General features: G+C 72.5%; 53 protein-coding genes and 2 pseudogenes (1 of these 55 running past the window's edge). 18 read left to right on the forward strand and 37 right to left on the reverse strand.

All coding sequences use genetic code 11. The features are described 5' to 3' along the window. The 7 genes from OEB99_RS13650 to OEB99_RS13680 all read right to left on the reverse strand — a co-directional run. Positions 1-96: the 5' portion of a LemA family protein gene (locus OEB99_RS13650; RefSeq protein WP_263577829.1), read on the reverse strand. It extends 480 nt beyond the left edge of the window; 96 of the gene's 576 nt are visible here — the first part of the coding sequence; it begins with the start codon at positions 94-96; its stop codon lies off the left edge, out of view. Beyond that, positions 84-884 (reverse strand): hypothetical protein, encoded by an 801-nt coding sequence (locus OEB99_RS13655; protein ID WP_263577830.1) that lies wholly within the window; start codon positions 882-884, stop codon positions 84-86. Before OEB99_RS13655 ends, OEB99_RS13650 begins: the two co-directional genes overlap by 13 nt. A gap of 67 nt (positions 885-951) precedes the next feature. Then, the gene (locus OEB99_RS13660; RefSeq protein WP_263577831.1) at positions 952-1719 is read right to left on the reverse strand and encodes a hypothetical protein; all 768 of its coding nucleotides are present in this window, start codon (positions 1717-1719) and stop codon (positions 952-954) included. Beyond that, positions 1716-2603, reverse strand: a complete 888-nt coding sequence (locus OEB99_RS13665; protein WP_263577832.1) for an ABC transporter ATP-binding protein — start codon at positions 2601-2603, stop codon at positions 1716-1718. The genes OEB99_RS13660 and OEB99_RS13665 overlap by 4 nt, the downstream gene beginning before the upstream one ends. 70 nt (positions 2604-2673) lie before the next feature. Beyond that, positions 2674-3072, reverse strand: coding sequence for a GntR family transcriptional regulator (locus OEB99_RS13670; RefSeq protein ID WP_263577833.1), 399 nt, complete (start codon positions 3070-3072; stop codon positions 2674-2676). Positions 3073-3172: 100 nt separating this feature from the next. After that, entirely contained in the window at positions 3173-3733 is a 561-nt protein-coding gene (pyrE, locus tag OEB99_RS13675; RefSeq protein ID WP_263577834.1) for an orotate phosphoribosyltransferase, read from the reverse strand. Positions 3734-3832: 99 nt separating this feature from the next. Beyond that, positions 3833-4609, reverse strand: a complete 777-nt coding sequence (locus tag OEB99_RS13680) for an SDR family NAD(P)-dependent oxidoreductase (protein ID WP_263577835.1) — start codon at positions 4607-4609, stop codon at positions 3833-3835. 110 nt (positions 4610-4719) lie between these two features. On the opposite strand from OEB99_RS13680, the gene OEB99_RS13685 reads away from it, so the two are divergent. Then, positions 4720-5514, forward strand: coding sequence for an exodeoxyribonuclease III (locus OEB99_RS13685; RefSeq protein WP_263577836.1), 795 nt, complete (start codon positions 4720-4722; stop codon positions 5512-5514). A 404-nt stretch (positions 5515-5918) separates the two neighbouring features. Continuing rightward, a complete protein-coding gene (locus tag OEB99_RS13690; protein ID WP_263577837.1) occupies positions 5919-6506 on the forward strand; it encodes a septum formation family protein in 588 nt (195 codons plus the stop codon). 409 nt (positions 6507-6915) lie between these two features. On the opposite strand, the gene OEB99_RS13695 is transcribed toward OEB99_RS13690, so the two are convergent. From OEB99_RS13695 to clpB, 5 genes are all read right to left on the reverse strand, one after another. Next, a complete protein-coding gene (locus OEB99_RS13695) occupies positions 6916-7191 on the reverse strand; it encodes a co-chaperone GroES (RefSeq protein WP_263577838.1) in 276 nt (91 codons plus the stop codon). A gap of 202 nt (positions 7192-7393) precedes the next feature. Continuing rightward, the gene (locus OEB99_RS13700; protein ID WP_263577839.1) at positions 7394-7651 is read right to left on the reverse strand and encodes a glutaredoxin domain-containing protein; all 258 of its coding nucleotides are present in this window, start codon (positions 7649-7651) and stop codon (positions 7394-7396) included. An 82-nt stretch (positions 7652-7733) separates the two neighbouring features. Beyond that, complete coding sequence (locus tag OEB99_RS13705) at positions 7734-10241, reverse strand: glycoside hydrolase family 65 protein (protein WP_318011418.1); 2508 nt, start codon at positions 10239-10241, stop codon at positions 7734-7736. Further along, positions 10238-10948 (reverse strand): HAD family hydrolase, encoded by a 711-nt coding sequence (locus tag OEB99_RS13710; protein WP_263577840.1) that lies wholly within the window; start codon positions 10946-10948, stop codon positions 10238-10240. Before OEB99_RS13710 ends, OEB99_RS13705 begins: the two co-directional genes overlap by 4 nt. A 79-nt stretch (positions 10949-11027) precedes the next feature. Next, positions 11028-13622, reverse strand: coding sequence for an ATP-dependent chaperone ClpB (gene clpB / locus OEB99_RS13715; protein WP_263577841.1), 2595 nt, complete (start codon positions 13620-13622; stop codon positions 11028-11030). Between the two features lie 182 nt (positions 13623-13804). On the opposite strand from clpB, the gene OEB99_RS13720 reads away from it, so the two are divergent. Genes OEB99_RS13720 through OEB99_RS13740 form a run of 5 tightly spaced genes read left to right on the forward strand, consistent with a single transcriptional unit; the run spans position 13805 to position 17644 of the window. Continuing rightward, the gene (locus OEB99_RS13720) at positions 13805-15004 is read left to right on the forward strand and encodes an LppM family (lipo)protein (RefSeq protein ID WP_263577842.1); all 1200 of its coding nucleotides are present in this window, start codon (positions 13805-13807) and stop codon (positions 15002-15004) included. Continuing rightward, complete coding sequence (locus OEB99_RS13725; RefSeq protein WP_263577843.1) at positions 15001-15396, forward strand: universal stress protein; 396 nt, start codon at positions 15001-15003, stop codon at positions 15394-15396. Before OEB99_RS13720 ends, OEB99_RS13725 begins: the two co-directional genes overlap by 4 nt. Before the next feature lies 1 nt (position 15397). Further along, positions 15398-16357, forward strand: a complete 960-nt coding sequence (locus OEB99_RS13730) for an alpha/beta hydrolase (protein ID WP_263577844.1) — start codon at positions 15398-15400, stop codon at positions 16355-16357. Then, the gene (gene trmB / locus OEB99_RS13735) at positions 16354-17121 is read left to right on the forward strand and encodes a tRNA (guanosine(46)-N7)-methyltransferase TrmB (RefSeq protein ID WP_263577845.1); all 768 of its coding nucleotides are present in this window, start codon (positions 16354-16356) and stop codon (positions 17119-17121) included. Before OEB99_RS13730 ends, trmB begins: the two co-directional genes overlap by 4 nt. Positions 17122-17173: 52 nt before the next feature. Next, positions 17174-17644: a hypothetical protein gene (locus tag OEB99_RS13740; protein WP_263577846.1), complete on the forward strand. Its 471-nt coding sequence runs from the start codon at positions 17174-17176 to the stop codon at positions 17642-17644. On the opposite strand, the gene OEB99_RS13745 is transcribed toward OEB99_RS13740, so the two are convergent. The 9 genes from OEB99_RS13745 to OEB99_RS13785 form a co-directional block, all read right to left on the reverse strand. Further along, a complete protein-coding gene (locus OEB99_RS13745; RefSeq protein ID WP_263577847.1) occupies positions 17645-18133 on the reverse strand; it encodes a septum formation family protein in 489 nt (162 codons plus the stop codon). Between the two features lie 103 nt (positions 18134-18236). Next, the gene (locus OEB99_RS13750; RefSeq protein WP_263577848.1) at positions 18237-18638 is read right to left on the reverse strand and encodes a QcrA and Rieske domain-containing protein; all 402 of its coding nucleotides are present in this window, start codon (positions 18636-18638) and stop codon (positions 18237-18239) included. 83 nt (positions 18639-18721) lie between these two features. After that, positions 18722-19168, reverse strand: coding sequence for a DUF779 domain-containing protein (locus OEB99_RS13755; protein ID WP_263577849.1), 447 nt, complete (start codon positions 19166-19168; stop codon positions 18722-18724). An 82-nt stretch (positions 19169-19250) separates the two neighbouring features. Next, positions 19251-20774 (reverse strand): aldehyde dehydrogenase, encoded by a 1524-nt coding sequence (gene adh, locus OEB99_RS13760; protein WP_263577850.1) that lies wholly within the window; start codon positions 20772-20774, stop codon positions 19251-19253. Positions 20775-20941: 167 nt separating this feature from the next. After that, a complete protein-coding gene (locus OEB99_RS13765; RefSeq protein WP_263577851.1) occupies positions 20942-22222 on the reverse strand; it encodes a sigma-54-dependent transcriptional regulator family protein in 1281 nt (426 codons plus the stop codon). 52 nt (positions 22223-22274) lie between these two features. Further along, complete coding sequence (locus tag OEB99_RS13770) at positions 22275-24623, reverse strand: putative bifunctional diguanylate cyclase/phosphodiesterase (RefSeq protein ID WP_263577852.1); 2349 nt, start codon at positions 24621-24623, stop codon at positions 22275-22277. 309 nt (positions 24624-24932) lie between these two features. Next, on the reverse strand, positions 24933-25121 hold the full coding sequence (locus OEB99_RS13775) for a hypothetical protein (RefSeq protein WP_263577853.1): 189 nt from the start codon (positions 25119-25121) through the stop codon (positions 24933-24935). 232 nt (positions 25122-25353) lie between these two features. Beyond that, the gene (locus tag OEB99_RS13780; protein WP_263577854.1) at positions 25354-26496 is read right to left on the reverse strand and encodes a DUF6544 family protein; all 1143 of its coding nucleotides are present in this window, start codon (positions 26494-26496) and stop codon (positions 25354-25356) included. Further along, on the reverse strand, positions 26493-27023 hold the full coding sequence (locus OEB99_RS13785; protein WP_263577855.1) for a MarR family winged helix-turn-helix transcriptional regulator: 531 nt from the start codon (positions 27021-27023) through the stop codon (positions 26493-26495). The genes OEB99_RS13780 and OEB99_RS13785 overlap by 4 nt, the downstream gene beginning before the upstream one ends. Positions 27024-27077: 54 nt before the next feature. On the opposite strand from OEB99_RS13785, the gene OEB99_RS13790 reads away from it, so the two are divergent. Next, positions 27078-27881: a class I SAM-dependent methyltransferase gene (locus OEB99_RS13790; protein WP_263577856.1), complete on the forward strand. Its 804-nt coding sequence runs from the start codon at positions 27078-27080 to the stop codon at positions 27879-27881. Between the two features lie 46 nt (positions 27882-27927). On the opposite strand, the gene OEB99_RS13795 is transcribed toward OEB99_RS13790, so the two are convergent. Both OEB99_RS13795 and OEB99_RS13800 read right to left on the reverse strand, forming a co-directional pair. Continuing rightward, complete coding sequence (locus OEB99_RS13795) at positions 27928-30696, reverse strand: hypothetical protein (RefSeq protein WP_263577857.1); 2769 nt, start codon at positions 30694-30696, stop codon at positions 27928-27930. 179 nt (positions 30697-30875) lie between these two features. Beyond that, complete coding sequence (locus OEB99_RS13800; protein ID WP_263577858.1) at positions 30876-31910, reverse strand: YihY/virulence factor BrkB family protein; 1035 nt, start codon at positions 31908-31910, stop codon at positions 30876-30878. Between the two features lie 169 nt (positions 31911-32079). Between OEB99_RS13800 and OEB99_RS13805 the strand changes: the two genes are divergently transcribed. Both OEB99_RS13805 and OEB99_RS13810 read left to right on the forward strand, forming a co-directional pair. Continuing rightward, positions 32080-34551: a sensor domain-containing protein gene (locus OEB99_RS13805; RefSeq protein WP_263577859.1), complete on the forward strand. Its 2472-nt coding sequence runs from the start codon at positions 32080-32082 to the stop codon at positions 34549-34551. Between the two features lie 112 nt (positions 34552-34663). Then, positions 34664-35590, forward strand: coding sequence for a diguanylate cyclase (locus tag OEB99_RS13810; RefSeq protein ID WP_263577860.1), 927 nt, complete (start codon positions 34664-34666; stop codon positions 35588-35590). Here OEB99_RS13810 and OEB99_RS13815 read toward each other — a convergent pair. The 3 genes from OEB99_RS13815 to OEB99_RS13825 form a co-directional block, all read right to left on the reverse strand. Next, a complete protein-coding gene (locus OEB99_RS13815; RefSeq protein WP_263577861.1) occupies positions 35566-36102 on the reverse strand; it encodes a MerR family transcriptional regulator in 537 nt (178 codons plus the stop codon). The genes OEB99_RS13810 and OEB99_RS13815 overlap by 25 nt on opposite strands. After that, complete coding sequence (locus OEB99_RS13820; protein WP_263577862.1) at positions 36099-36581, reverse strand: hypothetical protein; 483 nt, start codon at positions 36579-36581, stop codon at positions 36099-36101. Before OEB99_RS13820 ends, OEB99_RS13815 begins: the two co-directional genes overlap by 4 nt. A 79-nt stretch (positions 36582-36660) precedes the next feature. Then, positions 36661-37032, reverse strand: coding sequence for a winged helix-turn-helix transcriptional regulator (locus OEB99_RS13825; protein WP_263577885.1), 372 nt, complete (start codon positions 37030-37032; stop codon positions 36661-36663). A 149-nt stretch (positions 37033-37181) separates the two neighbouring features. Here OEB99_RS13825 and OEB99_RS13830 point away from each other — a divergent pair, with 149 nt between their 5' ends. From OEB99_RS13830 to OEB99_RS13840, 3 genes are all read left to right on the forward strand, one after another. Beyond that, positions 37182-38036 carry an NAD(P)H-binding protein gene (locus tag OEB99_RS13830; protein ID WP_263577863.1) on the forward strand — a complete coding sequence of 285 codons (855 nt, stop codon included), beginning with the start codon at positions 37182-37184 and terminating at the stop codon, positions 38034-38036. Between the two features lie 81 nt (positions 38037-38117). After that, complete coding sequence (locus OEB99_RS13835; RefSeq protein ID WP_263577864.1) at positions 38118-38261, forward strand: hypothetical protein; 144 nt, start codon at positions 38118-38120, stop codon at positions 38259-38261. Further along, positions 38261-38926, forward strand: a complete 666-nt coding sequence (locus OEB99_RS13840; RefSeq protein WP_263577865.1) for an ArsR/SmtB family transcription factor — start codon at positions 38261-38263, stop codon at positions 38924-38926. Before OEB99_RS13835 ends, OEB99_RS13840 begins: the two co-directional genes overlap by 1 nt. Positions 38927-38929: 3 nt before the next feature. Here OEB99_RS13840 and OEB99_RS13845 read toward each other — a convergent pair whose 3' ends face one another. After that, on the reverse strand, positions 38930-39550 hold the full coding sequence (locus OEB99_RS13845; protein ID WP_263577866.1) for a TetR/AcrR family transcriptional regulator: 621 nt from the start codon (positions 39548-39550) through the stop codon (positions 38930-38932). A 63-nt stretch (positions 39551-39613) separates the two neighbouring features. Between OEB99_RS13845 and OEB99_RS13850 the strand changes: the two genes are divergently transcribed. Next, positions 39614-41086 (forward strand): MDR family MFS transporter, encoded by a 1473-nt coding sequence (locus OEB99_RS13850; protein WP_263577867.1) that lies wholly within the window; start codon positions 39614-39616, stop codon positions 41084-41086. Positions 41087-41093: 7 nt separating this feature from the next. Here OEB99_RS13850 and OEB99_RS13855 read toward each other — a convergent pair whose 3' ends face one another. The 3 genes and pseudogenes from OEB99_RS13855 to OEB99_RS13865 all read right to left on the reverse strand — a co-directional run bounded on the left by OEB99_RS13855 (position 41094) and on the right by OEB99_RS13865 (position 43001). Then, positions 41094-41501 carry a (R)-mandelonitrile lyase gene (locus OEB99_RS13855; protein ID WP_263577868.1) on the reverse strand — a complete coding sequence of 136 codons (408 nt, stop codon included), beginning with the start codon at positions 41499-41501 and terminating at the stop codon, positions 41094-41096. 62 nt (positions 41502-41563) lie between these two features. Then, positions 41564-41944 carry a DUF2255 family protein gene (locus OEB99_RS13860; protein WP_263577869.1) on the reverse strand — a complete coding sequence of 127 codons (381 nt, stop codon included), beginning with the start codon at positions 41942-41944 and terminating at the stop codon, positions 41564-41566. An 11-nt stretch (positions 41945-41955) separates the two neighbouring features. Continuing rightward, positions 41956-43001, reverse strand: a pseudogene (locus OEB99_RS13865) (zinc-binding dehydrogenase). A gap of 130 nt (positions 43002-43131) precedes the next feature. Between OEB99_RS13865 and OEB99_RS13870 the strand changes: the two are divergent. Next, entirely contained in the window at positions 43132-44013 is an 882-nt protein-coding gene (locus tag OEB99_RS13870; protein WP_263577870.1) for a helix-turn-helix transcriptional regulator, read from the forward strand. Here the strand turns inward: OEB99_RS13870 and OEB99_RS13875 are convergent. Next, the gene (locus tag OEB99_RS13875) at positions 44010-44489 is read right to left on the reverse strand and encodes an MFS transporter (RefSeq protein WP_263577871.1); all 480 of its coding nucleotides are present in this window, start codon (positions 44487-44489) and stop codon (positions 44010-44012) included. The two genes, OEB99_RS13870 and OEB99_RS13875, sit on opposite strands and share 4 nt — an antisense overlap. Before the next feature lie 47 nt (positions 44490-44536). Here OEB99_RS13875 and OEB99_RS19795 point away from each other — a divergent pair. Then, positions 44537-44842, forward strand: a pseudogene (locus OEB99_RS19795) (alpha-L-rhamnosidase C-terminal domain-containing protein); the annotation flags it as partial. 55 nt (positions 44843-44897) lie between these two features. Here the strand turns inward: OEB99_RS19795 and OEB99_RS13880 are convergent. The 4 genes from OEB99_RS13880 to OEB99_RS13895 form a co-directional block, all read right to left on the reverse strand. Continuing rightward, positions 44898-45629, reverse strand: coding sequence for a GntR family transcriptional regulator (locus tag OEB99_RS13880; protein ID WP_263577872.1), 732 nt, complete (start codon positions 45627-45629; stop codon positions 44898-44900). An 83-nt stretch (positions 45630-45712) separates the two neighbouring features. After that, complete coding sequence (locus OEB99_RS13885; protein WP_263577873.1) at positions 45713-46723, reverse strand: Gfo/Idh/MocA family protein; 1011 nt, start codon at positions 46721-46723, stop codon at positions 45713-45715. Between the two features lie 28 nt (positions 46724-46751). After that, entirely contained in the window at positions 46752-47747 is a 996-nt protein-coding gene (locus tag OEB99_RS13890; protein WP_263577886.1) for a sugar phosphate isomerase/epimerase family protein, read from the reverse strand. 240 nt (positions 47748-47987) lie between these two features. Then, entirely contained in the window at positions 47988-49334 is a 1347-nt protein-coding gene (locus OEB99_RS13895; protein WP_263577874.1) for an MFS transporter, read from the reverse strand. 234 nt (positions 49335-49568) lie between these two features. Here OEB99_RS13895 and OEB99_RS13900 point away from each other — a divergent pair, with 234 nt between their 5' ends. Continuing rightward, a complete protein-coding gene (locus tag OEB99_RS13900; RefSeq protein ID WP_263577875.1) occupies positions 49569-49832 on the forward strand; it encodes a hypothetical protein in 264 nt (87 codons plus the stop codon). Positions 49833-49887: 55 nt separating this feature from the next. On the opposite strand, the gene OEB99_RS13905 is transcribed toward OEB99_RS13900, so the two are convergent. Beyond that, a complete protein-coding gene (locus tag OEB99_RS13905) occupies positions 49888-51507 on the reverse strand; it encodes an MFS transporter (protein WP_263577876.1) in 1620 nt (539 codons plus the stop codon). Between the two features lie 237 nt (positions 51508-51744). On the opposite strand from OEB99_RS13905, the gene OEB99_RS13910 reads away from it, so the two are divergent. Next, positions 51745-52746 carry a LacI family DNA-binding transcriptional regulator gene (locus tag OEB99_RS13910; RefSeq protein ID WP_263577877.1) on the forward strand — a complete coding sequence of 334 codons (1002 nt, stop codon included), beginning with the start codon at positions 51745-51747 and terminating at the stop codon, positions 52744-52746. 130 nt (positions 52747-52876) lie between these two features. On the opposite strand, the gene OEB99_RS13915 is transcribed toward OEB99_RS13910, so the two are convergent. Then, positions 52877-55762, reverse strand: a complete 2886-nt coding sequence (locus OEB99_RS13915) for a glycoside hydrolase family 78 protein (protein WP_263577878.1) — start codon at positions 55760-55762, stop codon at positions 52877-52879. Between the last annotated feature and the right edge of the window lie 401 nt (positions 55763-56163).

Consider the following 56163-nt stretch of genomic DNA (forward strand, 5'->3'; position numbering starts at 1 on the left):
CAACCTGACGAACCCGTTGTACGTGGCCACGGCCCACAGGCCGACGAGCACGACGAGGACGACGAGCACGAGCAGGACGATGCCTAGGGCGTCCATGGTTCTCCAAGGTCGGTTCGGATCTGCTCAGGATCGTAGCCGTGGTCGAGCCACACGTACCGGGGTACTCCGTCGACCATCGCGCGCATCACACCCAGGCGGGCGGCGAGCCGGTCGAGGTCGGGCAGCTCCTGGCTCCAGCAGAGCACGTCCGCGCCCTCCATCCGCAGGCTCAGGCCGCGGGCGTCGCCGCGGACCAGCCGCTCGAGCATCCGCGGGTGAAGGATGTCGTGGGCGAACTTCGCGTCGCGGGCCTCGACCCGCCACGCTCGGTTGAAGTCCTCCGACTCGAACTCGATGTCCTGCCCGCCGAGCGCGGTGACGATCCGGGCGCCGAACCCCTGCGGCGTGAGCTGGAGGGTCGGCAGCCAGGTGGGCATGGACACCGCGCACACCCAGTAGTGGTGCGTCGTGCGGTTCTTGCCCGACCCCGTGGTGTACCGGTAGGCGAACGACATCGCGGGGAGCCCGCCCCACCTGCCGACCACGAGCTCGCTCACCCGGCGCGAGCTCCCGTGCCCGAAGGGCGTTCCACGCCACCGCGAGACCAGGCTCTGGTCCGTGCCGTAGTACGTCCAGCCGTTCCGCGCGGCCCACTGCTGGAGCGCCTTCTGGCGCTGCAGCGAGTACCACCAGCCGAAGGCCAGCGACCCGAGCACCAGGACGACCATGAGCGCGAACGCCAGGCCGCCGTTGTCGCCTCCGCCGAACCTGCCGCCCGCAGCCACGAGGCCGACGACGACCATCACGACGACGGGCACGGCTGCGGCGAGTCTGCGATCAGGCATCTCCGGGACATCGGCAGACCGGCGCCCGACCTCAAGGGTCGGACGCCGGTCGCTCGTCCTGGAGGGGTCAGGCGCGCGGGGTCGCGCGCCGCAGGATGGCGAAGCCGAGCAGGCCGCAGAGCAGGCTGACCGGAAGCGTCCAGGACACGATCGCCGCCGGCTCGTGGGTCGTCAGGTAGCGGCCGAGGCTCCCCCACGACTCGGACACCGTGAGCGACCACCCTGTGGCCACGAGGATCACCGCGAACGCACCGAAGAAGGTGTAGAGCCCCAGGGCCTTCCACCGGACCCACATCGTCGCGACGACGGTCCCGATCATGGCGAGCATCAGTCCGACCGCGGCGTTCAGGTACCACAGCTGCCACGCCGGCAGGTCGGCGAGGAACCAGGGCGCGAAGAACCGGCCGCCGAGACCCCAGCCGTCGGTCGCGCGCTCCACCTGGGCGAGCACCGCGATCCCGACCGCGTACATCGCCGCGAGCCCCGCGAGGTAGGCGACCGTTCCGACGTAGTAGTCCCGCCTGGTCATGCCGAGCCCGAGCGCGAACCGGAACGTCAGGCTCATCGCTTGCACGGCCATGGCCACCAGGAAGAACAGCACCCAGGTGACGCCACCGTTGTAGTCGAACGCGTCGGCGTCCAGGTTCTGCGTGCCGCCGGCGGCGATGGAGATGATCTGCCAGATGGCCAGGTTGAGGCCGAAGATCGCCGCGAAGATGAACCACGGCAGGATCAGGGTCGGCCACGGGTTGGCGACGTGCAGGCGCACGGCGTTCCAGAGGCGGCGCCCGATCGGCGGCGCGGGCGGTGCGGTGGGCAGGGCGACGACGGTCACGATGCGACCTCCTGACGAGCGGTGCCGCGGGTGCGGCCGATGACGAGCTGCTGGAGCGAGACCGGGCCGACCTCGAGCCCGGCGGCGGCTGCCGCGGCGCGCTCGGCCGGCGTGAGCCCGGCGACGGTGACGGAGGCGAAGGCGCCGAGGGAGTCGGCGTCCAGCACGTCCCGCCCGCGGGAGAAGGCCTCGACGTCGGCGTGCTTGCCGGCGATCGTGGTGGCGGAGCCGCGCAGCTCCTCGGCGGGTGCGTCGATGATCAGCCGGCCCTCGTCGATCACCAGGACGTGCTCGAGGAGGTCCGCGACCTCGTCGATGAGGTGGGTCGACATGACGATCGTGCGGGGGTGCTCGGCGTAGTCCGCGAGCAGCCGGTCGTAGAACGCCTGCCGCGCGACCGCGTCCAGGCCGGCGTAGGGCTCGTCGAAGATGGTCAGCTCGGCGCGTGAGGCGATGCCGACCACGACGCCGATCGCGGACGCCTGGCCGCGGGAGAGCTTCTTCATCCTGCGGTCCAGCGGCACCCGGAACTCGTCGACGAGCTCGCGGGCGAGCTGCTCGTCCCAGTGCGGGAACACCCACGACGCGACCTTGAGGACGTGCTCGCCCTTGAAGCCGTCGGGGTAGGTCTGCGACTCCTTGATGAAGCACGTGCGGCTCAGCACGGCGGCGTTCTCCAGCGGGTGCTGGCCGAACAGCCGGATCTCGCCGGACGTGGCGAGCTCCTGCCCGGTGATGAGCTGCATGAGCGTGGTCTTGCCGGCGCCGTTGCGGCCGAGCAGACCCGTGATCGCGTGCTCGCGGACGACGAACGAGGCGTCGTCGACCGCGGCGAGCGATCCGTAGCGCTTGGTGAGGTCCGTGACCTCGACGATGGCGGTCATCGACCGGCCCCCTTCTGGGACGTTCCGTGGTGCTTGTCGTGTCGAGCTGTGTCGTGTCGAGCTGTGGTGGTCAGACGTGCGGTGCGGTGCCGACGACTCCGGCCGGGCCCGCCGCCGACCCGGCTTCCTGCCGGACCATCTCGGCGAGCTCCGCCGGGCCGATCGAGAGCTTCGCGGCCTCGGCGAGCAGCGGACGCAGGTACTGCTCCGCGAACGCCTCACGGCGCTGCCCGAGCAGCCGGGCCCGAGCCCCAGGGCTGACGAACATGCCGATCCCGCGCTGCTTGTGCACCAGCCCGGCGTCCACCAGGCGGTTGACGCCCTTGAGCGCGGTCGCCGGGTTGATCCGGTGGAATGCGGCGAGCTCGTTGATCGACGGCACCTGGGCCCCCTCGGGCATCGAGCCGTCGACGATCTGGTTCTCGATCAGCTCGGCGACCTGGAGGAAGATCGGGCGCTCGTCGTCCATCGGCCCCTCTGGTTCATGGGTTACTTACTGATGTAACTAACCAACCAGGCGCGGAGGCCGTTGTCAAGCCTTGGAGTGGTGAAGGGGCGCCAGTGGCGCGTCAGGCGAGCCCGAGGTCCGGCAGCCCGAAGAGGTGGTGATAGGGAAGGCCCTCGGCCTCGATCCGCTCGCGCGCGCCGGTGTTGCGGTCCACGATCACCGCGACGGCGACCACCTCGGCGCCCGCCTCGCGCAGCGCGTCGACCGCGGTCATGACCGAACCGCCGGTGGTCGAGGTGTCCTCGACCGCGACGACCCGGCGCCCCGCGACGTCCGGGCCCTCGATGCGGCGCTGCAGGCCGTGGGCCTTGCCCTCCTTGCGGACCACGAACGCGTCGAGATCCTGCCCGCGCGACGCCGCCGCGTGCATGATCGCGGTGGCGACGGGGTCCGCGCCCAGCGTGAGACCGCCGACCGCGTCGATCTCGCCCGGGCCCAGGCCCTGCTCCTCGAGCAGGTCGAGCATCAGGTGGCCGATCAGCGGGGCCGCCCGGTGGTGCAGCGTCACGCGCCGCAGGTCGACGTAGTAGTCGGCCTCCTTGCCCGAGGCCAGGGTCACCTTGCCGTGCACCACGGCGAGGTCGCTGATGAGGGTGCGGAGTTGCTCACGCGTGTCGGTCACGCGGTCAGGGTAGTGCGGGGTCCGCTCGCGGCCCACGGTGGGTCCACGATCGATCGGCAGGCACAGCGCACCCGGCCACCGGGCGGTTGAGGCTTCGCGTCAGGCGATCGTCTCGTCCGGTGCGCCGCGCATCTCCGAGAGCTTGCGGATGGCCGAGCGAGGCAGCAGGCGGGCGACCTCGGAGACCACGCCGTAGCGCAGGCTGGGCGTGGAGACCACGACACCGCGCCGCACGTCGGCCAGAGCCGCGGCGACCACCGCATCCGCGTTGAGCCAGGCCACGTCGGGGAAACGGCTACGGTCCACGCCGGCCCGCTCGTGGAACTCGGTGTGGACCAGGCCCGGGCACAGGGCGGTCGCGGTCACGCCGGTGCCGCGGAGCTCGGTCGCGAGCCCCTCGGTGAACACCTTCACCCACGCCTTGTGAGCCGAGTACGGGCCGAAGGCGGTGAGCGCCGCGATCGAGGAGACATTGAGGATCGCGCCCCGGCCCCGTTCGATCATGGAGCCCGCGGCAGCGTGCGAGAGCACCAGGACGGCCCGGACCATGACGTCGAGCCCTCTCTCCTGCGCAGTGAGGTCGGACCCGACGAACGTGTCGCCGGTCGAGAAGCCGGCGTTGTTCACCAGCAACCCGACCGGGTTCTCGGCCTGGCGCAGGCGCTCGGCGACCCGCTCGACCTGGTCGCGGTCGGCCAGGTCGGCCGGCAGGACCTCGGCGCGCACCCCGGCGGCGGCGCGGAGCTGGCCCGCGAGCCGTTCCAGCCGTTCGACGTCGCGTGCGACGAGAACCACGTCGTGGCGCGCAGTGGCGAGCTGCCAGGCGAACTCCAGACCGAGACCGGCGCTGGCCCCCGTGACGAGTGCGGTACCCATGGCGTCAGACTACGGCCCACGGCACGGCGGGCACGGGCGCATGCCGGGGAACGCTCGATTAACGCGTGCGGCGGACACTCGCGTCCCCGTCGGCCGGTAGCGTTCGAGCCATGCGGATCGCGACCTGGAACATCAACTCCGTCCGCGCACGCGCCGACCGCGCGGTGGCCTGGCTCGAGCAGAGCGGCACCGACGTGCTCGCGCTGCAGGAGACCAAGTGCTCGGACGACAAGTTCCCCTACTCGGTGTTCGAGGCCGCCGGGTACGAGGTCGCACACGTCGGCTACCACCAGTGGAACGGTGTTGCGATCGTCTCCCGGGTGGGGATCGAGGACGTCCAGGCCGGTTTCGACGGGCAGCCCGGCTTCGGCGAGGAGCCCTCGGTCGAGGCCCGGGCGATCGGCGCCACGTGCGGCGGGGTGCGGGTCTGGAGCCTCTACGTGCCCCACGGCCGGGCCGTCGACGACCCGCACTACGCCTACAAGCTCGACTGGCTCGCCCGGCTCCGCGAGCAGGCCGCCGGCTGGGTCGCGGCGGACCCGGACGCCCAGATCGCCCTGGTGGGCGACTGGAACGTCATCCCGCTGGACACCGACGTGTACGACGTCGCCGACTTCGCCGGGCACACGCACGTCACGCCTGCCGAGCGGGAGGCGTTCTTCGCGTTCGAGCGGGCCGGGTACACCGAGGTGTCCCGCGTACACCTGCCCGCCGAGCACACCTACACCTACTGGGACTACCAGCAGCTCGCGTTCCCGAAGAACAAGGGCCTGCGGATCGACTTCGCCTGGGTGACCGCGCCGCTCGCGGATCGCGTGTCGTCGGTGCTGATCGACCGCGAGGCGCGCAAGGGCAAGGGCGCGTCCGACCACGTCCCCGTGGTGCTCGAGGTGGAGGAGCGATGAGCGACCAGGACGGCGGCTGGACGTCTCCGGGCTGGCGGCCGGGGCGCCCGGACCAGCAGGGGCAGCAGGGGCAGCAGGGGCAGCCTCAGCAAGGCACGCCTCCGCAGGGTCAGCCACCGCAGGGTCAGCCACCGCAGGGTCAGCCCGCTCCGGGCTATCCACAACCCGGGTACCCGCCCCAAGGGACCCCGCCACAGGGCACGCCACCGCCCCAGGGGTACCCGCCTGCTCAGCAGTACCCACAGGGCACGCCACCGCCCCAGGGGTACCCGCCTGCTCAGCAGTACCCACCGGGCACGCCACCGCCCCAGGCGTACCCGCCTGCTCAGCAGTACCCACCGCAGGGCTACCCACCACAGCAGTACCCACCCCAGGGCTATCCCCCGCCCGGGTACCCGCCGCAGGTGCAGCCCCCGCAGGGGCAGCAGGGCACGCAGCTGCCCGGCGGCTACGCGGCGCCGTACTACGCCCCGGGTTGGCAGGCTCCCGTCAGCCCTCCGCCGGCCAAGCGAGACGGCGCTCGGATCGCGCTGCGGGTGATCGCGATCGCCGCCGCGGTGGTCCTGGTCGTCGGGTCCGTCGCCGCCGCACGGTTCTGGCTGGGCACGCGCCCGCTCGGCGACGTCACCTCGCCCGCCACCGTCGCGGCTGGGCGCCTGAGCACCGGGCACTGCATCGAGCAGCTGCCGGTCGACGGCCAGGTCTCCTCGGTGCGGGTGGTGCCGTGCGACCAGCCCCACGATGCCGAGGTGGTCGGCGTCCTGCCGTTCACCGAGCAGGACTGGCCGGGCGCGACCGACGTCACCGACCGACTCGTCGCCTGGTGCGAGATGGACAACGCCGAAGTGGCCCTCGGGATGCAGCCGGTGGTCTGGGCGCCGACCCAGCGCAGCTGGTCGCAGGGCGACCGCTCGGGGCTGTGCCTGGCCTGGCAGCCGACCGGCACCGTGACCGGCTCGTTCACCGCCGGGGACGACGTCGCCACCCGCTGAGCTCGCAGCAAGCCATGCTCGGCTGAGTCAGGGGTTCTGCGCCCAGGCAGGGGCGTGCTCGCCCCTGTCTCGGGCCGAACCCCCTGCCTGGGCGCCGAACCACCTGTCTCGGGCCGAACCCCCGGTCTCGGCCGAACCGCCTGTCTCGGGCCGACACCTGGTCCCGTTGACCGCGGGCAGGGACTGTGGACCTCTTGGCGTACTGGAGTGTCCGCTCATGGCACCGACACGTCCCGACCGCGCGCGCCGGGCCCCCGCCGCACCGGCCCAAGACACCGGAACCGCTCCGCACCAGCCCGTCGCGGGGTCGCTGGTGCGGAGCGGTTCCGGTGCTGTCGCGGGGTCGCGCCTCGCGAAGTCGCGCCTCGCGGGGTCGCGCCTCGTGAGGTCGCGCCTCGCGGGCCGGCCGTTAGCGGCCGAGCACGGCCAGCAGGTCGTTCGCGTCGATCACCAGGTAGTCGGCGCCGTCCATGCTCAGCTCGGTGCCGGAGTACTTCGGGAACAGCACGCGCTCGCCGACCTTGACCGTGATGGTCTCCTCGTCGTCGCCGATCGCGACGATGACGCCCTTCTGCTGCTTCTCCTTGGCAGTGTCGGGGATGACCAGGCCGGACGCGGTCATCGAGTCCTCGGTGAGGATCTCGACGAGGACTCGGCTGCCCAGCGGGGTCACGGACTCGGACATGGGGTTCCTTTCGATCGGTACTGCGGTGGGTCAGAGCTGCGGTGGGTCAGAGCTGCGGTGGGTCAGAGCTGCGGTGGGTCAGAGCTGCGGTGGGTCAGGGCTGCGGTTGGTCAGGGCTGCGGTGGGTCAGAGCTGCGGTGGGTCAGGGCCGCGGTGGGTCAGGCTGTCGTCGATCACGGGGTGTGCGTCGGCGATCCAACGGTCAGCGCGAGGTCAGCCCGAGCAGCCGGTCGATCTTCGGCCGGTCGAACCCGACGATCGGCTTGTTGTCGATGACGATCACCGGCACGCCCATCTGCCCGGTCCGGCGCTGCACGTCGCGTGCCGCGGACGTGTCCCGCGAGACGTCGACCTCGCGGAAGGGCACCCGGCGCTCCCGCAGGTACGCCTTCAGCCGGTTGCACCACGAGCACGTGGGCGTCGTGAAGACCAGGACCTTGTGTGCGGTCGTCGCGGGCATGGGGCCTCCTTACGGCGGAGAACACTATACCCCCCGGGGTATATTCCAGCCGCCTCCGGCACCCGCGGGCCGGCCCCGTCCGCTACCGGTTGCGTCCCGAGTGGTGCGGCACGGAGGCCGTGATGACCGTGCCGTCGGCACGCAGCGTGCCGCGCAACGCCGTCGCCTCCGGCATCCCGTCGATCCGCGGACCCTGGTTCTGCAGCGCGACCGTGACCGGGTGCACCGAGGTGACCGTGACCGGCTTGCCGAGCACCGCGACCGTGATCTCCTCGCCCACCTCGACCGTGAGGTCCATGGTGTCCTGCCGCACCACGACCTTGAGCCTCGTGGGCCCGTCCGCGACCCGGAAGGTCAGCGATGGCCAGCTCATCGGCAGACGCGGCGCGAAGGTCAGCTGGTCGCCGTGGTGACGCATGCCGCCGAACCCGTAGACCAGCGCGCTCCACACCCCACCCGCGGACGCGACGTGCACCCCGTCGGCGGTGTTCTCGTGCAGATCCGCCAGGTCCACGAACAACGCGTCGTGGAAGTAGCGCAGCGCGAGGTCGTGGTAGCCGACCTCCGCCGCGATGATCGCCTGGACCACGCCGGACAGCGTCGAGTCACCGGTCGTGATCGCGTCGTAGTAGGCGAAGTCGGCGCGCTTCTCCTCCAGCGTGAAGTGTTCCCCCTGCAGGAACAGCGCCAGCACGACGTCTGCCTGCTTCAGCACCTGGAAGCGGTAGATCACCAGCGGGTGGTAGTGCAGCAGCAGCGGCAGCTCGTCCGGTGGCGTGCTCGGCAGGTCCCACACCTCGCGCTCGAGGAACAGCGAGTCCTGCGGGTGGATGCCGAGCCGCGCGTCGTACGGGATCTCCATGGCGTCCGCGGCCCGCCGCCACTCCAGCACCTCGTCCGCCGAGAGCCCGAGGCGTTGCACCATCCGCTCGTAGTGCACCGGCCAGCGCGCCGCGACCTCGCCGACCGCGTCGGCGGCGCGCCACAGGTTGAACCGAGCCATGACGTTGGTGAACAGGTTGTCGTTCACCACGGTGGTGTACTCGTCCGGGCCGGTCACACCGTGCACGTGGAACGAGTCCTCGCCGTTGCCGCGCCAGAAGCCCAGGTCCGCCCACATCCGCGCGGTCTCGACGAGGATGTCGATCCCCTCGCGCGCCAGGAACTCCTCGTCCCCGGTGGCCTTGACGTACGTGCTGAGCGCGAAGGAGATGTCCGCGTTGATGTGGTACTGCGCGGTGCCGGCCGCGTAGTAGGCCGACGCCTCCTCGCCGTTGATCGTGCGCCACGGGTACAGCGCGCCGCGCTGGGTCAGGTCGACGGCCCGCCGCCGCGCAGCGGGCAGCATCGTCGCGCGGAACCGCAGCGCGTTCCGCGCGAACGACGGCGAGGGGTAGACGAGGTACGGCCCCGCGTAGGTCTCGGTGTCCCAGAAGTAGTGCCCCGAGTACCCCGAACCCGTGACCCCCTTGGCCGGGATGCCCTGCCCCTCGGCGCGGGCCGACGCCTGCGCGACCTGGTACAGGCACCACCGGATCGCCTGCTGGATCTCGGGCTGGTCCTCGACCTCGACGTCCGAGCGGGCCCAGTAGTCCTCGAGCCACGCCCGCTGGTCGGCCAGCTGCTGCTCGACGCCCTGCGCCCGCACCCGGTCCAGGGTGCGGCGCACCCGGGTGATCAGCTCACCGGCGGGCTCGCCACGCGACGAGTGGTAGGCCACGACCTTCGTCACCGTGATCGGCACGAACGGCATGGCGAGACCGCGGTACACGTGCCGCGACCGGTCCGGGGTGACCTCGTAGACGGTCTCCAGCTCGTTCTCGGTCTCCAGGATGTGGTCCACGCCGACCGCGATGGTGTTGCCGGAGTTCTCGCAGCGGTATCCGAGGAGCACCCGGTCCTCGTCGCCCCAGTGCACCTCGGGGTGCAGCACCCGCCCGACGACCTCCTCGCCACGCCGCGGGTCCACCGTGCCACCGCGTTCGTCGGCCGCGGTCCGGTGCTCGCCGTCCTCGCGGTTGACCACGCGCGCGGAGATCGCGATCGGGACCTCGTCGTCGAGCGCGGTGACCTCGTAGGTGAGCACCGCGAGGTGCCGCTGCACGAACGACGTCATCCGCTGCGAGCGCACCTGCACCCGGTGCCCGCTCGGGGTCCGCCAGATCAGCTCGCGGCGCAGCAGGCCGTCGGTGAAGTCGAGGCTGCGCCGGTAGTCGATCAGGTCCGCGACGGAGAGCACGAGCGGCTCGTCGTCGACGTACAGCTCGAACAGCGTCGCGTCCGGCGCGCTGACGATCGTCTGGCCGACCTCCGCGAGGCCGTACGCCTGCTCGGCGTGCTGGATCCGCCAGGTCTCGTGGACGCCGTTGACGAACGTGCCGTGGTTGACCGCGTCGCGGCCTTCCTCGAACGTGCCACGCATGCCGACGTAGCCGTTGCCGACCGCGAACAGCGTCTCGGCCACGCCCAGGTCGACCGGGCTGAAGAACTCTTCGGTCAGCCGCCACGGGTCGACCGGGAACCGGGTGCGGTCGAGGTAGTCCGGCATGCCTCCGCCCGCGGCGTGCGCGCCGCGATGCCCGCGCTTCACGTCAGCTCCTCGAGGTCGTTCACCACCACGTCGGCCCCGGACCGGAGCAGGGCCTCGGCACCCACCCCGCGGTCCACGCCGATCACGAGCCCGAAGCTGCCGGCCCGCCCGGCCGCGACACCGGAGACGGCGTCCTCCACCACCACGGCCCGCGCGGCCGGCACGCCCAGGTCCTCGGCGGCACGCAGGTAGGTGTCCGGCTTCGGCTTGCCGGGCAGGTGCTCCTCGGCGGCCCGCACCCCGTCGACGATCGAGCCGAACCGGTCCGTCAGCCGGGCTGCGGCCAGGACGGTGCGGGTGTTCCTCGAGCTCGAGACGACGGCGACCGGGATGCCGCGCTCGGCGAGCAGGTCGAGCAGGTGGATCGAGCCCGGGTAAGGCTGTACACCGTCGGTCGCCAGGATCCGGTTCACCTCGGCGTCCTTGGAGTTGCCGAGGCCGCAGACGGTCAGGGCGTCCGGCGGGTCGCTCGGCTCACCCTCGGGTATCTGGACGCCGCGCGAGGCCAGGCACTCCCGCACGCCCTCGTAGCGCGGGCGCCCGTCGACGTGCGCGAAGTAGTCGTCCTCGGTGTAGGGCGGCGTGACGCCGTGCGCATCGAAGTAGCCGGTGAACAGGGCGTGCCAGGCACGCTTGTGGATCTCGACAGTCGGGGTCAGGACCCCGTCCATGTCGAACAGCACTGCACCGAACCGGTCCCAGTCCACGTGTCGACGCTAGCGCCGGGCACACGGGCTCGCCCAGCGTTGTCACGGCGATTCACCCGCTTCGTGACCGGACCGTGGCTCAGCCGAGCCCGAGCACGAGTCCGCCGGCGTCGGCGTCGGCGTTCACGTCGACCTGGACCGTGGATCCGTCCGGCACCGCACCGGACAGCAGCATGGTCGCCAGCCGGTCGCCGATCTCGCGCTGCACCAGCCGGCGCAGCGGGCGGGCGCCGTACGCGACGTCGTAGCCCTCGGCGGCGAGCCAGTGCTTGGCGTCGTCGGTGACCTCGAGCGTGATCCGCCGATCGGCGAGCCGCCCGGCGAGCATCCGCACCTGGAGCTCGACGATCCGGCTGAGCTCCTCCGGCGTGAGCGCGTCGAAGAGCACGATCTCGTCGAGGCGGTTCAGGAACTCCGGCTTGAACGCCTGGCGGACCGCGGCCATCACCCGCTCGCGCTTGTCGCGGCCGGTCAGGGTCGGGTCCACCAGGTGCTGGGAGCCGAGGTTCGAGGTGAGCACCAGGATCACGTTGCGGAAGTCGACGGTGCGCCCCTGGCCGTCGGTCAGCCGACCGTCGTCGAGGACCTGGAGCAGGATGTCGAAGACCTCGGGGTGGGCCTTCTCGACCTCGTCGAGCAGGATCACCGAGTAGGGCCGGCGGCGCACGGCCTCGGTGAGCTGACCGCCCTCCTCGTAGCCGACGTACCCGGGAGGCGCACCGACCAGGCGCGCGACAGAGTGCCGCTCGGAGTACTCCGACATGTCGATCCGCACCATGGCGCGCTCGTCGTCGAACAGGAAGTCGGCGAGCGCCTTGGCGAGCTCGGTCTTGCCGACGCCCGTGGGACCGAGGAACAGGAACGACCCGGTCGGCCGGTCCGGGTCGGACAGGCCGGCCCGCGCGCGGCGCACCGCGTCCGAGACCACCTGCACGGCCTTCGCCTGACCGATCAGCCGGGCACCGATGACCTCCTCCATCCGGAGCAGCTTCGCGGTCTCGCCCTCGAGCAGGCGCCCGGTCGGGATACCCGTCCAGGACGAGACCACCTCGGCGATCTCGTCCGGGCCGACCTTCTCCGAGATCATCGGCGGCTCGGTGGACTCCTCGACGCGCTCCTCGGCCACCTCGGCCTCGGCGATCGCGGACTCGACGGCCGGGATCTCGCCGTAGAGCAGCTGCGAGGCGGCCGCCAGGTCGCCGTCGCGCTGGAACCGGTCCGCGGCGATCCGCAGCTCGTCCAGGCGCGCGCGCAGCTCGCCGAGCCGGTTGTGCCCGGCCTTCTCCGACTCCCAGCGCACGGTGAGGCCGGCGAGCTCCTCGCGGCGGTCGGCCAGCTCGGCGCGCAGCCGCTCGAGGCGGTCGCGGGACGCGTCGTCGTCCGCCTCGGCGAGGTAGGCCTCCTCCATCTCGAGCCGGGTCACGGCGCGCTGCAGCGCGTCGATCTCGATCGGCGAGGAGTCCATCTCCATGCGCAGCCGGGAGGCCGCCTCGTCGACCAGGTCGATCGCCTTGTCGGGCAGCTGGCGGCCGGTGATGTACCGGTCGGACAGGGTCGCCGCGGCGACCAGGGCCGCGTCCGAGATGGTGACCTGGTGGTGGGCCTCGTACTTGGGCGCGATGCCGCGCAGGATGGCGACGGTGTCCTCCACGGACGGCTCGCCGACGAAGACCTGCTGGAACCTGCGCTCGAGCGCGGGGTCCTTCTCGATCCGCTCGCGGAACTCGTCCAGGGTGGTGGCACCCACCAGGCGCAGCTCACCGCGGGCGAGCATGGGCTTGAGCATGTTCCCCGCGTCCATGCTGCCCTCCGCGGCGCCCGCGCCGACCACGGTGTGCAGCTCGTCGATGAAGGTGACGACCTGGCCGTCGGAGTCCTTGATCTCGTTGAGCACGGCCTTGAGCCGCTCCTCGAACTCGCCGCGGTACTTCGCGCCGGCGACCATCGACGCCAGGTCGAGCGCGATCAGCCGCTTGTCGCGCAACGACTCGGGCACGTCGCCGTTGACGATCCGCTGGGCCAGGCCCTCGACGACGGCGGTCTTGCCGACACCGGGCTCGCCGATCAGCACGGGGTTGTTCTTGGTCCGCCGGGACAGCACCTGGATCACGCGCCGGATCTCGGCGTCGCGACCGATCACCGGGTCCAGGCGCCCCTCCCGGGCGGCGGCGGTGAGGTCGACGCCGTACTGCTCGAGCGCCTTGTAGGTGCCCTCCGGGTCGGGGGACGTGACCCTCGCCGAGCCGCGGACGCCGGGCAGCGCACCGGCGAGCGCGTCGCGGGTCGCGCCGGCGGCCTTGAGCGCCTGCCCCGCGGACGAGTCGCCCGCGGCGATCCCCATCAGCAGGTGCTCGGCCGAGACGTACTGGTCGCCCAGCGCCTGGGCCTCGGACCCGGCCGCGCTCAACGCCACGCTGAGCGCACGCGAGACGCTCGGCTGGGCGGTCTGACCCGACGCGCTGGGCAGCGTGGCGCGCGCGGCGGCCAGCCGCTCGGCCAGCGAAGCGCGGTCGACACCGACCGCGTCGAGCAGCGCGCCCGCCACACCGCCCGGCTGGGCGAGCAGGGCCTCGAGCACGTGCACCGGCTCGAGCTGGGGGTTGCCGGCCGCGGTCGCGGCCTGCAGCGCCGCGGCGAGCGCCTCGGTCGACTTGGTCGTGAACTGCGGGTCCATGTGGTCCGTGCCTCCTGGTGGGGTACGACTCTCTTCTGCCGAAACCAACTCACGCAGAGTTGAGTCTATTCCGCTCAACTCTGCGTCTTCCAGGTGAACGCGGATGCTCGCAGATGCGAGGATTCACCATCCCGATCATCAAAGGGCTCCCGGCGCCGCCGCCGGGTCGGCAGGATGTCTGCATGACCGTCACCGACACCACCGGCACCGCGCGCCGGTCGATCGCCCGGCGCCGCGTCGTCGCGATCGGCGTGGCTGCGGCCAGCGTCCTCGCGCTGAGCGGGTGCATGAAGACCCAGTACGACATCGCGCTCAACCCGGACGACACCGCGTCGCTGTCCGTCGTCCTGGCGATCTCCGACGAGTTCGCCGAGTCCATGGACACCGACCCGCAGGACATGTTCGACGAGTACGACCTCGGTTCCGACGCACCGGAGGGTGCCAGCTCCGAGCCGTACGCCGAGGACGGCTACACGGGCATGCGGTACACCGTCGAGAACGCGCCGCTGTCGGCCGTCTCGAACGAGGAGCTCACCATCGAGCGGGACGGCGACGAGTTCGTCGTGTCCGGCTCGGTGGACCTCACCGACGAAGAGGGCATGGACACCACGGACACGTCCGACCCGATGACCCAGATGTTCCTCGACACGTTCGTCATGGAGTACTCGGTCACGTTCCCCGGAGCGGTCAGCGACCACAACGGCACGCTCGACGGCACCACCGTGACCTGGACCCCGCCGTATGGCGAGGTCACCGAGCTCAGCGCGCGCGGCTCGGCGATCGCCGGCGGCGAGGCGTCGCCGACCGAGGAGGCCACCGCGGAGCCGACCGACGAGGTCACCGCAGAGCCCGCCGAGGAGGTCACCGCAGAGCCGATCGACGCCGGGGACGACGCGACGTCCTCGGGCTCCGGCTTCCCGTGGTGGATCCTCATCGTCGCCGCCGTGGTGCTCGCCGCCGCGGTGACCGGGATCGTCCTGCTCGCCCGCCGCGGCGGGAGCGGGACCGCTGGCCCGACCACGTCGCTCCCGCCGGCCGGTGCCGCACCGGAGGGCCAGTGGCAGGCCGCACCCGCGCCGGGCTACGCACCCCCGCCCCCGCCGCCCGGGGCACAGCCGATGGCGCCGCCACCTCCGCCGGTGGCCGAGCAGCCGACCGCCGTGCTCCCGACGCCGGTGGCCGAGCAGCCGACGATCGAGGTCCCGACCTCGGGCGCGGAGCAGCCGACCGCCGAGGTCCCGGCACCCCCGCCCCCGCCGCCCGCACAGCCGCCGGCCGCAGAACCGACGGCCGCAGAACCGACGGCTCCGCCCGCCCCGGCGGCCCCGGAGACCCCGGAGACCCCGCCGCCGGCCGATCCGGAGGAGCCGCCGCGGCCATGATCATCATCGTGGGCTACACGCCCACCCCGCAGGGTGAGGCGGCTCTCGACCACGGCATCGCCGAGGCGCGCCACCACGGCGACGACCTGCTGGTCGTGAACGTCTCGGCCAGCAGCGACCCGCACGACGACACGTTCGCCACGGACACCGAGCTGGTGGACCTCGAGCATCGCCTCTCCGCCGAGGGCGTCGGGTTCCAGGTCCGCCAGCTGGTGCGCGGGCACGACGCTGCCGAGGAGATCCTCGCGCTCGAGAAGGACCAGCACGTCCGCGGGATCGTGATCGGCGTGCGGCGGCGCACACCCGTCGGCAAGCTGCTGCTCGGTTCGACGTCGCAGCGCATCCTGCTCGACGCGGACAGCCCGGTGATCGCGGTCAAGGCGGAGCACTGACGTGTGGCGGACCGACGTCCTCGGTCCCGGCTGGCAGGCACGGGACCTGCCGCTGCGGCCGGACGCGTACGGTGAGGCGCTCGCGACTCTGGTCCGTCCCGAGCCGGACGGAACGGCCCGCCGCGGGGCCGCGCTGTACGTGCACGGCTTCGTCGACTACTTCTTCCACCCGCACCTCGCCGACCTGTGGCACGGCCTCGGCCGCGAGCTGTACGCGATCGACCTGCGGGGCTACGGGCGGTCGATCCGACCGGGTCGTCCGCCGAACGTGGTGGCCGACATCTCCGTGCACGCCGAAGAGCTCGACGCCGCCGTACGCGTGCTGCGCGAGGAGCTCGGGCACGACGAGATCGTGGTCATGGGCCACTCCACGGGCGGCCTGATCGCCGCACTGTGGGCGCACGCCCGCGCCGCCCGGCCCGCCGGGCCGGCCCTGGACGCTCTCGTGCTGAACAGCCCATGGCTCGACCTCAACCGCGGCTGGTTCGACCGGACCGTCACCACGAGGGCGCTCGCGCCGCTGGCCCGGGTGGCCCCGGACCTCGAGGTCGGGCAGCTGGCACCGCACTACGGCGGGTGGCTGCACGACCCGGCCGGCGGCGGGTGGACCTACGACCTCGCCTGGAAGCCCGACGAGGGCTTCGGCGTGCGGGCCCGCTGGATGCGCTCGGTCCGCCGGGCGCAGAAGGCGGTCGCGCGGGGGCTGACGATCGACGTGCCGGTACTGGTCCTCACGTCGGACGCGTCCGGCCCGGCCGACCGGTGGCACGACGCGCTCGACCGCACCGACTCGGTGCTCTCGGTCGAGCAGACCCGGCGGCTCGCACCGCGGCTGGGCCACGACGTCACCCTGGTCACCGTGCCCGGCGGGGTGCACGACCTCGCGCTGTCCCCCGAGCCGGCCCGCACCGCCTACCTCGACGCCGTGGCGAGCTGGGTGGCCGAGCGGCTCGACGCGTGAACGACGTCGGCGCACGGTTCAGCCACGTGCGCGGCGAGCGCGGCGGCCCGGTGCGCACGTTCCACCCGCGCCGCAGCCCGCTCGGACCGGAACGGACCCGCGCGCTCGAGGAGCTGTGGCCGCGGTTCGGCTTCTCGGTGCACGACGAGGCGCTGGGCACCGGGCCGGTGGACGCCGCCGGTCACCTCGACACGACCGCCCTCTTCGGCCGCACCGCGCCGGTGGTGCTGGAGATCGGGTCGGGCATGGGTGAGGCGACGGTCGCGATGGCGGCTGCCGACCCGGACCGGGACTACCTCGCGGTCGAGGCCCACCTGCCGGGAGTGGCGAACCTGCTCGGCCTGATCGAGCGCACCGGCCTCAGCACGGTCCGGGTGGCGTACGGCGACGCGCTGGACCTCGTGGCCCGCATCGCGCCGGACGGTCTCGACGCGGTGCACGTGTTCTTCCCGGACCCGTGGCCCAAGGCGCGTCACCACAAGCGGCGGATCATCGCTCCGGACCGCGTGGCCCTGATCCGGTCCCGCCTGCGGCCCGGCGGTGTGCTGCACTGCGCGACCGACTGGGAGCCGTACGCCGAGGTGATGCTCGAGGTCCTGGCTGCCGACCCGGAGCTGGTGCACGACGGCCCGATGCCGCGCCCGCCGCACCGGCCGGTCACCGCGTTCGAGCGCCGCGGGATCGAGGCAGGCCACCACGTCACCGACGTCGTCGCGACCCGGGTGAGCACGACCGGCCGCCATTCCGGTGACGAGGCCGGGTGAAAACCGGGTTGCACCGGAGCGCACGCGGACAATCCGGACATACCGTCGCTCCATGGAGCACATCGACATGTCCCCCCAGGCCGTGGCCGAGGCAATCGAGCGGTCCCGGATCGAGCTCCTCAACCAGGGTCCCTGGTCGGAGCTCCGCGAGTCGGAGCGCACCGTCCGCCTGGACGTGCTGATGCGCGCGATGGCGGCCGGCGGTGTCACCGCAGGTCTCGCCCAGCTGCGCGCCCGCGCCGATGCGGTCGACGATCTCAGCGCGCGGCTCGCCGAGCTCCGCGAGACGTCCGCACGGGAGCGGATCGAGCACGAGCAGCGGGTCGCCACGCTGAACGACCGGGTCGCCGAGCTGCGGCGCAAGGTCGAGCAGGCCGAGGCTCAGCGGGCGGCGGCGCAGGAGTACATCGACGAGCTGGAGACGGTGATGAAGGGCGCCGAGCGCGCGCCGGTGTCGCCCGACGCGGACGGCACTGCACCGCGTGGCCTGCTCGGCCGGATGCGCACCGGCGCGAAGCGCTGATCAGCGTCCGGCGTCGCGCAGGGTGCTGGTGACCCCGTCGATGTCGGACGCGATGCACAGGACCTCACGGTCGCCGAGGTCGTTCCAGCCGTCCTCGACGGGGTACATCGGGAACATGTCGATCACCGACTCCTCGTAGGTCACGCCCACGAAGCTCGCGAACTCCTCCTCGCAGTACGTCCACGCCTGCTCGCTCACGACGTCCTCGCCCGGGTACTCCTCGCCGGTCAGCTGCGTGCTCGCGTACACCTCGGCGTCGTGCTCCTCGCCGCACGGCACGAACGGGATCTCCTCGACGTACTCGGTGAGGCCGGTCGAGTCGAAGCAGTCGCCGACCTCGAGCGAGAACGCACCCTCGGTCGACGCCTCGGTCACCTGGCCGCTCTCGTCCCGCTGCGGCTCGTCGGAGAACAGCCCGCTGACGGCGGAGCAACCGCCGAGGCTGACCGCACCGAGCACGAGCGCAGCGGACAGGACGGTGTGACGCATGGATTCCCCCAGGTGGCCGGCGGCGACGCCGCGACGAGCGCACCCGCGGACTCCGGGTGCGCAGTCGAACCTAGCGGGCCGGCACCCGCTCGTGCTGGGACGGTCAGGCCTCGACGACCTCGCCGTCCACGACCTTGACCGCGACCGACGGCAGCGGCGTGATCGCCGGCCCGCGAAGGACGTCGCCGGTGGCGGCGTCGAAGGCCGACCCGTGGCACGGACAGTCCAGCTCGTCGCCGTTGGCCTGCACCTGGCAGCCGGCGTGCGTGCAGATCGCGCTGAACGCCACGACGGTGCCCTCGGTGGGCTGGGCGACCATGATCGCGTCGCCGGCCGCCGTGGTCGCGGGAGCCGCGCCGCCGACCGGCACGTCGGACAGTGCGAGGAGCGCGCTGCCCGGTGACGCCGGGCTGCCGACGGTGGGCTGCTTCGGCGCGCAGGCGGCGACGACGCCGGCCGCGCCCACGGCAGCGGTCCCGACCAGGAAGTGTCGACGGTTGATCATCCAGTCTCCTCGGTGCTCGCGGAGCGAGGGGGTCGGGACCCATCGTGCCCGCTCGGGCCGCGAACGTCCCGCGCAGCGGCGGCTCAGACCCCGCCGACCGCCTCCGCGGCCATCAGCGACTCCGACTCGGCGTCGGTGAACAGCCGCGAGCGGATCAGGAACCGCTTGCCCTCGGGCGCCTCGAGCGAGAAGCCCGCGCCGCGACCGTCGACCACGTCGATGGTCAGGTGGGTGTGCTTCCAGTACTCGAACTGCGCACGACTCATCCAGACCGGCACCGCCTGGTCCGCGTCGACCGAGCCCGGCTCGGCCGGGACGCGCAGGTCACCGAGGTGCACGTCCGCGTCGCCGACCAGGAAGTCGCCGTCCGGGTAGCACATCGGCGAGGAGCCGTCGCAGCACCCGCCGGACTGGTGCACCATCAGTGGCCCGTGCCGACGGGCGAGGGCTCGCAGCAGCGCCGCGGCCTCCGAGGTGACCGCGACGCGGTCCACGCCGGCTCGCCTCGCCACGGCAGAAGGCTGATCCATCGTTCCTCCTCCTCGCGGCGCACGGCCGGCCGGGTGAGCACCCTCGGGCACCACGACCCGGCCGGCCGCCGCCGCGTGCCGATCAGAAGAAGCCGAGCTTCTCGCCCGAGTAGTTGACCAGCAGGTTCTTGGTCTGCTGGTAGTGGTCGAGCATCATCTTGTGCGTCTCGCGGCCGATGCCGGAGCCCTTGTACCCGCCGAACGCCGCGGCCGCCGGGTACGCGTGGTAGCAGTTCGTCCAGACCCGGCCGGCCTCGATCTCCCTGCCGGCGCGGTAGGCGACCGCCTGCTCGCGCGACCACACGCCGGCGCCCAGGCCGTAGAGCGTGTCGTTGGCGATCGAGATCGCGTCGTCGAAGTCCTGGAACGACGTCACCGAGACCACCGGCCCGAAGATCTCCTCCTGGAAGATCCGCATCGAGTTCTTGCCCTCGAACACCGTCGGGGAGATGTAGTACCCGCCCTCGAGGTCGCCGCCGAGGCCCGCCCGCTCGCCACCGCACAGCAGCTTCGCGCCCTCGGCCTTGCCGATGTCGATGTAGGACAGGATCTTCTCCATCTGGTCGTTGGAGGCCTGCGCACCGATCATCGTCTCCGTGTCCAGCGGGTTGCCCTGCTTGACCGCCCGGGTGCGCTCCAGCGCGTCGGCCAGGAAGTCGTCGTAGATGGACTCCTGGATCAGGGCGCGTGACGGGCAGGTGCACACCTCGCCCTGGTTGAGGGCGAACATCGTGAAGCCCTCGAGCGCCTTGTCGTAGTACGAGTCCCGGTCCCGCGCGACGTCCTCGAAGAAGATGTTCGGGCTCTTGCCGCCGAGCTCGAGCGTCACCGGGATGATGTTCTGGCTGGCGTACTGCATGATCAGCCGCCCGGTGGTGGTCTCGCCGGTGAACGCGATCTTGCGGATCCGCGGGCTGGACGCGAGCGGCTTGCCGGCCTCCACGCCGAACCCGTTGACGACGTTCAGCACGCCGGCCGGAAGCAGGTCCGCGATCAGCTCGACCAGCACCAGGATCGAGGCCGGCGTCTGCTCGGCGGGCTTGAGCACCACACAGTTGCCTGCCGCGAGCGCGGGTGCCAGCTTCCAGGTCGCCATGAGGATCGGGAAGTTCCACGGGATGATCTGGCCGACCACGCCGAGCGGCTCGTGGAAGTGGTAGGCGATCGTGTCGCCGTCGATCTCGGAGATCGAGCCCTCCTGCGCGCGGATCGCACCGGCGAAGTACCGGAAGTGGTCGATCGCGAGCGGGATGTCCGCGGCGAGCGTCTCGCGGATCGGCTTGCCGTTCTCCCAGGTCTCGGCGACCGCCAGCAGCTCGAGGTTCTGCTCCATCCGGTCGGCGATCCGGTTGAGGATGTTGGCCCGCTCGGTCGCGGTCGTGCGGCCCCAGGTCTTCGCCGCGGCGTGCGCGGCGTCCAGGGCCTTCTCGATGTCGTCGGCGTTGCCGCGCGCGACCTCGCAGAACGTCCGGCCGGTGACCGGCGTCGGGTTCTCGAAGTACTCGCCCGACGACGGCGGCACGTACTCCCCGCCGATCCAGTGGTCGTAGCGGTCCCGGAACCTCACGATCGAGTCGGCGGTGCCCGGTGCGGCGTACACGGTCATGGCTGAACCTCCGTAGCCGGTGGGACGTGGCCGCAGGCCCGCCCCGCGCCGCCTCGTCGCGACGCGCGGGCACGGTAGGTCGCGCGGGGTTGCAGGACCGTTGCACGCCCGCCGGACCGGCCGCGGGGCTCGGCGCCGTCGCGGCGCCGAGGGCGGGGCGCGCGGCGTCAGGCCAGGTCGTCGTCGAGCATGCGCAGCCGCGCCCGGGCCCGTGCCGCGCCGGGCGACCCCGGGGGCAGCAGCGCGACGAGCCGCTCGGCGGCCGCGAAGTCGTCGGCACCGGCCGGGCTGAGCGACCACGCGAGCACCGCGGCGACATCGTCGGTCTCCTCGACCGCTGCCCGCACGTCCACGTCGAGCTCGGTGCGCAGGCGCGCGACGCCCGGTGCGTCCGAGCGTGGCAGGACCGGGCCCTTGTAGAGGCGCACCGCGTCACCGACGGCGCCGCGGTCGAGCAGCTCCCGGACCTGGCCGCCGTCCCAGACCAACCCGTCCGCCGGCCGGTACGGGCGCGACCCCGCGACGAGCTCCTCGGAGACCCGCCTCAGCCGGGACACCTCGGCGCGTACCGTGACGTCGCTCAGCCCGTCGGGGTGCAGCAGGGCGCCGAGCTCGTCGGCGCCGAGTCCGCGCGGGTGCGCGGCCAGGAGCACGAGGATCTCCGAGTGGCGCAGCGTGAGGCTCCCGCCCGGCACGCCCGGACCGGTCAGCGCACCGGTCGACCTGCCGAGCGCGTCGAGCCGGAGGCCCGGGCCGACCAGCGCCCCCGCGTCGCGGTGCCAGCCCTGGTGGAACGCACGCACCGCGAGCTCCGCCTCCATCGCGGCCACCGTCGCGCGCACCAGTGGGAGCATGTGCGGCGCGGCCGCCCCGTCACGGCCGGTGACGTCGAGCACCCCGAGCTGGTGCCCGAACGCGTCGTGCACGGGCGCCGCGGAGCAGCTGAACGGCTGCACCGGGAGCGCGAAGTGCTCCGCGGAGAACACCTGGACCTCGTGGTCGGTGGCCAGGGCGATGCCCGGCGCGTTGGTCCCGGCCCGGTCCTCGGCCCAGAGCGCGCCCTCGACGAAGCCCGCGGACTCGACCGCGCGGCGCACCGCACGGTCCCCCTCGACCCAGAGCAGCCGGCCGCCGGCGTCGGCGAGCGCGACGACCAGGCCCTCCTGCGACCCGTCCAGCAGGATCCGGCGGGCCAGCGGCAGCAGCGCGGCGAGCGGGTGGTCCCGGCGGTAGGCGGCCAGCTCGGCGGCCGGCATGCTCGCGTCGACCTCGGGGCGTTCCGGGTCCACCCCGCAGCGTCGGCTGCGCTGCCAGGAGTCCAGCACCACGCGTCGGACCGCGCCGGGTCGTCGCCCGGAGAGGAACTCCTCGTGCGCGTGGCGCAGCCGGCTCTCCAGCTGCACCGTGTCGGTACCGGCGGGCAACGCCGCCCACGGACTGGTGACCATGCGGTCCTCTCGACCCCGTCGTCGGTGGGGTGAGGGTAACCCGGCCCGGGTCTCAGCGCTCCTGCGGCGCGGTGACGTGCTCGGCCGCCCAGCGCTCGGCCCAGGCGAGCACGTCCGCCTCGGGCATCGGCCGGGCGACGTGGAAACCCTGGACGTGGTCACAGCCGGTCGCGCGCAGCGCGCTCATCGTCTCGCCGTCCTCGACGCCCTCGGCCACCACCTCGAGGTCGAGCCGGTGGGCGAGCTCGACCACCGAGTGCACGAGCGAGCCGTCCCGGGCCGAGGTGAGCATGTCCGTGACGAAGCTGCGGTCGATCTTGATGTCGTCGACCGGCAGGCTCTTGAGGTAGCTCATCGAGGAGTACCCCGTGCCGAAGTCGTCGATCGAGAGCCGGACCCCGAGCTCCTTGAGCTGGTCCATCGTGGCGACCGCCCGCGCCGGGTCGTCGACCAAGGTCTCCTCGGTGATCTCGAGGCACAGCCATCCCGGGTCCACGTCGGCGGCCCGCAGGAACGCGTCGACCCGTTGGGTCAGCGTCACGTCGACCAGGGCGCGCGGCGACAGGTTGACGGCCACCCGCGCGTCGATGCCGTGCGCACGCCACCGCGCCAGCGCGGCCAGGGCACGCTCGAGCACCACGTCGGTGAGCTGGTGGATGATCGACGTGCTCTCCGCGACGGGGATGAACGTGCCGGGCTGCACCATCCCTCGGGTCGGGTGGTGCCACCGGATCAGCGCCTCGAAGGACGCCGGACGGTCGGTGTCCAGCGCGACGATCGGCTGGAAGTACACGTCGAGCTGCCCGCCGCTCTCGAGCGCCCGTCGCAGGTCGCCGAGCAGGCCGAGCTGCGACGCGTCGTCGGTGTCCTGCACGTCGCGGTAGAGCGTCACGCCGGCGCGGCTGCGCTTGGCCGCGTGCATCGCGACGTCGGCGTGCTGCAGCAGGAGGTGGACGTCGTCGCCGTCGGCGGGCGCCCAGGCGATCCCGATGCTCACCTCGACGTCGAGGGTGAGGTCTCCGACGGCGAACGGCTCGTGCAGCGCGGACCGCAGCCGGTAGGCGAGCGCGAGGACCGTCATCACCCCTGCGTGACCGCCGCTGAGCACCACGAACTCGTCACCACCGAGCCGCGCGCAGACGTCGTCGGGCCGGATGTGCTCGCCGATCCGGTCGGCGACCCGGCGCAGCAGCTCGTCGCCCGTCGAGTGCCCGAGCACGTCGTTGATCTGCTTGAAGCGGTCGAGGTCGAGGTACAGCAGCGCGACCAGCCGGTCCCGACCACGGTCCCGCGCGAGCAGGCGCCGGGCGCGCTCGCCGAGCTCCGACCGGCTCGGCAGGCCGGTGAGCTCGTCGTGCGCCGCCTGGTGGGCGAGGCGCTCCTCGAAGGCGCGACCCTCCTCGAACCGCAACGCGTTGGCCAGCGCGGCTGCCGCGTGGCTCGAGAGGAGGCTCAGGCCGTCGGCGACCCGCACGTCCACCGGGGTCGCCAGCCGCCCGACGAGCAGCGCCTCGACGGCATCACCCGCGCCGATCCCGGCGGCCACCACCACCTGCCCCGGGTCCGCCGGGGCGGTCTCGACGGTGGCCCACCCGAGGTCCTGCGTCGCGGTGGCGACCTGGTCGAACGATCCGGTGAGGTCGTACCCGTCGTCGCCCTCGGACGGCTCACCGAGCCGTCCGGTGCGCGACCAGACCTGCGCCTCGGCGAAGCCCAGCTGTTCGGCGGCGGCCGTGACCTCACGGATCACGGTCGGTACGTCGAGGGCCGACATCCGGCGCGCGGCCGCCGCGACCGCACGGAGCTGGTCGACCTCGGCCTCACCGGCGGCGGTGCTGGCGATCTGCTCGTTGAGCCGCCTCGTGAGCCCGACCAGCAGGAACGTGACGATGCCGAGCACACCGATCCGGTAGGTGAGCGAGTCGAGGCTCAGCGACGGGGTCCCGGCCACGCGGTGGGACACCTCGAGCCCGAGCACGTATCCCAGCGAGAGCACCACCCAGGTCACTGCCGAGGCCCGTGCCCATCGACGCAGCGACGCCTCGGCGACCGGCAGGAGCAGCAGCGTCCACAGCGCGCTGGCCGCGTCGAACGCGAAGCACATGATGAGCATCAGGATCGCGACCGAGTCGACGACCAGCCCGACCACCCGCCGGGTGCCCACCGGCACGGGCGTCGACGTCCTTCGGGCGACCAGCTCGGCCACGTTGACCAGGACGAGGAGCCCGGCCGGGACCAGACCCCACCACAGCGAGTACCGGGGTACCGAGACGCCGTCGGTCGGCACGTAGAGCGCGAGCTGCAGGACGGTCAGGGCTGCGCCGAGCCAGCGCGCGCGGATCACGATCGCGTCGCCGTCGTCCGCACCACTGGGCTCGCGCGGCGCGCGGGCCAGCCCCATGACGCGCCTCCGTCCCGGCTCGGGCGGCCCTCGGTACGGGCTCGACCTCGTGTGCAGACACATCGGCGGGACGAGCGCGCGTCTGAGCACTCGGAACCGTGTCATGACCGGGCGCGACGCGGCTCTCTTCAGATATGGGGAGTGAAGAGGTCGTCACGGGTCAGCTGCCCGTACCGTGCGCGGCGCGTCCGTCGACCGGGTTCGTGCACCTCGACGGACCGTGCCGGTGCTTCGTCGGCGGGCCCCCGCCGGAGTTCCCGCCCGGGGACGGCGATCCGGAACCGGCGCCGGCCGCCGCCTGACGGACAGCTAGGCGGTCGGTTCGTCCTCGTGCGGCTCGGTGTACGGGTCGGGCACATCTCCCGGGGTCCCGGCGCCGGCCCGGCGCACGGTGTGCCCGGTGTCCGACTCGTGGATGTCCGCGGCGCTCCAGGCCGAGCTGCCGGAGACGTGCCACTCGCAGTCCTCGCAGGTCGCGGTACGCAGCACTGGACTCATGGCCTCGATCCAATCGCACCTCGGCAGCACGCGCCAGATGCCGCGCTCGGGGGCCGGCCGCCGTCGTACCGGTTCGTGACGGTTCGCACCGGTTTCGCGCCGCGCCCCGGACCGGGAATGTTCCGGGCCTGCGGACGCTTGACACCCGTGTGGCCGGCCCGGTTCATGTCCCCCGGGCCTCATACTCAGCCGCTACGAGCGGCCAGCCGCCGAGAGGCGACTGCCGGGCCGGTCACGCACCCGCGATCTCGACCGAGTCGATCGTCGTCTCGATGTACGTGTAGGTGCCCTCCGGCGCGTCCCACACCGCGGCGCCCGCCCCGGCGACCCGTCCGATCGGCATCTCGCGGTGCCCGGTCAGCGGGGTCGACCAGGGCATCTGCTCGACGGTCCGGCCGTCGGTGCGCGATCGGTCCTCGGAGCGGAAGTCGACCAGGTCACCCGCGTCGTCGAGCACCAGGGTGGCGGCGACCTCGTGGCCCCCGCAGGCCAGGCGCACCACGACGTGGTGGTCGTCGACCTCGGCCCACGTCACCGGCGCGTCCAGCAGCGCCGCGGGGGCCATCATGCACACGTCGTTCAGCACCGTGACGGTCTCCGCCTTCCCCATCTCGCGCCCCTCGACCGACACGACGGGCACCATCGACGCGACCCGCGCGTGCATCGACGCGTCGCCCTCCCGGTACACGTGCAGAACGTCGACCGGGAGGCCGCGCATCGTCGCGTCCATCCGGAACCACCGCGTCCAGGTGTCGCCGACGGTGTTGACCTGCTCGGCGGCGAAGGTCATCCACGGCGCGTCCTCGGTGCTGCGGATCCGGCCGCGCATCACCGCTCGGAACGCCAGGGGCCGGGGCCGCCCGACCACGCCGGCCCGGCGCAGCCAGCGCGCTGCCGGTGCGGGCAGCGGCTCGAGGTCGGCCTCGGTGACCACCGGGCCGGCACAGGCGCCGCGGTCGACCTCGACGGCGTGGCGCCGGTAGCGGGCACGCCGGCTGCGCGGGCCTTCGGCGAACCACGCGTGCAGCACGGCGGCGCCCAGGACGACGCTGCCGGCGGTCCCGGCGAACGCCTGCGGCCACGAGACCACGATCAGTGTCTGGGAGAGGACCAGCGCGGGTAGCCCCAGCCACCACCAGTGGCGCCGCCCGAGGCCGAGGCCCACACCGGACCCGACCACCGCTGCCGCAGCAAGGAACCACAGCCAGCCGGGCGCCGCGCCTGTGCCCTCGGGCGTGCCGAGGACGCCGATCAGGTGCACGAGGCCGTGCAGCACGATGAGGACGGCGACGACGACGCGCACCGCGTCGCCGGCGCGGCGCGGGCGGGCCGGCGGCCGTGTGGCGGTCGCGGCGACGGTCGGGACGGCGGTCATGAAAGCTCCTGGAGGTGCGTGATCCAGCGGGACACGAGGCGGTCGAGCTCGTCGACCTCGGACGCGGCGAAGCAGCCGAACAGCGCGCCGAGAAGGGCCTGCTGCTCGGCGGCGACCGCGGGTTCGTCGAACACGGCGACCTTGGCCGTGAGCGCGAGCCGGGTCGCTCGGGCGTCGCGCGAGTCGCTCTCGAGCGTGAGGTATCCGCGGTCCGCGAGCTGTCCGGCGATCTGGCGGACGTTCTGCCGCGAGGTCCCAAACACGGCGGCCGCCTCGCTCAGGGTGGGCGCCACCCCGGGGAAGGCGCGCACCAGCACCGCCAGCAGCAACCACTGCCGGCTGGTCAGACCGAAGGGCACGAGCGACTCGTCGGCCCTGCGGGTCAGGTGCTGGAACAGCACGAACAGCTGACCGAAGAGGTGGTCGAACGGGTGGTCGGTCGGGTGGTCGGTCGGGTGGTCGGTCGGACCGGCCGACGACTCGGGCAGGTCGCCGGCGCGGCGCGGGGGGACTGGCGCGTCCGTCATATGCGTAATATATTACGCATCTCAGTCCGATGGAAGCCCAGGCAAGGAGGCCCGGTGACCCACCCCGACGTCATCCCGTTCACGCCGAGCGACGCACCGTTCTGGGCGGACCCGTGGATCGGCGCCCAGCTCCTGGCGGCCCACCTCGACGACCGGCACGAGGCCGCCAGCCGCGCGCCCGCCGTGCTCGACCGCGCCGTGGCCCACCTCGTCGCGCGCGGTCTGGCCGGGCCCGGCGTGCGGGTGCTCGACCTCGGCTGCGGACCGGGTCTCGTCTCGACCCGGCTGGCCGCCGTGGGCTGCGAGGTCACCGGTGTCGACATCAACCGCCGTTCGCTCGCCCACGCCAGGGCGACCGCGGGCGACCTGCCCGTCACCTACCGCGAGCAGGACTTCCGCACCCTCGACGACGACGGCGCGTTCGACCTCGTCCTGCAGTCCTACGGCGAGCTCGCGACCTTCGACCCCGACACCCTCGACGGCGTGCTGGGCGCCGTGCACCGCGCGCTGCGGCCGGCCGGCGCGCTGGTGTTCGACATGTCGACGCCGCACGCCCACCCGCCGCGTCCGGACAGCGAGGAGTCCGACGGCGCGGGCTTCTGGCGGCCGCACCCGCACCGGGTTCGCGAGTCCCGCCACCACTACCCCGACGACGTCTGCTGCGACCGGTACGAGGTCACCGACGAGACCGGGACGACGACCTACCGCATGTGGTTCGCCGACCGGACCCCCGCCACGCTCGAGCCCGTGCTCGCCCGGGCCGGCTTCGCGGTCGAGGAGCTGTGGGGCTCGCTCGCGGGCGACGAGTACGACCCGGGCTCCGCCTGGTTCGCGGTGCTCGCTCGCCGCACCCCCTGAACCGGGTGCCGCAGTCGTTCCGCGGTCCGCCGTCGCTCGCCGCCGGTCAGCGACCCAGCCGCGCGACCAGGTCCGCCATCGCGTGCCGGTACTCCGCGGTGCGCGGGTAGTTGCTGTGCGTGCCGATCACCGGCACGTAGCCGGTCGCGTCGATCTCCTCGGCCGGACGATCCACCGGGTTCGGCCAGTAGGCGTACGCGGGCATGCCGAGGAAGTCGGTCCGCCGCCACAGGTTGACCCACAACGGGGCAGCGCCGGGTGCGGGCGTGAGCCGCTCGAGCAGGGTGCCGTCCGCCGGCGTCGGGAGCGGCTCGCCGGTGCGGTGCGGCGGGTCCGCGCCGGCCCAGGGGTCCGGCCCCGTCGTCCCCGGTGAGCACGGCAGGTTCCCCAGGGCCGCGGGTCCGAGCATCTCCGGCAGGATCCGCCCGAAGTAGGGACGCAGCTGGGACCCGAAGGTGAGCAGTGCGATCCGCCCACGCGCCCGGCCCTTCGCATCCCCGGCGCTGCGGCACATGAAGAAGGCCGCGACGGCCAGCACGCAGCCCAGCGAGTGGGCACCGAGCACGACCCGGCGACGGCCCGCGTCACTCGACCCGTTCGGCAGGTCCGTACCGTCGAGCCACGCGTCGATCCGGGCCGCCAGCTCGGGGACCGCACGCTCGGCGTAGCACGGCGGGCCCAACGGGTGGCCGCCCCGCGGCAGCACGCACATCAGGTCCCAGGTCAGCGCGATCGGCCGCCCCTTCTGCTGGTCGGGCGCCGTGACGACCCGGATCAGCAGCGCAGCGAAGAGGAGCGAGTTGGTCCACAGGCCCAGGGCCGCGAGCGGCGCGAACCACGGCTGGTCGACCAGCGTCAGCGCGGGCCCGTCGTCCGCGTGCATCGCGTCGTCGACCGACAGGATCGCCGTCACCGTCAGCGCCACACCCATCGCCACCGCGACCGCTCCGACCATCCAGATCGCGCGCTGGCTCAGGGCGGCGAGCGTCCGGGTCCGGCGCCGCAGGACCCGCAGGTCCAGCCGCTCGCGGAGCTCCTTGAGGCGCCCGGCCGGCTGCAGCACACCCTGGTCGTGCAGGGCCCGCACCAGGGCGGCGTGGTCCGGCGGGCGGGGCTCGTCGATCTCACCGATCAGCCGCCCACGCGGCAGCAGGAGCACCAGGTAGCCGACGATCACCACCAGCGCGACGACCAGTGCGATCACGCTGGCCACCGCGGACTCGACGTAGGTGATCGGCACGAGCAGGCGCGCACCGGTCGCCGCGGGGTCGTCCGGCACGGCCGGGGACAGCTGCGCGGCCGACTGGCCGGCGTTGAGCCAGTCGCCGGTGGCCACGACGACCACACCGGCGCCGGCGACCGCCACGCCCAGGGCGACGAGCAGCATGACCCCGGGGCCCCGGCCGAGCCACGCCTCGGCCCGACGGCGACCCGCCGCGACGATGCAGATCACGCCGTAGGCCACGGCAAGGGCGCCGGCTGCACCGAGCGCCGGGATGCTCTCCGGCCACACCACCACGAGCACCAGCGAGGCCCCGAGCACCCACGCGACCGACCCGGTGGTCCGAACCGCCCTCGCCGAGCCGCGCCAGGTGAGCCCACCCATCGCGACGATCAGCAGCGTCACCAGCAGCACGCCCTGGATCAGGTCGATCCCCGGGAGCGTGCTGCGCTCGACCGTCGTGACGTCGCGGGCCAGCGCCACGAGCTCGACGACCAGCGCGGCGACCGACGTGACGAGCAGCGCCACGATGAGCCGGGCGCGGACGTTGCCGGCACCCGGCCGCACGTCGTCGGCCGTCGTCACCGCCGCGAGCCAGCCGGCGGCGAGCATCACGAGCAGGGCGACCACGCCGAGCACGAGCTGCACCCACCCGGCGGCCTCCCCGCGGACGGGGAGGCACGCGGTGAGGTTGCGCACCGTCGTGGTGATCGTCTGGCACTCGGAGTCCCGGCTCCAGCCCTGGGCGATCGCGGCGAACAGGGTGACCAGGGCCAGACCGCCGGCGAGGTGCACGAACGACCAGGAGCGGGTCAGAGCCCATCGGGACCACAGCCGCGGGTCGGCCAACGTCGGGTCGGCCGCCGCGCCGGCATCGGCCGCCGGGGCCCCGGAGGCCGCGGGCGCGTGGTTCTGGGTGGGCATCTCGTACCGGTTGCTCGACCCCCGGCTGAGCCACCAGAGCAGCAGCAGCAGCGCGACCGGGACGAGCGAGCCCAGGGCCATCCGCTGCGGCCAGGACAGCACGGACAGGCCCGCCAACCAGGTCGGCAGCTCCCGGCACTCGGTGCGGGAGGACAGGCACTGGGTCGCGAACAGCCAGCAGGCGACGGTCTCCGCGGCGCTGACCCACAGCAGCGTCAGGCCGTAACCGAACAGCCGGACCTGCTTCGCGCCCCGCCCGTACTGCGGGCGACCCTGCGCGTCCCTGGCTCGCAGCGCCCGTGTCCAGTACGCCGCGTTCGTGAGGCCGAACGGGATGAGCAGCATCCAGCCCGCCCGGCTCAGCCGGACCACCCAGGTGTTCGCCGCGGCCCAGGACGGCACGCCGGACTCCCGCGCCATCGGCCCCCACGAGTACGCCTCGCGCCGGACGGTCGGCGGCACGTAGTCGGCCGGGACCGGCTCACCGCCGGCGGCGTCGAGGTCGGCCCGGGCGCGGTCGAGCGCGTCGGAGGTCGGCGTCCAGAAGCTCCCGGCGCTGTCCCCCCGGGACCGCTCCACGGACTCCTCCGGGACCTCGAGGAGGTCGTAGGGAGCCGTGTTGTTCACGCCGTGGATGCGCAGCTCGAGGATGTGGGGTTCGGATCGCATGGCGTTCGCGCCTCCTCGCGCGCCGCGTGCAGACCGCACCCAGCCAGCCACCGCATGCCCGCCCGGCAGTGCTGGGAGTCGGCCCCGGTCGGACCCATCACACCGCACAGCGGCCACATCTGGCTACGGGCGCCGGGCGCCGGAGGCGGAGCCGGGCGGATCCGGGCGGGGGCGGAAGGTCACTCGCCCGGCGGCGCGCGCAGCCCGTCGGTGTCGCCGGGCTCGCTGCGGGCCGCGGCCTCGACCGCCTCCTGCGCGCTCTCGGTGCCCGCAGCCAGGAGCACGTCGAGCGGGACGTCCTTGTCCGCGATCCCCGCAGTCAGGCACGCGGCCGCGTACACCGCGAGCGACTGGAGGTACAGCACGAAGAGCACGCCGATCGGCACCGCGAGGGCCCCGTACTGCGGCTTGTCGATCGTGTAGCCCACCAGCAGCGCCATCAGCGTCTTCAGCACCTCGATGGCGAACCCGCCGACCCCGGCGCCGACCAGCCGGGCGAGGCGGTGCGGCCGGATCCCGCCCAGGTTGCCCAGCATCAGGTAGATGACCAGGAAGTTCACCACGAGGGTCAGCGCGCCCGACCCGACGTTCAGCAGCACGCCGGGGCCCTGCCAGCTCACACCGAGCACCTCGAGGAGCCGGTCGGCGACGTTCGCGGTGAACGTCGAGGCCACGTACGACAGCAGCACCAGCGGCAGGAGCACGAACAGCCAGCCGAGGGAGCGCAGCCGCGCGAGCACGACGTTCCGGGGGTCCTTGGCCGCGCCGAAGATGACGTGGATGCTGCGGCTCGCGGCCACCACGGCCCCGGTGCCGGCGTAGAGCAGACCGACACCACCGATGATCGAGGTGGTCTGCCCGACGGCCCGCATCTGCTCCGGGTCGATCCCGCCCTCGCCGAGCAGCCCCGGGAACGCCTCGGCGACCGCCTCGGTGATGTAGGACGCCACCTGCTCGGCCCCGAGGGCCGTCGTGAGGCCGTAGGCGAACGCGATGATCGAGAACATCCCGACGAAGAGGTAGTACGTGGTCCCGGCCGCGAGCAGCGTCACCTGGGCGCGCGAGAACCGGCTGTAGGCCCGGAAACCGACGGTAACCACGACCCCGAGCGGGCCTTCACGGGCCTCGAGCCGGCCGATCACCGGCGGCGCGGGCCGCGGCGGAGGGTCGATGACGTCCCCGGGGATGGGGAGCGGTGCGGTGGAGATGATCATGCCGCCTCCTGCGACGCGCCGAGCCGCTGCCGTCCGGGGCAGGGGCCTGGTGCTCCGAGTCAACCAGAGGGCGGGCCGCGGCGGTTCACCCATGCGGTTCGCGCGTCGACGCCGACCTGCGCGCTAGGTTCGGCGGTGACGGCCCCCCGCCGATCGGAGCGTGCGTGACATGACTGCTCGCGACGAGCTGTGGCAGCAGCCAGGGCTGGCCGAACGGGCCCCGGCGTGGGTCGACGCTGCCCCCGACCTGGTCGCCTGGCTCGACGCGGACCTGCACGTGCTCTACGCGAACCGGGAGTTCGAGGCCGCGACCGGGTGCCCCGTCGAGCGCTGGCGCGGCGCCGCCCTCCCCGAGCTCCGGCCGTTCGGCGAGGCGACGTCCGCCGTCGTCGCGCTCGCCACGACGGTGCGCGACGACCCGGGGCGGGAGAGCGCCAAGGGCGAGGTCGACTGGCGGGTGGACGACGACACGGAGCGACGGCTCGTGGCGACCGCCTTCGCCGAGCACGGGCCCGGCGGCGCGGTCGACCGGATCCTGCTGACCGCCACCGACGTCACGGCATTCTGGCTGGCCGACCGCAACCTGCGGCACCGTGAGTCCGAGTTCCGCACCCTCGCCGAGAACTCGCCGGACAACATCATCCGCTACGACCTGGACGGGTACGCCACGTACTGCAACCAGGAGATCGCTCAGCGGGTGAACACGACGGCCACGAGCGTGCTCGGGAAGCGCCCGACCGAGTCCGCCCCGCCGGGCATGACCGGAGCGGACGAGTACGAGCGGGTGCTCATCGAGGCCTTGCGTACCGGTGAGCCCGGACGGGTCACCGTCACCGTGAACCGCCCGGACGGCGCGCAGGCCACGCACAGCATCCTGATCCGGGCGGAGTTCGACGCGGCCGGCGCGATCACCGGCGCGATCGCGATCGGCCGCGACGTCTCCGACCTGGCCGAGGCCCGACGGCGCGCGAGCGACCGAGAGCGTGAGTTCCGGACCCTCGCGGAGAACGCCGGCGACCAGATCGCCCGCTGGGACACCGCCGGCCGCTTCATCTACGCCAACCCGCGCATGCTGGCGCTGTTCGGGGCGTCCGCCGGCAAGGTTCTCGGCAGCACGACCAGCGAGCTCCTGGGCGACGGCGGCGACGCCGCACCCCACGCGATCAGCCAGGTGGTCCGGACCAGGACGCCCGAGATGGTCGAGGTGCACGTCCCCGACCCGGAGGGCGGCTCGCCCCGGATCCATCAGGTCCTCTACGTCCCGGAGCTCGACGAGCACGGCGAGGTGGTCAGCGTCCTCGGCGTGGGCCGGGACATCACCGAGAGCGTGCGGTACCGCGAGGACCTCGAGCGGCTCGCGCACACCGATCTGCTCACCGGGCTGCCGAACAGCCAGGCCCTGTACGCCTGGGCCCCCGCGATGCTCGCCGCCGCGAGCCGTTCGGGGCGGCGTGCGGCCGTGCTGCTCGTCGACCTCGACGGCTTCAAGGCGATCAACGACACCCTGGGTCACGCCGGCGGCGACCGGGTGCTGAAGGCACTGGCCGACCGCGTCCGCTCCCGGCTACGCCCGTACGACCTGTTCGCCAGGCTGGGCGGCGACGAGTTCGTCATCGTCATCGACGACCTGGACCCGCCGCACGACCTCGCCGCGGTGTCCACGCGGATCATGGCCGCCGTCACGGACCAGGTCGGCGGCGAGTCCGTGCAGACGCGCGCGAGCATCGGCGTCGCGGTCTACCCGGAGGACGGGGACAGCATCGAGGTCCTGGTCCAGCACGCGGACATGGCCATGTACCAGGCCAAGCGGGCCGGCCGGGCTCGGATCGAGTACTTCCGTCCGGAGCTGAGCCGGGCCATGCAGCGCCGGTCGACCATCGAGCGCGGGCTCGACGACCCCGACGTGACCGAACAGCTCGAGGTGCACGTCCAGCCCGTCTTCGGGATGGACGCCTCGCGCCCCCTGACCGGTGCAGAGGCGCTGCTGCGCTGGAACCACCCCGTTCTCGGACCGGTCACGCCCGGTGAGTTCATCCCGATCGCGGAGGAGTCCGGCGCGATCGTGCGGCTCGGCCGCTGGGTCCTTCACCAGGCGTGCGCGGCCGCCGCCCGATGGAACGCCGGACGCTCCGGAGACGACGTCGTGATGGTCGCGGTCAACTTCTCGACCCGGCAGTTCCTGCTCGACGACGTCGCGGCAGCGGTCGACGAGGCGATCGGCGCCACCGGCTGCGAGCCGGCGTGGCTGATCGCCGAGATCACCGAGTCGCTCCTGCTCGAGGACTCCGACGCCGTTCAGGAGGCACTGGCGAGCCTGAGGTCGCGCGGGATCCGGATCGCGATCGACGACTTCGGCACGGGCTACTCGGCCCTGCACTACCTGGCGAGGTTCCCGCTCGACGTGCTGAAGATCGACCGGAGCTTCGTCCAGGGGCTCGGCAAGGCCAGTGAGCACGACGAGGTCGTGAAGGCGCTCGTCGCGCTCGCGCGCGCCCTGGACCTCCGCGTGGTCGCCGAGGGCATCGAGACCGCTGCTCAGCTCGAGTTCCTCACGGCTCAGCGCTGCGAGCACGGCCAGGGGTTCCTGCTCGGGCGACCGGTGCCCGTCGACCAGTTCGAGACCGAGCACGGCCTCGGCTGACCCGGAGGTTCCGCGACCTAGGTCCTACGCCTCGGACCGTCGAGGCCCCGACATTCATGTCGAAGCCCTGGACCGGGCTTCCCCCTCGTGGCGCCCACCCCCCAGGAGCCTCATGCCAGAGCTGGATCGGGTCGACCGCCCGGCGGTTGACCCTTCCGCCGTGCTCGAGGCGATGGCCGAGGGCATGTACGTCGTCGACCCCGATCGCAGGATCACCTTCTGGAACGCCGCCGCCGAGCGGATCTCCGGCTACTCGGCCGAGACGGCCCTCGGTCGCTGGTGCGGCGACGGTCTGCTGAACCACGTCGACGAGGCCGGCGAGTCCCTGTGCGGCGCGCGGTGCCCGCTCCTGGCGACCATGACCGACGGCGAGCAACGGACGGTTCGGGTCTACCTGCACCACGAGCACGGCCACGTGCTGCCCGTGCGGGTGACGGCCAGCGCGCTCCGGGACGACGACGGCAAGGTCATCGGGGCCGTCGAGACCTTCACCGACGACTCCCCGGCGACGGCCGCCGAGCAGAAGCTCCGGACGGCCGAGCGGCTGGCGATGACCGACCCGTTGACCGGTCTCGGCAACCGACGCTTCCTCGAGCACCGCGCCGCGGAGCGGCTCGGGTCCACGCGAGGTGAGCATCCCGCCGCGCTGATCATGGTGGACCTCGACCACTTCAAGAGCCTCAACGACACCTGCGGGCACGCGGCCGGCGACGACGCGCTCACCGCCGTCGCGCGCACCCTGGTCAGCGTGGTGCGGGCCGAGGACGACGTGATCCGCTACGGCGGGGACGAGTTCGTCGTGCTGCTCGGACCGGTGACCCCGACGGACCTCGTCGCGATGGCTGCACGGATCCGCGCCGCGGTCGGCCAGACCCGTCTGCGCGGCGCCACCACGCCGGCCCGCCTCACCGCCTCGATCGGCGCCGCGCTGGGACGACCCGGCGACACTGCGGAGTCCCTGATCCGCCGTGCCGACGTCGCGATGCTCGCCGCCAAGGGGAACGGTCGCAACACCTACGTGGTGGCACCGGAGGACTGAGACCCGAGCCCACGGATCCGCTCGACCTCGTCCGCCGGGAGGTCGAGGGACTCCAGGAGCCGTCGGTGCAGCTCTCCGTCGGCGTTCTCCGCCGCGGCGTGCCAGGCGACGAGCCCGGCCGGGTCCGCCCCGGCGTCCACGAGCAGCCCGGACAGCGACGCCTTGTCCAGCGACCAGGTCCGGTCGCCCTCGCGACCGGTGGCGAGGGAGGTCAGGATCGCCCGCTGACGCCCCCGCAGCACCTCGATCTGGTCCTCGAGCTCACCGAGCCGCACGGCCAGCGCAGCGACGAGCTGTGGGGCGTCCGAGTCCATCGCGCGCCGGATCTCCGCCAGCGGCAGGCCGGCCTGCCGCAGACGACAGATGGTGGCCAGGCGCGCGACATCGGCATCGTCGTAGATCCGGTAGCCGCCCGCGGAGCGGGAGGACGGCTGGAGGAGCCCGAGCCGGTCGTAGTAGAGCAGGGTCGTGCGGGACAGGCCGAACCGGGCGGCGAGGCGTCCGACGGTCACACCGTCGCGGTCGTGGGGTCGGGGGCCAGCGGGCTGCCCGTGCGCAGATAGTGGTTCAGCTGCGCCTCGCGCAGCCGCCAGAGCTGCCGCTGGTGGTCTTCCGTCCAGCCGTGGACCTCGCCGACCCCGGCGGGCCCGAGCGCTGTCGCCGTGGTGCGCACCGCCACCGACGTCGTCCGGGGACCCGAGCCCCCCAGCGTCAGGGACAGCGTCCGGACGGTCAGGCCCGGGAGCACGATCGTGTAGTCGATCCGGGTCGGCGGCTCGTACCGCGTCGTGATCCATGTCTCGCCCCGCTCCCGGGTGAAGAGGCAGCCCAGCTCGGCGACCCCGCTGGTGCTGTGCACCATCGTGCACGACCAGTCCGGGATCCAGTCGTACTCCCGGACGGGGCACAGCAGCGGGAAGACTTCCTCCGGCGTGCCGGAGACGGTGAGCTCGAGGTCGACGACGAGGCGGGCGGGCGCGGTGATGGTCATGCCGCCACGCTCGACCGTGCACCTGTAGACAGGTCAAGGCGACGGGAGGAGCAGTGCGCTCGCAGCAGGGGGCCTCGGGTCAGGCTCGGCCCGCGAGCATCTCCTCGGCGTTCGCGGAGATCCACCCCATCAGCGGCAGGAGGTGCGCGACCAGCTCGCGACCGAGCGGCGTGAGCGAGTAGTCGACGCGCGGCGGGATCGTGGCCGCCACCGTGCGCTCGACGAGGCCGTCGACCTCGAGCGTCCGCAAGGTCTGGGCGAGCATCTTCTCGCTGATGCCCTCGACGGTGCGCCGCAGCTCGCTCCAGCGTTGGCTGCCCTCGGACAGGGCGAGCAGCAGCAGCACGCCCCACTTGCTGGTCACGTGGTCGAGCACCACGCGCGTCGGGCACGCGGCGGACAGTCGACCGTCGTCCAGGAGGTCCTCCAGGTGGACGACGTCTCCGGCCATCTGGTCGCCCTGTGCCGCTCTGACCTGGGTACTTACCTGCATGTATGCACCCTACTGCAAAGTGGGTACCTGCACTTCGGAAGGTTCGAGCCCCGGACGCCGTTGCCGACCGACGAGGCGGCGTCCGCCGCCCGCACGGAGGAGGAACCATGTCGTACGTCGTCACCGGGGCCACCGGCCACCTCGGCCGCCTGATCGTCGAGGCCCTGATCGACCTGGACGTCGATCCCGCGCAGATCACCGCCACCGGCCGAGCCGTGGAACGCCTGGCGGACCTCGCCGCCCGGGGGGTCTCCACGGCGACGATCGACTACGAGTCGCCGGCGTCCATGGAGGCGGCCTTCGCCGGCGCCACCACCGTGGTGCTCGTCTCGGGCTCAGAGCTGGGCAAGCGCGTCACCCAGCACGCCAACGCGATCGACGCCGCCAAGGCCGCGGGCGTCTCGCGCGTCGTCTACACCAGCGCACCGCACGCCGACACCGGTGCACTCGCGGTCGTCCCCGAGCACAGGGCCACCGAGGAGCACCTGCGGGCCTCGGGCCTCACGTACACCATCGCCCGTGACAACTGGTACACGGAGAACTACGAGCAGACGTTCGCCCAGGCCGCGGCGAGCGGCGTGGTGCTCACCAGCGCCGGGGACGGTCGGGTCGCCTCGGCGCCCCGGAGCGACTACGCCGCAGCGCTCGCAGCGCTGGCCGTCTCCGACGGGTACGAGAACGCGACCCTCGAGCTGAGCGGTGACGTCGCCTGGACCTTCGACGAGTTCGCCGCGGCGGCGTCCGACGTCCTCGGGCGACCGGTCGAGCACCGGCGACTGAGCCCCGAGGAGCACACCGCCGCCCTCACCTCGGCCGGGTTGGACCCGCAGCTGGTCGCCTTCCTGGTGGGCATGGACGCCGACATCCGGCGCGGCGAGCTCGCCGACGCGACCGACGAGATCCGCACGCTCCTCGGGCGGCCGACGGAGCCGCTGGTCGAGACGCTGCGGCGCTGGGTCTGACGCTATTCGCAACACCTCTTGCGCAATAGTTCTTGCGCAACTACTCTTGCGGGTGTTCCGCCGCCAAGAGAGGTGAGCACGATGACCCGTCGCCCGATCCGCCGCACGCGCCCCACGCCGTACCGCGACCCGGAGTCCCGCCGCCTGCTCCGCGAGCTCGAGCTCGCCGAGGAACGGCTCACCCGGATCCACACCGACGCCGTCACCGAGCTGGGTCGGTTCTGATGGGCCGACCCGGCTCCGACCCCACCTCCGCGATCGCTGCGGCGTCCACGGAGGCGTCCACGGCGATGCGGTCCAGCGACCCCACGGTGCTGCGGGCGCTCGCCCACCCGCTGCGCGTCGAGATCCTGGAGCTCCTCAACCGGGCGCGCACCGACCTCACGGCCAGCGAGGTCGCCGCGCGCACCGGCCAGACGGTCGCCAACTGCTCCTTCCACCTCCGCTCGCTGGAGAAGGCCGGCTTCATCGCGCGCGCCGAACCCCGCGGCCGGGAGAAGCCGTGGCGCGCAGTGCACCGCGACCTCAACCTGCGGCCCGACCCGGCCGACCGCGAGTCGGTGCTCGCGGCCGGCGCGCTCAGCGCCCTGTACGTCAACCGCGAGGCCGCCCGGCTGACCGCCCTGCTCACCTCACCCGAGCCGTTCCCCGAGGCCGAGTGGAACGACGCCGTCATGGTGAACATGTCCGCCTTCTGGGCCACCGCCGACGAGATGAAGCAGCTCGGCGAGGCCCTGGTCGCCCTGACCGATGCGTTCGCCGGTCGCGACGCGAACCCGTCGAAGCGCCCCGAAGGCGCGCGCCGCGGGCGTCTGTTCGCGGCGATCAACCCCGAGCCGGAGGCCCCCTCGGAGGGCGAGGCGGACGGCGCGCCCGGGCAGCCGGGCTGAGGCCTAGCTGCTCGACCGCCCGGCGCGCGCGCGAACGAGCGGGATGACGATGTCGTCGACGATCTCCTCCAGCGTCGACTGCGGCACCGGACCGGACCTCATGATCAGCTCGTGCCGGAACAGGTCGAAGGCGAGCGACTCGATCCGGGGCGTCAGCCGCCCGGGGTCGACCTCACCGCGTTCGGCGGCCCGCTCGAAGAGGTCGTGCATCGTCGTCGACCGGCCGCCCATCATCAGTGCACGGGCCTCTCCGAACGTCAGACCCTCCTCCGCGAGGTACGAGCCGACCTGAGCGAAGATCTCGATCGTGGTCCGCACCTCGGTGCCGTTCGCCCAGGTCAGGATCGCGAGCAGGTCCTCACGGAGCGGCCCGCCCAGGGTCGGCATTGGGCCTCGGTTCCGGACGATCACGTGCCGCGCGGCGGCGGCCGCGAGCTCACGCCTGCCCGCCCATCGCCGGTAGAGCACGGCACGGCTCGTACCGGCGCGCTGGGCGACCGCCTCCAGCGTCAGGTCGGCGTAGCCGTGCTCGGTCAGCTCGTCCCAGGCGGCCTGCAGGAGCGCGTCCTCGAGCTCGGCACCACGCCGGCGCTGGCGCGCGGGCGCCTCGCCATTAAGGGACATTGCGTATCTTCTCCCGGTCGGATACCGTCCACTTAAGATACGTCTCGTACCTTAGGTGGATCGATGAGCACTCCCGACGCGACCCTAGACCCGACCGAGGAGCGCCCGGACGGCAACCTCGCGACCGACCCCTCCCCATCAGGTCTGGATCCCGCCCTCACCCGGGTCGTCGCGGCGATCCTGACCGGCGCGATGGCCGTGATCTTCGACATGACCATCGTCGCGGTCGCGATCCACGAGCTCGCGACCACGTTCGACGCTCCCGTGGACACCATCCAGTGGGTGTCGACCGCCTACCTGCTCGCGATGGTCGGCGTGCTGCCGGCCGCGGGCTGGGCGCAGCAACGCCTGGGCGGGAAGCGGCTCTGGCTGCTCGCCCTCGCCACGTTCACCCTCGGGTCCGTGGCGTGCGGCTTCGCCTGGAGCGCCACGAGCCTCATCGCGTTCCGGGCCTTCCAGGGCCTGGGTGGTGGGCTGATGCTGCCGCTGATGGCCACGCTGCTGATGCAGGCGGCGGGCGGACGCAGCCCCGGGCGCCTGATGGCAGCGGTCAGCCTGCCGACCGCCCTCGGTCCGATCCTCGGTCCGGTGATCGGCGGGCTCGTGCTCCACCTCGGCGACTGGTCCTGGCTGTTCTGGATCAACGTGCCGCTCGGCATCGCGGGCCTCGCGCTCGCGTCCCGGTGGCTGCCCGCCGACCCGCCGAGCCGGCCGGCACGGCTGGACGTCCTCGGACTGGCGCTCGGCGTGGTCGGCGTGGTGGCCCTGGTGCTCGGCCTGAGCAACGTGGCGAGGGAGGGTGGGATCGGTCACGCGGACGTGCTGGTCCCGGCCGGGGCGGGCCTGGCCCTGCTCGCGGGCTTCACGGTCCGCGCGCTGCGCGCCGGACCGGGAGCACTCGTCGACCTCGCGCTGCTGCGCCACCGACCGCTCGCGACCTCCAGCACGCTGATGGCACTCGCCGGGGTCGCCCTGACCGGCGCGATGTTCGTGATCCCGCTGTTCTTCCAGGAGGTGCGCGGCGCCGACCCGCTGACGACCGGTCTGCTGCTGATCCCCCAGGGCGTCGGCGCCCTGGCCAGCCGCGGGCTCGCCGGGCGGTTGACCGACGCCCTCGGCCCTCGCCCGGTGGTCGTCGCGGGCTTCGCGATCGCCACCGTGGCGACCGTTCCCTTCGCCTGGGCCTCCACGACGACGAGCGGCTGGCTGCTCGGCGCGGCCCTGCTCGTCCGCGGCGTCGGGATCGGCGCGGTCTTCATCCCCCTGATGGCGACCGCATACGTCGGGCTGGAGCGCGACGAGATCCCGCACGCGAGCATCCTCACCCGGATCGGGCAGCAGGTCGGCGGCTCCTTCGGCATCGCCCTGCTCGCGGTCGTCCTCCAGTCCACCTTCACCGCATCGGGCGCTGTCGACCCGGTCTCCGCCGCGTTCGGTACGACGTTCTGGTGGGTGATCGCCTTCACCGCCATCGGCATCGCGGTCGCGGCGCTGCTGCCCGGGCGTCCGGGCGCGGCCGACGCCACCGGCGCGTGACGGCGGGTCAGGCCTCGTTCGCCCGGTCGTACGCCTCGCCGGCGACCGGCTCGAGCCACGTCGTCGGGTCCGAGCCGTCAGGCTTCGCCTCGAGCATCGCCAGGTGCGCGGCGAAGGTGTCCGCCGGGGCGCCGTGCCAGTGCTCCTCGTCGGGCGGGCAGATCACGGTGTCCCCGGCCCGCGCCCGCACGACCCGGCCGTCGCGCGTACCGACCAGGGCGACGCCCTCGGTGACGTGCAGGGTCTGGCCCACGGCGTGGCTGTGCCAGTTGGTGTGCGCACCCGGGGTGAACCGGACCAGGGCGACGGTCATCCGCGACGGGCCGGCGCCGGAGTAGATCGGCGTGACGTAGACGTCGCCGGTGAACGCCTGGGCCGGCGCCTTCCAGGCGGGGTTGACGTGCTGCAGCTCCATGGCTGCTCCTCTCGTGGTGGATCGGTGGTGGTTGCCGGGCCCCGCCGCGCCCGGCGGCGCAGTCAGCGGGGTTCCAGCCGGAGCGTCGCGGCTGCGGCGGCGTCGCCGGTCATCGGGCCGACGTAGGCGTCGCCGTACCGGCCGTACTTGGCACGGTAGGCACGGTCGATCGCCGTCCGCAGGCCGGGGTCGACGTCGCCGAGCGCGACGGCGTGATCGGCCCCTCCCACGCGGACGGCTCCGGAACGCGTCGCGAGCGCACGGCGGTACCAGCCGCCGTCCCCGCCCCTCCAGGACCGGACGTACAGCCCGTCCCCGACCCGGACCACCCAGACGGGCGTCGGGTCGGTGGAGGAGCCGTCGGCCCGCTCCACGCTGATCTGCACCTCGTCAGCGGCCCCGATCGCCGCCAGGACCTCGTCCGACCAGGTCGTCGTAGCCATCGCGTCACCCCTCAGAACTCGATCATGACCTTGAGGGCTTCGCGGTCGTCCATCTCGCGGTAGCCCTTCGGAGCGTCCTCGATACCGATGGTGCGGTCGAAGACCGCGCCGGGAGCCAGGTCGCCGGCCAGCACGTCGCGGACCGCCTGCTCGAGGTACGCCCGCACGGGCGCCGGTCCGCCGGCCAGCCGGACGTTCTTGCCGAACAGCGAGCCGAAGCCGACCGGGGCGCTCTCGTACTGCGGCACGCCGACGCGGGAGATGATCCCGCCGGGTCGCACCACGCCGTAGGCCTGCTCGTACGCGGGCATGTGCCCGACGGCCTCGAGCACGGCGTGCGTGCCGAGTCCGCCGGTGAGCTCGAGCACCGTGGCCACGCCCTCGCCGCCGCGCTCGGCGACGACGTCGGTCGCGCCCCACTCGCGGCCCAGGTCGGTGCGCGCCCGGTGGCGGCCCATGAGGATGATCTGCTCGGCGCCCATCCGCTTCGCAGCGAGCACGGCGGACAGGCCCACGGCGCCGTCGCCGATCACCGTGACGCTCTGCCCGGGCCGGACGTCGGCCATGTGCGCAGCGTGGTAGCCGGTGAGGTACACGTCCGACAGCGTCAGCAGCGAGGCCAGCAGGCCGTCGTCCGCGGTCGCGGGGTCGACCTCGGGAACCTTGACCAGGGTGCCGTCGGCCAGCGGAACCCTCGCGAGCTCGGCCTGCAGACCGCCGGTGCCGGGACCGAAGAACCCGCCGTGCGGGCAGGCGGTGTGGAAGCCGTCGAGGCAGATCGGGCAGGAGTTGTCCGAGTACGCGAACGGCACGATGACGACGTCTCCCACCCCGACCGAGGCGACCGCGGAACCGACCTCCTCGACCACGCCGATCAGCTCGTGGCCCATCGCCGCCCCGTGCTCCGAGGCCGGCATCGAGTGGTACGGTGCAGGTCCGATCCGCAGATGCAGGCTCGCACGGACCGCACGATCGCGTCCGTCGAGGCCTGGAGGACGGGGTCGGGCAAGGTCTCGACCCGGACGTCGCCGGGACCGTACATGACAGTGGCACGCATGGTGGTGGGGTCTCCTTCGCTCAGTTGCCACCCCCAGGGAAGCGCGGTCGGCGCAGGGCAACCAGGTCCTGTCGGTGGGGGTTCTGCCAGTACCTCCCTCGCTCCGCGAACGGCCACCTACCGTGGAGGCATGTCGAAGGACGAGGTGCGCGAGTTCCTGGTGACCCGCCGCGCGAAGGTGACCCCGCAGATGGTCGGCCTGCCCGACGTCGGGACCCGCCGGGTGCCCGGGCTGCGTCGGGGCGAGGTCGCCGTCCTCGCCGGGGTGAGCGTGGAGTACTACACCAAGCTCGAGCGCGGCGACCTGCGCGGCGTCTCCGACGAGGTCCTCCACGCGATCGCCGCGGCGCTCCGGTTCGACGAGGCCGAGCGCTCGCACCTGTTCGACCTCGCCCGCACCGCCAACGCCGGCACCCGGGCTCGCCGCCGGCCTGCCGCCAACCCGACGGTCCGGCCGAGCCTGCGACACCTGGTCGACTCGGTCACCGACGCGGCGATGGTGCTCGGCAACCCGCGCGGCGAGATCGTCGCGACCAACACCCTCGGCCGGGCGCTGTACGACCCGCTGTACCGCGGCACGCCCGAGCCGGTGAGCTACCCGCGGTTCATCTTCTTCGACCCCGCGTCCCGGGCCTTCTACCCGGACTGGGACGACATCGCCGACGCTTCGGTCGCGAGCCTGCGCACCGTCGCCGGACGCTCCCCGTTCGACCGGTCGATCACGGATCTCGTCGGCGAGCTGTCCACGCGGTCGGAGGAGTTCCGCACCCGGTGGGCTCGCCACGACGTGCGGCTGCACATCGAGGGCATCAAGCGGATCCACCACCCGGTGGTCGGGCTCCTCGAGCTCGAGTACAACGTCCTCGCCCTGCCCGCGGACGACGGCCTGAACCTCACCGCCTACACCGCGGCGCCGGGGTCGGACACCGAGGAGAAGCTGCGGCTGCTGGCGAGCTGGTGGGCGTCCGAGCAGGCCGCGACCGCCGAGCGGCGCACGTCACGGACCGTCTAGCCCTCGACGGCACGGGTGGCCGGTTCCCGGCCGGCAGGGGACGCCGACGGCGACCGTGACGCGCCCGCGAGGCCCTCGGCCATCGGCGCGGTCGCCTGCGCCGGGGCCGGCGCGGCGTCGAACGCCCCGCGTGCGACCGCAAGGATCACGATCGACACGGCGATCAGCACGAGGGCGAGCCACGCGACCGCAGGGATCCCCGCTGCGTCGAGAGCGCGGCCCCCGAGGACCGCGCCCGTCGCGATGCCGATGTTGGAGGTCGCGTTGATCCACGCCCCGGCGAGCTCGGGCGAGGCGGCTCTGGTTCGCACGGCTGCCGCTTGGTAGAGGGAGGGCACCGGACCCCAGGCTCCGTTCCACACGACGCCCGCGGCCACGACCCAGGCCAGGTGCGGGTGGCCGACGGCGACGGCCAGGATGCCGGCGGCGACCAGCCCGAGGATGACCAGGGCGTTGGACGCGACCACTCCGGCCATCCGGCCGCGCCGCCCGGGGACACCGGCGCGTCGCCGGGCTCGCGCCCGCCGCACCCGGCTACCGGCGACTGCGGATCGCGCCGGTCCCCAGCGCGGCCCTGACCGCGGCGCAGGCGAGTCTTGACAGCCCGTACGGGCAGGCCGCCGTCACCTGGTCGCTTCGCGGCGGGCACTTCGAGGTCGAGGTGGTCGTCCCGCCGAGCACGTCGGCGGAGATCCTGCTGCCCGACGGTTCTCCAGCCCGGACGATCGGCGCAGGCCGGCACCGGTTCGAATGTCGGGTCGAGCCGACGGTGCCCGCACGGCCGCCGGCCGAGTTCGTGCCGGCGGCTGCGCTCGAGCCGCCCGCGTGACCCGGCTCGACGCACTCCGCGGCTGGTCGGACGCGTCGCGTCGCGCCGCGGGGCGTCAGGCGGTCGAGACGAGGGCACGCAGCGTGTGCATGCCCCGGTACAGCTCGTGCGCGAACTCGACAGCTCGCCCGGCGTCGTCGAAGGTGGTCCGCTCGAGGGCCAGCAGCGAGGCACCGGGCAGCTCGCCGAGGGCGTCGGCCTCGTCGGCGGTGGCGGCGCGCGCACCGATCCGTTGTGCGGCGGTACGGGCTACGACGCCGTGTGCTCGCAGGTACCCGTCGAGGCCGAGCCGTTCGAGCTCGTCAGGCCCCGGTGCCAACGGCTCGGGCAAGTAGCTCGTCAGAAGTGCGGTCGGCCGACCGTCGACCAGTCGCAGACGCCTGACGCGCAGGACGGTCGCACTCTGCGGCACCCGCAACGCCTGCGCGACGTCCGCGCTCGCCGGGACCCGCGCGTGCTCCGTGGCGACGACACGGACGCGCTCGTCGGCATCCATGTCGGCGAAGACCGCGCCGAGGCTCGCGGGTCGGTGGATCGCTGCAGGCGTGACGTGCGTCCCGGTCGCACGGCGGCGCACGAGCCGCCCCCGCTGGACGAGCTCACCCAGGGCCTGCCGCGTCGTTGCGCGCGAGACGCCGAGGCGGGCCGAGAGCGACACCTCGCTCTCGAGGAGCTCGCCCGGCGCCAGCGTGCCCCCGTCGATCGCCGCCTGGACGGCACCGGCGATCTGGCGGTAGGCGGGCACCGGACTCGACCGGTCGAGCGTGATGCTCAGCTGCTGGCTCACGACGTCCACTCCTATCCGGCCGAACCCGAGCGAAGCCGGTCAGCGTCGGTGGGCGGGCGCACGCGGTGCCCGCCCACCCACCCTCAGGCGTACAGCGCAGGCTTCTCGATCATCTGGACGTCCCTCTCCAGGCCCTTGGCCTCGTCGAGCGAGGCCAACGCCGCCTCGACGACGCACACCGCGGCGTAGCCGTCCCAGGCGGACGACCCGGTGTGCTCGTCGCGCTCGACGGCGCGGATCCACTGCTGGACCTCGGCGTTGAACGCGTCGTGGAACCGGTCGATGTGGCTCGCGCAGATCGCGTTCCGGTTGCCGGCGGAGTCCCGGATCACCGTCTGCTCCTGGTCGCTGAGGCGGATGGTCCCGGTCTCCATCACGAGCTCGCACTCGATCGAGTAGCCCCACGTCAGGTTCACGTTGATCTCGTCGTCGATCCGTACTCCGGACTCGGTGTACGCCACGAGCACCAGCGGGTCCTCGAGGTGCGCGAAGCGGTTGCTCGTCGCGCGCGGCCGCTCGACCCGCACCCGGGTGATCTCCTCACCGAGCAGGTACCGGCAGATGTCGATCTCGTGCGAGGCGGTGTCGTCGACCATGTTCCGGGTCGTGTAGTTCTCCGGCACGGTGGGGTTGCGGTGGCGGCAGTGGACGAGGGTCGCGTAGCCGTGCTCGCCCGCGACCAGGGCCTCGCGCATCTGGCGGTAGCCCTTGTCGAACCGGCGCATGTAGCCCACGGTGACCAGCTTCTTGCCCGCCTCCTGCTCGGCCTCCAGGATCGCCTGAGCGTCCTCCTTGGTCGTCGCCAGCGGCTTCTCGCACAGGACGTACTTGCCGGCCCGGACGGCGGCGATCACGTCGGGGGCGTGCACCTTGCCGAAGGTGGCGATCAGCACCGCGTCGACGTCCGGGTCGGCGATCAGCTCGTCCCCGGTCCGGTACACCGTCGCGCCGAGCGGCTCGGCCGCGGCCCGTGCGCTGTCCAGGTTGGCGTCGGCGACTGCGACGACCTTGCCGCCGGCCAGCTCGTTCTCGATCCGGTCCACGTGCGCCCGGCCCATGCCTCCGGCCCCGATGAGGCCGATCCTGATGGTCATTCGTCTGCTCCTGTTCGGTCTCGTGAGGTCACAGGGCGGCGTAGGCGCTCGTGAGGACGCCTGCGGCGACCTCGAGGCCTTCGATCCGGCCGAGCTCGGTGTCCTCGTGCTCGATGTTCACCGCCATGTCGGGGTCGACCTCGGCCAGCGCGCGCATCCACTCGGTCCAGAACTCCGTCGGGTGGCCCTTGCCGAGCGCGACGAAGTCCCACGCGGAGTCCTTGGGCCACTCGTTCGCCCACTCGTCACCACCCAGGTTCGTGCGCGGCTCGTCCGGGGAAAGCCGGCGGAACCCGTTGTCGAGCACCCCGTACAGGCGAGCGTTCTCCGGGTTGATCCGCACGTCCTTGGCCGCCGAGTGGAACACCAGCCCGCCCAGCTCGCGCACCACCGCCACCGGGTCCATCTGCTGCCAGAACAGGTGCGAGGCGTCGAGCTCCACCCCCACGTTCGTCGCTCCGGTCATCTCGACCAGCCGGTGCACGTCACGGGTGTTGAACACGATGTTCTGCGGGTGCAGCTCGAGGGCCACCTTCACGTCGTGGTCACGGGCGATCGCGTCGACCTCCTTCCAGAACGCCGCCGCGATCTGCCACTGGTAGTCCAGCACGTCCAGCGCCGCGGAGTTCCAGGCGTTGACGATCCAGTTCGGGTGCGTCGCACCCGCCTCACCGCCGGGCAGGCCGGACATCGTCACGACCCGGTGCTCGCCGAGCGCGGCGGCGGCCTTGATCGACCGGACCACGTCCGCGGCGTGCTTCTCGCCGATCACCGGGTTCGGGTGCAACGGGTTGCCGTTGCAGTTCAGACCCGCCAGGTGCACGCCGGTGCCCTCGAACGTGCCCAAGAAGTCCTCGGCGGCGGTCGCGCTCTCGACGATGTCGTCGATCGTCGGGATGTGCACCGGGGGCAGGAACCCACCTGAGTTCACCTCGATACCCTCCAGGCCCAGCTCGGCGATCACCCCGATCGCCTCCGCCAACGACCGGTCGTGCAAGATCGCGTTGTAGACGCCCAACCGCACCATGACTGCTGCCTCCCTCTGTCGCGACCGGCTCCGTTGCGGTCGCGCGACGTCTCTGTCACCGAGAGCCCAGCACGAGCTCCTGAGTTCTTGTGGAGCGCTCCATTGGAGCGCTCCACAAGGATAGGCACCTCACGCTCGATGCGTCAACGGCCGTGCGCACAGTCAGACCCGACGGACGACGAGCCAGCTGGGCCAGGGCGGCTCGACCGAGGTGGCGCACCGGTCGCGTCCGAGCACTCAGCGCGCCGCGTCGCGCCCCACGGCCCGCACCGCGGCGAAGCCCATCACCAGCACCACGACCAGGATGAGCGCGAACGGAGCCGACCAGCCCGCGACCCGCTGGTGCACCCAGCCGGTCAGCACCGGGCCGGTCGCCGCGACCGAGTAGCCCACGGCCTGCACGAACGCCGACAGTCTGCGGTTCTCGTCGACATCGCGAGACCGCTCGATGACCACGGCGAACAGAGCGGTGAAGAACGCTCCCTGCGCGAAGCCGCCGACGAGTGCCCAGGCGGGCCACCCACCCGGAGCGAGCAGCATGCCGATCGGGAGGATCGCCCACCCGGCCGCGATCACGGCGACGGTCTGCAGCTGCGGCCATCCGAGCCGGCCGACCAGCAACGGCACGAGGAACGGTCCCACGATGCCGGCGGCCTGGAACACGCTGGCAGCCACCCCGGCGTCGACCGGTGTCATGCCGCGCAGGTCTACGAGCGCCGACGGCAGCCACGCGGTGACCGCGTAGTAGGACAGGGTGTGCCCGGAGAAGGCGACCACCAGCCACCACGCCAGGGGCCAGCGGGTCACCGGCCGATCCGGGCGCGGCAGCGGACCGTTGCCGTCCCGGACGAGCCCCACCGGCTCGGTCAGGCCGGCACGCGCCCGCAACGCCGGCCTGGCACCGCGCACACCAGGCGGATAGACCGCCACCCAGAGCACCAGCCCGACGGCGCCGAGGACGACGCCGCCGAGCGCGGCGGACCGGCGCCACCCGACCGCCACGGCAACCGGCACGGCCAGCGCCGTCGACATCGTGACTGCGACGTTGACGGTCGCGCTGTACATCCCGGTCAGCAGCGCACTGCGATGGCGGAACTGACGCCCGATCAGCATGGGGACGGCGAGGTTCCCGATCGCCACGCCTGCGCCGATCACCGCGGTCCCGGCCATGGCGGCACCCACGGAGCCGGCAGACCTCAGCAGCGAACCGCCGATGACGGCGAGCAGGGTGTAGATCACCGCGTGGTTGATCCCGATCTTGTGCAGCAGGCGCGACGCGAACGGGGTGAGCAGCCCGAAGCACAGGACCGGGATCGCGGTGAGCAGCCCGGCGCCCGGGGCGTCGAGACCGAGATCGGACCGGACCTGCGCGAGGAGCGGAGGGATGACCGTGATCGGCGCACGCAGCACCAGCGCCACGCCGAGCAGCGCCGCGATCGGGATCGCCGCCCACATCAGGCGGCGGCGTTCCGCCTGACGCGGCTTCGGCGACGAGGCACTCGACGGGGCCCGGTCGCCACCGCCGGTCTCGCGTGCGTCCTCCGCGGCCGACGGCGCCGTGTCGCGACCCTGGATCCTGGTCATGCGTGTCGACGAACCTCCATCATGTCTGCTTGTCCTTACATAGGATACGTAGTGACAGCGTCGACGTCGCGCCGCAGTGCGCCTATTTGTCAGGACATACGTCGATCCCGCTATCCTGGTGCCGGACTTCGACGTGGATGTCTCGTCCGGGAACACCCGGATGCCACAGGGCCGTGCGGGACTCCGCCCCTGTGGTTCCTCCCGCATCGCCCGCAGTGCGAGCAGGAGACACCCATGTCCATCGATCTCGAGACCGGCCTGACCCCGCGACCGACGGCGGACGCCACCGTGGTGGGCGACCTGACCGACGCGACGTGCAGCCCCGCCGACATCGCGGCCGCCCTCACCCCGGCGGCGGTCGTCAGCGCCCTCGCCGTCGTGACGATCGGAGTCGCCGGAGTCGTCGCGGGCAGCGCGCTGGTCCTTGCGGCGGCGGGTCTCGGCGCGGTCGCGGTGGCCGGCGCACTCGGCTGGGCGGGTCTCGCCCAGCTTCGCTGACACGGGAGGGATGCCCCGGGCCGTCTGCGACCCGGGGCATCCCCGCGAGCCGAGCTCAGGCGAGAGCGTCACCCGGTCGGGTGAACGAGTCGCGGAACTCCAGCTCGAGCTCCTCGAGGGTGTGGTACTTCGTCTCCGGCACGACGAACACGTAGAAGAGCAGCGCCAGGACGTTGATCGCGCCGAAGGCCGCGTACGTCCACACCCCGCCCCAGTAGGTGATCATCAACGGGAACGCGAACGTGACCACGGCGTTCATGACCCACAGCCCCGCCACGGTCGCACCGAGGGACGTCCCGCGGATCTTCGCCGGGAACATCTCGGCGAGCACCACCCAGATCACCGTCCCGCTCTGCTTGATGAAGACGAACACCGAGACCAGGATCAGCACGAGCCACGGCGCGAAGGACGGTGCGCCGTCGAGCGTCCCGTCGGCAGTCATGAACGGTGCGATCCCGAACGCGAACACCGCGGCGAGAGCGAACAGGCTGAGCGACACCCCGGTCGTCTGGTAGATGCCCACACGTCGGCGGGCGAACCGTGCGATCAGCCAGATGCCGATCGCCGAGCCGATGAAGGACGCGAGCCCGGACACGACGTTGAGACTGATGGCGCTGGCGGACGAGAAGCCCGCCGCGTGCAGGATCGTCGGCAGGTAGTACATCGCGGTGTTGATGCCGGTGAGCTGGTCGAAGAAGCCGAGGAAGAGGCCGATGAACAGCAGGCGCCTGGTCCACCGGACCGCGACGATCCGCCGCATCGCCCACTTCTCCTGGTGCTCCGCGCGGTGCAGCGCGACCATCTCGTCGATCTCGGCGGCGACGTCGTCGCGGTCGTCGTCACGAACCCGCTTCAGCGCGCCGATGGCCTCGGCGAACCGCAGGTTGGTGGCGTACCAGCGGGAGGACTCCGGCATCATCCGCATGCCGATCCACAGCGCGATCGCCGGCACGGTGGCGATGACCAGCATCCAGCGCCAGGTCGCTCCGTTGCCGCCTGCGACGGTCAGTCCGTTGACGTAGGAGAGCACGTCCCAGCTCTCGGTCGCGCCCTGCTGGAACTGGCCGGTCGGGTCGGAGGCGACAACCGCCTCCGGACCGCCCTGCACGTTGGTGATGACCGCGTTGACCGAGTACGCCAGCAGCTGGCCGCCGACGATCATCAGCTGGTCGATCGCGACGAGCGGTCCTCGGACGCGGGCGGGGGCCGTCTCGGCGAGGTAGTTGGGCACCGTGGCGGATGCGCCGCCGACGGCGAACCCGAGGATGAGGCGGAACGGATAGAGCACCCACACCGTCGGGGACAGCACGCACCCGAGCGCCCCCACGAAGAAGACGACCGCCAGCAGCAGGATGTTGTGTCGGCGGCCGTACCGGTCGGAGAGCCAGCCACCGTAGAGGGCACCGATCGCCGCGCCGATCGCGAGGAGCGCACCGACGAGCCCGACCTCGACCTCGTTCAGGCCGAGGCCACCGGCCCCGCCGGGGAGCTGCATGTAGGGCAGCGCGCCGGCGATGACGCCGGTGTCGTAGCCGAACAGCAGCGAGCCGAGCGTGGCCACCACCGCGAGGAAGCCCAGCGAGCGCTTCTTGCCGGACGGCGGCGTCGTGGCGACGAGGTCGTCCACCTCCGCGCGGCTCGGCAGGGTGAGCCCGGACATGTCAGCGCTGGTCACGGCACCTCCGCGTACCCGTTCGCCACGATCACGCGGGACCGTGTCTCCCACCTTCACCATCGTCCGCTACCTCTCCGCAGTCGCGGCCGGCTTCGTTGCGGCCGCTCGACGTCGCTGTCGCCGGGAGTCCGATTGAGACTCTCCCGAGAGTGGAGCGCTCCAAGTGGAGCGCTCCACTACCATAGGAGCCACGATTCGAGTACGTCAACAGTCCGAACCGACTATGTGAGGACAAACGTGGTCTCCGACAGCTCACGCCGGCCCACCATCTACGACGTCGCGGAGCACGCAGGCGTGTCCAAGTCGCTCGTCTCCCTGGTGCTGCGCGGCTCCCCCAACGTCAGCGCCAAGCGCCGCGCCGCCGTCGAGGCCGCGATCGACGAGCTCGGCTACACCCCGAGCACCGCGGCGGCGAGGCTCGCCGGGGCCCGGTCGCAGCGCCTCGAGGTCGTGATCGACGACTACCGCAACCTCTGGTTCGTCGACCTGCTCGAAGGCATCCGCCAGGTGACCGACGAGCTCGGGTACCACGTCGGCGTCGTCGACATGCACACCGGCGCCCACTCCGCGCTCAACGACGTGATCGCCTCCGGCGTCGAAGGCGTGGTCGTCGCGGCCGAGCTTCCCGAGGCCCTGGCGGAGCAGGTCTCGGTGCAGGCCGTGGTCGCCGGCAACCGCGCGAGCCGGCCGCCGGGCGCGGATCTCGTGGCCAACGACGACGATGCCGGCATGACGGCTCTGATGGACCATCTGTTCGAGCTCGGGCACCGGCGCATCGGGCACATCACCGCGACCGGTGGCTCGGCGGGTCGCCGTCGCGCGGCGTTCGAGGCAGCGATGCGACGCGCCGGGCTCACCCCGCTCTCGGTCGGCGTCGACGCCGAGACCGGGGCCGACAAGGGCTTCGTGGGCGCGAACGAGCTGCTCGACGCCCATCCCGAGCTCACGGCGATCGTGGCCGAGAACGACACCATGGCGCTCGGCGCGTTCATGGCCGCCCGTCAGCGAGGTCTGTCGGTGCCCGGCGACCTCTCCCTCGCGGGGTACGACGACTCCCCGCTCGCGGGCCCGAAGGTCATGGACCTCACGACTGTCGACGGCCGAGGCACCGAGCTGGGGCGGCAGGCCGGCCTCGCGCTGCTCGACCGGATCGCGAACCCCGATCGGCCTGCCGAGACGATCCTGCTCCCGCCCGAGCTCGTGGTCCGGTCGTCGACGGCCCCGCCGCGTCTCGACTGACGTGTGCCGCCCGGCGTGGGGGGGGGGGGGGGGGGGCGGGGCGGGGGGGGGGGGGGCGCGCCCCGCAGCGCGGGGGCGGGCGGGCGCCCGTCCCGGGCGCCCGGCCACCGACGTCATCACGCGGTCACGCTCATCCGGCCACGAAGGTGTACTCGCCGGATCCGACCGTGAAGGCCGCATAGCCGTCGGCCACGGCGCCCGCGACCGCACCCCGCGGAGCGTGCACCGACCGGCCGTCGGCCACCGGCACCATCACGGTCGCCGTCGAACCGACCGGCACCTCGACGGTGAGGGTCAGCTCGTCGCCGGCCAGCGTCCACGCCGACGACACCTCGCCGATCACCGTCTGGATCGAGGCGGACGCCTCGGTCAGGTCACCCACCACGTACGGCTTGATCTGGATGTCGCGGTAGGCGACACCGGTGTTCTGGATGCCGGCGACGTACTCGTACAGCCAGTCGTCGATGGTTCCGCGGAATGCGTGGTCGTGCGACCGCGCACCCGAGGTCCAGTTCTCCCAGTAGGTGTCGACGACGATCTCCTCGCCACCGGAGGCGATGCTGCCGTCCAGGGTCAGGAACCAGTAACCCCAGCCCGGGAACGTCGGGTTCTCGGCCGCGGCGTACGCGGTCTCGGCCCCGCCGCACTCGGTGAGCATCGGCAGGACGTCCTTGAGGACGACCGCACCGGTCGTGACGTGGTTCTCCTGGGTCACGGCCACGTCGTCGACGAGGTTGGTGCAGAGCTGGTCGCGGTACTCGTCGGGCACCAGACCCAGCTCGAGCGGCAGGACGTTGTCGGTCTGGAACTGGTTGGCGTTGATCGCGGCGAGCTCGTCCTCGCTGGGCGCAGGCCCCCAGCCCCCTGCGGCGGAGTACGGCCAGTCGTAGGTCGCGGTCGCCTCGTCGAAGTACGCGGCGTTGATCGCGTCCTTGACGTTCGCGGCGAACTCCTCGTAGCCGGCCGCGACGTCGTCGTGACCGAGCACGCGGGCGATCTCCGCCATGGACACGGCCGACTCGTAGACGTACGCCGTGCCGACGATGATGTTGTTCACGCCGCTGCCGTAGGCCGGCTCATGGTCGCCCCACGTGCGGTACAGCGTCGTGTCGAACAGGTAGCCCGTCGCCGAGACCATGCCGACCCACTTGTCCATGTACGCCTTGAGGCCGTCCCAGTTCGCCTCGAGCGTGCTGACGTCACCGGTGCGCTGGTACAGCGCGTAGTTGATCAGCGTGTAGCTGGAGGACCAGATCGGGTCGTCGGTGCGCCCGATGAACGGGTCGGACTGCGCCTCGCCGGGGGTCTCGTTCGGCACGATCACCGGGATGCCACCGTCGTCGGCCTGGTTGGCCGTATGGTCGGCCATCCAGTTCTCCCAGAACGCGACCGACTGGAAGTTCATCAGCGAGTTGTCCGAGAAGAGCATCGCGTCAGAGGTCCACCCGCGCTTCTCGTACATCGGGGTGTCGGTCGGAATGGAGTGCAGGTTGTTCAGCAGAGACCGCACCATCGCCTCGTGGTACCGGTTCAGCAGCTCGTCGGAGCTGGTGAAGGTGCCGGTGGTCGCTACGTCGGAGTGCAGCACCTTGCCCTCGATCGAGGTCACCTCGACACCCTCGGGGACGATCACCTGGACGAAGCGGTAGCCGTAGTAGCTGTAGCTCGGGGTGTAGGTCTCACCGTCGGTGTCGCCGCTGAGGACGTAGTGCGAGGTCTGTCGCGGCACCGTGCACCAACCCACCGTGCAGTCGACGTTCACCTGCCCGTCGGCGGCGAGCTTCTCGCCGTAGGAGATCGTGACCTCGGCGCCGGCCGGGCCGCTGAACCCGAGAGTCGCCCACCCGGCCGTGGTCTCGCCGAAGTCGTAGACCAGGGCGGTTCCGTCGGTCACCTCGAACGGGTCGCGCAGCGACGGCTCGGGCAGGGTGCCGACCACCCGGATCGGCTCCATCTCCTGGGCCTCGAGCGCCCCCGTTGGCGTGGTCGTCAGCAGCGCCTGCTGCCACGCCGAGTCGTCGAAGCCGGCCGTGGTCCAGCCCGGCTGCTCGTCCCGTGCGTCGTAGGTCTCGCCGTTCTTGAGCGAGTTCAGCAAGGTCGGGCCCTCGTCGGCCTTCCAGGAGTCGTCACTGACCAGCGTCGCGGTCCTGCCATCGACGTAGGTCACGTCCAGCTGGAGCTTCATCTCGGGCTCGCTCAGCCACGGCGCCTGGCTGATGTCGTCGTCGCCGTAGGAGGAGTACTCGCCGCGGCCCAGGCTCACGCCGATGGCGTTGTCGCCCCTCTTCAGCATGTCGGTGACGTCGTAGGTCACGTAGAGGATCCGGGTGTCGTACGGCGTGTAGCCCGGGTCGAGCTCGTGGTCGCCCACCCGCTCACCGTTGATGAACGCCTTGTAGTAGCCGAGCCCCGAGATGTACAGGCGGGCGGAGGCGACCTTCTTGTTCGACAGTGCGAAGTCGGTGCGCAGCAACGGCTCGGGCGTCTCGGTGTCGACCACGCCGTCCAGACGGTCGATGTCGCTGATGCCGATCCACTCGCCGCCGAACTCGGACACGTCGAGGAAGGCGGTCTCGAACCACGCGGGCTCGCTCCACCCGGAGGTGCGCCCGTGGTCCCACACCTTCACCGACCACCAGTACCGGGTCTGCGACTCCAGCGCGGTGCCGGCGTAGTCCACGTCGACCGAGTCGGTCGAGGCGACCTTGCCCGAGTCCCACACGTCGCCCTTCATCGAGCGGTTCGACGACACCTTGATCTCGTACGCGGTCTGTTCCGCGCCGTTGTACCTCGCGTCGACCACCCACGAGAACCGCGGCGTGGACTCGTCGATCCCGAGCGGGTTCGACAGCCGCTCCGTGGTCAGGTCCGCGACCGAGAGGCTGCTGTGCGAGCTTCCCGCCGCGGCGGGCAGAGCGAGCGCGAGTGGCAGCGCGACCGCACCGATGGCGGCCGTCGTGTACCGGGTCCGACGACGGACGGGCATGGCACCCGGTCCGCGCGCGGTCATCTGCATGACTGTCTCCTCACAACACCGTTGTTGCCTGTCCCGCGCTCGGACACGAGCACGGGCAGCCCGCCTCACGGAGATCGAGACGGGCGCTCGAGGGCGCGCGGGGGCCACTCAGGGGCGCGCGCGGGGTTCCGGCACGGCGGCCGCGGCCGGGCGCCGAGATCAATCGGTGCCGCATCTCGTGCGGCACCGACCACCAGGGGAGTGGAGCCTGACCGGCGGCGCCCGACCCGGCGCCTGTGGGGTGGTGCGTGCCCGGCCCCCCGGGTGCCCCGGCCGGTCAGCGGGGCACCCGGGGGCGGGGGTCAGAAGTTGAAGTTGTCGATGTTGTCGGCGTTGAAGACGTAGGGGTCGCCGAGCACGACGATGCCGTCGGCGCCGACGGTGAAGTCGGTGACGTCGGA

The organism is Actinotalea endophytica (assembly GCF_025717005.1).
Classification (GTDB): Bacteria; Actinomycetota; Actinomycetes; order Actinomycetales; family Cellulomonadaceae; genus Actinotalea.

Bases quoted from the DNA above. Each gene is read 5' to 3' on its own strand.
- OEB99_RS13655 (WP_263577830.1), bottom strand. From the start codon at position 884: ATGCCTGATCGCAGACTCGCCGCAGCCGTGCCCGTCGTCGTGATGGTC.
- OEB99_RS13665 (WP_263577832.1), bottom strand. From the start codon at position 2,603: ATGACCGCCATCGTCGAGGTCACGGACCTCACCAAGCGCTACGGATCG.
- OEB99_RS13670 (WP_263577833.1), bottom strand. From the start codon at position 3,072: ATGGACGACGAGCGCCCGATCTTCCTCCAGGTCGCCGAGCTGATCGAG.
- OEB99_RS13680 (WP_263577835.1), bottom strand. From the start codon at position 4,609: ATGGGTACCGCACTCGTCACGGGGGCCAGCGCCGGTCTCGGTCTGGAG.
- OEB99_RS13685 (WP_263577836.1), top strand. From the start codon at position 4,720: ATGCGGATCGCGACCTGGAACATCAACTCCGTCCGCGCACGCGCCGAC.
- OEB99_RS13695 (WP_263577838.1), bottom strand. From the start codon at position 7,191: ATGTCCGAGTCCGTGACCCCGCTGGGCAGCCGAGTCCTCGTCGAGATC.
- OEB99_RS13700 (WP_263577839.1), bottom strand. From the start codon at position 7,651: ATGCCCGCGACGACCGCACACAAGGTCCTGGTCTTCACGACGCCCACG.
- clpB (WP_263577841.1), bottom strand. From the start codon at position 13,622: ATGGACCCGCAGTTCACGACCAAGTCGACCGAGGCGCTCGCCGCGGCG.
- OEB99_RS13720 (WP_263577842.1), top strand. From the start codon at position 13,805: ATGACCGTCACCGACACCACCGGCACCGCGCGCCGGTCGATCGCCCGG.
- OEB99_RS13725 (WP_263577843.1), top strand. From the start codon at position 15,001: ATGATCATCATCGTGGGCTACACGCCCACCCCGCAGGGTGAGGCGGCT.
- OEB99_RS13740 (WP_263577846.1), top strand. From the start codon at position 17,174: ATGGAGCACATCGACATGTCCCCCCAGGCCGTGGCCGAGGCAATCGAG.
- OEB99_RS13745 (WP_263577847.1), bottom strand. From the start codon at position 18,133: ATGCGTCACACCGTCCTGTCCGCTGCGCTCGTGCTCGGTGCGGTCAGC.
- OEB99_RS13750 (WP_263577848.1), bottom strand. From the start codon at position 18,638: ATGATCAACCGTCGACACTTCCTGGTCGGGACCGCTGCCGTGGGCGCG.
- OEB99_RS13755 (WP_263577849.1), bottom strand. From the start codon at position 19,168: ATGGATCAGCCTTCTGCCGTGGCGAGGCGAGCCGGCGTGGACCGCGTC.
- adh (WP_263577850.1), bottom strand. From the start codon at position 20,774: ATGACCGTGTACGCCGCACCGGGCACCGCCGACTCGATCGTGAGGTTC.
- OEB99_RS13765 (WP_263577851.1), bottom strand. From the start codon at position 22,222: ATGGTCACCAGTCCGTGGGCGGCGTTGCCCGCCGGTACCGACACGGTG.
- OEB99_RS13770 (WP_263577852.1), bottom strand. From the start codon at position 24,623: ATGGGGCTGGCCCGCGCGCCGCGCGAGCCCAGTGGTGCGGACGACGGC.
- OEB99_RS13775 (WP_263577853.1), bottom strand. From the start codon at position 25,121: ATGAGTCCAGTGCTGCGTACCGCGACCTGCGAGGACTGCGAGTGGCAC.
- OEB99_RS13780 (WP_263577854.1), bottom strand. From the start codon at position 26,496: ATGACCGCCGTCCCGACCGTCGCCGCGACCGCCACACGGCCGCCGGCC.
- OEB99_RS13785 (WP_263577855.1), bottom strand. From the start codon at position 27,023: ATGACGGACGCGCCAGTCCCCCCGCGCCGCGCCGGCGACCTGCCCGAG.
- OEB99_RS13795 (WP_263577857.1), bottom strand. From the start codon at position 30,696: ATGCGATCCGAACCCCACATCCTCGAGCTGCGCATCCACGGCGTGAAC.
- OEB99_RS13800 (WP_263577858.1), bottom strand. From the start codon at position 31,910: ATGATCATCTCCACCGCACCGCTCCCCATCCCCGGGGACGTCATCGAC.
- OEB99_RS13805 (WP_263577859.1), top strand. From the start codon at position 32,080: ATGACTGCTCGCGACGAGCTGTGGCAGCAGCCAGGGCTGGCCGAACGG.
- OEB99_RS13810 (WP_263577860.1), top strand. From the start codon at position 34,664: ATGCCAGAGCTGGATCGGGTCGACCGCCCGGCGGTTGACCCTTCCGCC.
- OEB99_RS13820 (WP_263577862.1), bottom strand. From the start codon at position 36,581: ATGACCATCACCGCGCCCGCCCGCCTCGTCGTCGACCTCGAGCTCACC.
- OEB99_RS13825 (WP_263577885.1), bottom strand. From the start codon at position 37,032: ATGGCCGGAGACGTCGTCCACCTGGAGGACCTCCTGGACGACGGTCGA.
- OEB99_RS13830 (WP_263577863.1), top strand. From the start codon at position 37,182: ATGTCGTACGTCGTCACCGGGGCCACCGGCCACCTCGGCCGCCTGATC.
- OEB99_RS13835 (WP_263577864.1), top strand. From the start codon at position 38,118: ATGACCCGTCGCCCGATCCGCCGCACGCGCCCCACGCCGTACCGCGAC.
- OEB99_RS13840 (WP_263577865.1), top strand. From the start codon at position 38,261: ATGGGCCGACCCGGCTCCGACCCCACCTCCGCGATCGCTGCGGCGTCC.
- OEB99_RS13845 (WP_263577866.1), bottom strand. From the start codon at position 39,550: ATGTCCCTTAATGGCGAGGCGCCCGCGCGCCAGCGCCGGCGTGGTGCC.
- OEB99_RS13850 (WP_263577867.1), top strand. From the start codon at position 39,614: ATGAGCACTCCCGACGCGACCCTAGACCCGACCGAGGAGCGCCCGGAC.
- OEB99_RS13855 (WP_263577868.1), bottom strand. From the start codon at position 41,501: ATGGAGCTGCAGCACGTCAACCCCGCCTGGAAGGCGCCGGCCCAGGCG.
- OEB99_RS13860 (WP_263577869.1), bottom strand. From the start codon at position 41,944: ATGGCTACGACGACCTGGTCGGACGAGGTCCTGGCGGCGATCGGGGCC.
- OEB99_RS13870 (WP_263577870.1), top strand. From the start codon at position 43,132: ATGTCGAAGGACGAGGTGCGCGAGTTCCTGGTGACCCGCCGCGCGAAG.
- OEB99_RS13875 (WP_263577871.1), bottom strand. From the start codon at position 44,489: ATGGCCGGAGTGGTCGCGTCCAACGCCCTGGTCATCCTCGGGCTGGTC.
- OEB99_RS13885 (WP_263577873.1), bottom strand. From the start codon at position 46,723: ATGACCATCAGGATCGGCCTCATCGGGGCCGGAGGCATGGGCCGGGCG.
- OEB99_RS13895 (WP_263577874.1), bottom strand. From the start codon at position 49,334: ATGACCAGGATCCAGGGTCGCGACACGGCGCCGTCGGCCGCGGAGGAC.
- OEB99_RS13900 (WP_263577875.1), top strand. From the start codon at position 49,569: ATGTCCATCGATCTCGAGACCGGCCTGACCCCGCGACCGACGGCGGAC.
- OEB99_RS13915 (WP_263577878.1), bottom strand. From the start codon at position 55,762: ATGCAGATGACCGCGCGCGGACCGGGTGCCATGCCCGTCCGTCGTCGG.